We start from the raw sequence: 56,805 nt of genomic DNA on the forward strand, positions 1-56,805 counted from the left end.
GTGATTGTTAGGTAGTATATACCCGTTTTTTAACTTAAAGGTGTTTTTTATTTGTCTCACTATTAGGGGTCAGTCCCCCTTGCTCATGCAAGGTGCTTTTTAGTGAGCAGTTCTAACTTTTTTCAGCACGTCTTCGATCGTCATTTGATCTAAATGCCTGATTACGCTTTGCTCACTCTCTGTAAAAATGTCGTCCATCACTGTTTGAATGTTTGATTTGACAATACAGTCAGCGTCAGGGTCGCCGCTGCACCAGTGAGGCTTCAGCGTTCCTGTCGATATAACCCGGTAAATCAATCCAAGACTTATTTCAGCAGGGCTGCAGCCTAAAGTATAACCGCCGCCTAGCCCTTCTTTTGTCCGAACCAAGTTGTTTTTTCTGAGTGTACTCATTATTTTCCGAACCCGTGCAGGATTAGTACAGATGTTATAAGCAATCGATTCACTGCTTGCTCGGTGATCTGGTAAATTTGCTAGGAACACTAAGCTGTGCACGGCAATGGTAAATTCACTGTTCATCTTCCATAAACCACCTTTTTTCTTTCTCTACTGTAACGTTAAGTGACACAGTTGGAAAAGTCAAGAGAGCAAGGAGGGAAAGAAGAACTGTCGCTTTATTTATTCACGGTCTTCTTTTTCTATACTTTCTACTTCATTAGCTGAGTTGATTTCAAGGTATACCGTCTTTTCTTTTAAACTGCCCTTTTCTTCTTTTTCAAAGTCTGTGCTTTTTTGATACGTTTTTTTGCCGTTTGGAACTTTTACCGTTATATGTTTGTTACTTTCTTCTATAAAAACACCTACAATTTTACGCTCGTCTCCATCTTGTTCATAAACGCCATTTTTATCTGCTTTTGCTTTTGGAGTTAATTCAATACTAGTTGCTTCTTGTTTAGCTGCGTCAATTTCAGCTTCTACTTCTTTATTAATCATATCTTTTAGCTGTGAGCCTTCCACTTCCATCCCAGAGCTTTTTGGTACTTTAACGAGTTGATCATCGATATTCAGCGTTATTTCTTTTTCAGCGTCTTTTTTTAACGTACCGATCAAGTCAAAATCTTCATCTTTCCCTTTTTTAATGTCTGGGTCGCTTGAATACTGCTGTAGCTTTGTCAATTCTTGACGGTCTTCAATTGGTTTTTCCTCTGCTTTATGATTATCAGATTTTGTTTTATTAGCTGGTTCACCTGAACAAGCTGACGCACTTCCAATCATACACATAGCGATTAAGAACATGATTCCTTTTGTTAGCTGTTTTTGCATATGTATTCTCCTTTTTCTTTTTTATTTCCACCTTTATACATATGTAAAACAAAAAAGTGAGACACAGCTACATACAGGAAACCTACGCTAACCCTACCAATAAAAAAATCCGAACGAGTTGAATTCTCTATCAAGAATCAAACCCGTTCGGATTTTCTTTTAACTAAAACACTTTTGTACTAGCCTCTTTTTTAAAGCTGCTGTTGCTTCAGTATATGATTTGCTTCTTCTAAGTAAGCCACATACGCCTGTACTTGTTTATCACCATAATTATCTAGTTCAAACAGCGCTTCTTGTATAAAATTAAAATTATCAATAATATGCTGGGTTTTCATGCCTCGGCTTGTGAGTAAATTGTTTAACCATAAGGCATAGTCCGTAAAAATTTGCAGGTTGTCTAACTTATATGTTGTCTCAAGATACTTCATATGGTAGTGATTATCTTCATGACATCTTTCTTTGCCGCGCTCTCCGAATTTTTCGAGCAAAGAAGGTTCTAACTCGTAGATTTTCTCCGTTACTCTTTCGACGATCTTATTAACGGGAAGTGAACTCATCGTGCCACCACTTTGTACTGAGAAACTTTTGGGATGACGGCTGCCAGTTCTTGATCAGGGTACTTTTTCTCTAAATCATGAATACGCTTGAAATCTTCGCTTCGTACCCAGCTTAAATAATTCTCTTTCGTATCAAATGTAAGCTGAACGGTGAGCTCCCCTGCTCGCTTATCGTTTTGAAGAAGTAGAAAGTCTACAAATCCTGGAGCCTCGTCGACTGATTTTGAACGATTTTTATAGATTCCAATCACTTCTTCAGCTTTTTCATCCGGTACATTAAATGTTGAAAATACGGTGTACATCTTTGTTCCTCCCTTTATGATACAAAACCTGGGTTCTTTTCTCTTTATTGTACATCATATGGGAGATGAAATGGTGTTACGTTTAGATTTCACTGGGGTTACAGCAGGTCTTTAACATAAAAAGCCCTTTGAAACAGCATTTCAAAGGGCTTTTTTATCCGTTATTAGTTTTCGATTTTTGTTAATTGTTCTGTATGTGTTTTTACACGTGCCGGATCAATTGTAATGCGGGCAACGCCTGAATCCATTGCCGCTTTTGCTACAGATTCTGCTACAGCTGGCGCTACGCGAGGATCAAATGGTCCAGGGATAACGTAATCTGCGTTTAGCTCTTCTTCTGTAATAAGAGCTGCAATTGCTTCAACAGCAGCTTTTTTCATTTCTTCGTTGATATGAGTAGCGCGAACGTCTAACGCACCGCGGAAAATTCCAGGGAATGCAAGAACGTTATTTACTTGGTTAGGGAAGTCTGAACGACCTGTTCCAATAACAGCCGCTCCTGCTTCTTTTGCAGCGTCCGGCTTGATTTCTGGATTAGGATTTGCCATCGCAAAGATAATTGCATCTTCATTCATTGATTTAACCATCTCTTGAGATAATGCATCTGCTGCAGATACGCCGATAAATACATCTGCGCCTTTAATTACATCGCTTAGCGTACCGCTTTCTTTGTTTACATTTGTATAAGAAGCCACTTCCGCTTTTACTTTGTTCATACCTTGAGAGCGTCCTTCATAAATAGCGCCTCTTGTGTCACACATAATCATGTCACGTACGCCGTAAGAATAAAGAAGTTTTGTAATGGCAATGCCGGCAGCTCCTGCTCCATTTAAAACGATTTTTAAGTCTTCCATTGATTTGTTTACAATTTTTAATGCATTTACAAGTCCTGCTACCGTTACGATTGCTGTACCATGCTGATCATCATGGAACACAGGAATATCTACTTCTTTTTTCAAGCGCTCTTCAATTTCAAAGCACTGTGGAGCTGCGATATCTTCTAAGTTAATGCCTCCGAATGTGTGAGCCATTAATTTCACAGTTTCAACAATTTTATCTGTATCTGTTGTATCAAGTGCAATTGGGAATGCGTCTACGCCTGCAAAGCTTTTAAATAAAATTGCTTTTCCTTCCATAACAGGAAGTGAAGCTGCAGGTCCGATGTTTCCAAGGCCAAGAACAGCCGTACCATTTGTCACAACGCCGACCATGTTTCCTTTCATTGTGTAATCATACACCGTTTCTGGATGTTCATGAATTTCTTTACAAGGTTCTGCTACTCCTGGAGAGTAAGCTAAGCTTAAATCTTGAGCGTTTTGAACTTCAACTTTTGATTTAACTTCTAACTTACCTTGTTTTTCTTGATGCATATGTAGTGCTTGATCACGTAGTGACATAATTGTATTCTCTCCTTTTTTTCTATACATTTAAATTTTTTAATGAATTTATTTAACACTTGCTTTTTATCTCCATAATTGTAAGACAACCTGACCGAATAAATTCACTGCCAAGTGCCATTATGAAACAAGGAATATAAAAAGTAAACTATCTTGCTTAAACCACTTATGCGCTTTGTTAATATAAAGTCTGGACGCGGCGGCGACTCATGTTTGTCTCACTTTAAGTTGTCTGATATACAGACAACTTAGAAAGCATACAACCGCTCACTATAGCGCTTTCAAATGTATTTCAGCAAAATCGACGGCTTTAGGCATTGAAAAGAAGTATGCACATGCTGAACCGATTTTTTCAGCTTTTATTCCTTTTGCTTCAATAAACGCTTCACCTATCTTTTCAAACAGCTCTTCTCGAAACTCTAATTCTTTATACGTCTTCCATACTCGCTTTCCTGCATCCATAACTGGAGATCCTTTTTGAATCACGTTTCGATATGGAATACGATATTCTGCTAGATGAAAAGAAGTATTGTTCCCAAACCCGACACCTAATAATAAAACAAAGGCATGTTTTTTGTAAAGCCTTTCAAGAGGAGAATTTTCGCCTAAACTGAATTCAAGGGAATGATCTTTTAAGATATCTTCGCTGTCCTTCCCCCAAGCGGCGAATGAATACATTGGATGGCTGCTTCTTCTTACGCCAGGGTATGTTCGAAAAGTTTCCACGATTTGTCCCATACCGCTTGTTGGTGTATAAACTGGATCATATGCGGGCATCGTTTCCCGAATAGTTTCCCACCACTCTTTTGGCACAGCCGGATTGCCCCATTCTGATGGATCCGAAAGATCGACCGACTGTGACGGCATCACGATCGTTCCTTCCTCTGTCACTGTCTCCATTAAAGCTTGAACAACGGCTACTGAACCTCCGTTTACCCACCCTAATGAAGATAGCGAAGAATGAACCATGATAGTCATCCCTTTTGTTATGCCTAATCTGCGTAAATCTTCTTTTAATGTATCTTTCGTTCTAGGATGATCTGTTGCTTGGACAATGTGCTTCATCGTAAGCTCCTTACTTATGGTGCTGCTAGAATTTGTTGCTGAACTCTAGCAATATATGTAAAACTTATGTTTCCATAATAGTAAGAATAACATCAATTGTCAAATTATTTAAAGTAATAGAAAAACTTAGTTTTATTCATATCAGTTATCATACAACTGACTTGCTGGTAAAGTTTATTTCCTTCAACTATCTTACTATAATAACCGCTACTGAAGCTTTTCAATAAATTAAAAAGAAGAATATTCCTATAAATAAAAGAAATACTAATGAAGCTATACATATTTACCTATCACTATTTTCAGGAGGAATGTGTACAATGAGCACATCAAAATTTCCGCCGCTCACGTCCTCGGAGCTTGCTAACTTATGGATGACTTATCAGGAAAAAACGATGATTTTGAGGTTTTTAGAATATTGTCTTGAAGGTAAAGAAGATCATAAAGAGCTTTTTGAGCTGTATTATAGCGACTCATTAAATATTACGGAGCGAATCAAAGAAATTTTAGAGCACGAAGGTGCAGTTATTCCTTTAGGCTTTACTAAACATGATGTAAATCTAGGAGTGCCGAAACTGTTCGACCCTATGTTTGAAGTCATGTACGTACGCTTAATGGCTCAAATTGAGACTGGACTGTTCGCTTTGCATTCAACGATGTCCTACCGGGAAGATATCAGAAGTTTTTTCGTAAACGCAACAGCAGAAGCGCAGCAAATATACAATCAGTCTACTCAGATATTATTAGAAACCGGCGTCATTGCAAAGCCTCCTTACGTTTCAATGCCAAAAGAAGTTCGGTTTGTCCACGAACAAAATTATATCGGAGGATTAAGCTGGCTTAGTGAAAAAAGATCACTTAATACAATTGAAGTGTCTCTTATCCAACATGCGGTTGATACAAATCTTGTAGGAATGCAGCTGATGATTGGCTTTGCTCAGGCAGCTAGCAACAAAGAGGCACAGCAGCATTTTGTCAACGGAATGAAGCTTTCAAAAAAAATTGAAACAGAACTAGGAGATATTTTACGTCATAGCTATATAGAGCCTCCTGCTACGCATGCAGAAAAAGCGACAAGCTCAACGATCTCCCCTTTTTCAGATAAATTAATGATGTATAACACGAGTCTTCTGAGCACCTTCGGTCTAGGAAGCAATGCTTTAGGAGGCGCTTTTAGTTTACGAAGTGATTTGCCACTAAAGATGCTGCAGCTGGCTAAAGATATTTATTTCTTTGCGAAAGAAGGCGGTAAAGTCATGATTCAAAACGGATGGCTTGAAGAGCCTCCTCAAATTGAAGATCGCAATCAGTTAACTAAAAAATAGGTTCTTTCCTACAGGAAAGCTAGCTGCTCTACGTGCAGCTAGCTCTATTTGTTTTTTTAGTATACTGTTTTTAGTGCTAGTACGTAACAACTGTTTGTGTTATTTAGAGGTTGTTCCTGTCTTTTTCTTAGTCGTTTAGCTCATATTTCTACTTAATTTATAACAGAAAAATAAAATAAAAGGTATTTTCTCTGAGCTGACGAAATCTTTCTATATAAATTTTTATATAAAATAGAAAGGAGAAAAGTATGTTTCCTATTCTTCGTACACCTCGCACTACACTGCGTGAAATAACAGAAGTCGATGCAGATACTATTTTTGACTGCTTCTCTCAGAAAGAAGTTATTAGATATTACGGGCAAGAAAAATTCACAACTATTCAAGAAGCTCTGGTTCTAATCGATATTTTTGCTGAAAATTACAGAAATCAAAAAGGCATGCGCTGGGGAATTGAACGGCTCGATACGAAGGAATTAATCGGGACAGTTGGATTTAATCAGTGGAACCAAAAGCATAAGCGTGCGGAAATTGGCTATGAGCTACACCCTCAGCACTGGGGTCATGGCTATGCTTCAGAAGCTGCTTCGGCTGTTATGGCGTATGGGTTTGATACCCTTCAGCTAGTGCGGATTGGAGCTGTTGTGTTTCTTGAAAACAAAGCATCACAGCATGTGCTTGAAAAGTTTGGGTTTCAAAAAGAAGGAGTGTTAAAAAACTATATGTATCAAAACGGAAAAACTCACGATACGTTTGTTTATAGTTCACTGCCTACTACATAATAAAAAAGGATTCTTTTCTTAAAAAGAATCCTTTTTCGTTTTATTTAAATGCCGCATACCCATCATCAGCCATGATGACGCTGCCGTTTACAGCTCCCGCTTCTTCTAAGGAAAGCAAATAAACCATATTTGCAATTTGTTGTGGTGCAGTGAGCTCTCTGCTCATCGTTTTCGCTTTCATTCCTTCAATCATACCGTTATCTTTATAGCCTTGAATAATGGGCGTATCAACAAATCCTGGTGCAATGGCGACGACGCGAATACCATATTTAGCTAAATCTAGCGCAGCTGATTTTGTCATCATCACAACAGCTCCTTTTGTTGCGTGATAAGCATACGTTCCGGGTGAGGCTAAAAAGCTAAAAATAGATGCCGTATTGATAATGACGCCTTTAATACCTAACTCTCTCATTTTCCTGCCCGCTGCCATAATCCCATATGTAACGCCGTGCTGATTCACATTAATAATACGGTGATATTCTTCTAAGTCTTGATCTAAAATAGATGTAGGGCGTCCAATACCTGCATTGTTAAACATAACATCAATTCGCCCGAAGCGGTTCACAGTTTCCTCAATCAGTGCTTCCACTTCTTCAAACTTTGTGACGTCCGTTTGCACAAATAAAGCGCTCCCTCCAGCTTCTTCAATTTTTTGCAGAGTCTCTTTTCCTTTCTCTTCATCATAATCAGCAATGACCACCGCGTCTCCTTTTTGCGCAAACTTTAAGGCAGTTTCTTTGCCAATTCCGCTTGCTCCCCCTGTAATAACCGCTACTCGTTTTTGCTGCATGTTTCTCCCTCCTTGGAAAAAATTAGTCCCTTTTATATTATAGCATTCTTTTTTTCTACTAACCTTTTCTATTAAGCGCTTTATTGTTAGAAAAACAGTTAATTTAGGCGTAGTTGAATGCCTTTTTTAATAAAAATCAGCGCGTGTACAAGCAGTCTGTCATTTTTTGCATTTACTATAGTGTAAGGAGGTGATGGCTATGCATGAACACACAGGTAATGTATCTATTCCCCGTCCTCCGGATGTGGTGACAATTCTTTGGGAGCGAAACCCTTTGGATAGACAAGCTCCTCGTACTGTCGTAGAAGCAACAGTAATCGGCAGCGCAAATCCTTGCGGACGCTTGTTAGCTCAAGGTCAGCGCTACCGCACTGCAGCTCATTGTTTACTTGACAACGGCTTTGAACAAATTACTGCTGAAAGATTAGGCGTATTTGGAGTAGCTGTATTTGTTAGAGAATATTAAAATAGAAAAAGGGACTTTTCTGTAAGTTAGAAAAGTCCCTTTATACATATTACGCGTGGAAATTCGTGCCGTCTGTTACAGCTTCAATTACTCCAGCGCGGATGACAAAGTCACCAAAGTGCTCGCCTTCTTCTCTCTCTTTTGCATAGCGAGGAAGTAAGACGCGCAGCTCATTTAAAATTTCTTCTTCACTGATATTTTCACGGTACATTTTACTTAAGCGGCTACCGTCAAATGCTGCTCCAAGATACATGTTGTATTTGCCCGGTGCTTTACCAATAAAAGCAATTTCACCTAAAGCAGGCCGTGCACAGCCGTTAGGACAGCCCGTCATACGAATCGTGATTTCTTTATCGCGAAGACCATTTTCATCTACAATTGCTTCAATTTTCTCAAGAAGAACTGGGAGATAACGCTCAGCTTCTGCCATCGCAAGCCCGCAAGTTGGAAGCGATACGCAAGCTAATGAGCTGCGGCGAAGAGCCGAATAATGCTTGCCGTCAGTTAATCCGTATTGTTCGATAAGATCACTAATTTGTTTTTTCTTTTCAGTTGATACGTTCGCGATAATTAAGTTTTGATTGGCCGTTAAACGAAAATCACCGCTATGAACTTTTGCAATTTCACGAAGACCCGTCATAAGCTTATAGTCTTCAAAGTCAGCAATACGTCCACCTTGAACAAAAAGAGTAAAGTGCCATTTTCCTTTTACACCTTTTTCCCAGCCGTAGCGGTCGCCGTTATGATCAAAGTGATAAGATTTTGCTTCGTCTAAGCTCCAGCCCAGACGATTTTCAAGCTCTTCTTTTACCGTTTCTAATCCCAGACGATCAACCGTGTATTTAAAACGCGCGTTTTTACGTACAGAGCGGTTTCCATAATCACGTTGAATCGTAATGATTTTTTCAGCTACTTCTAGAATTTGATCAGGTCGACAGAACCCAATCACTTTTGCAAGCTGAGGGTAAGTTGCTTTATCTCCGTGCGTCATACCCATACCGCCGCCGATTGCTACGTTAAACCCAACAAGTTTCTCGTCTTCTAAAATAGCAATAAAGCCAAGGTCTTGTGAATACACGTCAATATCATTAGACGGTGGAACAGCTACGCCAATTTTGAACTTTCTTGGCAAATAGAGCGGACCATACATTGGTTCCACTTCTTCTTCCACTTCCGGTGTGCTGATCACTTTCTCTTCATCTAGCCAAAGTTCGTGGTACGCTCTTGTACGAGGTAATAAGTAATCACTTAATTTTTTTGACCATTCGAATACTTCAGCGTGCACTTCTGACTGATAGGGATTCGGGTTGCACATTACGTTACGGTTTACATCTCCGCAAGCTGCAATTGTGTCTAATAAAGAAGCATGAATTTCTTGAATCGTTTTCTTCATGTTCCACTTTAAAATTCCGTGCATTTGGAATGCCTGACGAGTCGTCAGCTTTAACGTTCCATTTCCGTATTTTTGTGCTAAATCATCCATCACTAGCCACTGTTCTGGTGTTGAAACACCGCCTGGCGTACGGACGCGCAGCATGAATTGGTAAGCTGGCTCTAGCTTTTGTTTTTGGCGTTCGTTACGAAGATCTCGGTCATCTTGCAAGTAGCTTCCGTGGAACTTCATCAAACGATTATCGTCTTCAGAAATACCTGAGCTGATGCGGTCTAGCATTGTTTCTCCTAATGTACCGCGCAAATAATTACTTTCATCTTTTATGCGCTCAACGTCACTTGGAGGACCTTCGGGCGCTTTTAAAATTTTGTTTACCATGTTGAAAATCTCCTTTCAATCCTCAGTATACATCACGCTGATAACGTTTTTGTTTCTTCATTTCAGCAAGGTAACCTTCCGCCTGTTCACGGCTCATCTTGCCTTCTGTTTCGATAATTTCAACTAGCGTGTTGTGCACGTCGCGTGCCATATTTGTTTTATCTCCGCACACATAAAAAGATGCGCCTTCTTCTAACCATTGGAATAATTCTTTACTATGTTCGAGCATACGGTTTTGTACGTATACTTTTTCTTCAGTATCGCGTGAAAACGCCACGTCCATTTTTGTCAGTACACCATCTTTTAACCACTTTTGCCATTCTGTTTGGTAAAGGAAGTCTGTTACGAAGTGCTGATCTCCAAAGAACATCCATGACTTGCCTTTTGCCCCTGTTTCTTCACGCTCTTGCATAAATGAGCGGAACGGAGCCACACCTGTACCAGGTCCTACCATAATAATTGGCGTTTCTTGATCTTGAGGCAGCTTAAAGTTTTTATTGCTTTGAAGGTATACAGGAATCGTATCGCCCGGCTGCAAACGTTCTGAACAAAGGACTGAACAAACACCTTTGCGCTCGCGTCCATGCGCTTCGTAGCGTACCGCTCCGATTGTTAGATGAACTTCATCAGGGTTTGCTGATAAGCTGCTTGCAATCGAGTAAAGGCGCGCTGGCATTTTACGTAGAATGGCTACAAACTCTTGTGCCGATACGTTCCATGGGCCGAAGTCACGAACTAAGTCAATCACATCACGGCCTTGTGTGTATGCTTTTAATTCCTCGCGATTTTCTACAAGCGCTTTTAACTTATCGTTTCCAGTAAGCTCAGCTGCTTGCTTTAAAAGCGGTTTTGTTAAAACGGTAATTTCAAAATTAGAGGTTAGCGCTTCTCTAAGAGGACGCGTTTCTCCTTCTTTATTCACCGTTACACTTTCACTTGCATCCCACTTGAATTCGTTAAGAAGAAGATCAACAAGTTCCGGGTCATTTTCAGGATAAATACCTAAACTGTCTCCTGGTTCATACGTCAAACCTGAACCTTCTAGAGATAGTTCTAAGTGTCGCGTTTCTTTATTTGATCCGCGGCCGTTTAAGTTTAAGTTCTCAAGCACTTCTGCTTTAAAAGGATTTGTTCTTGAATATGGTGAAGTTCCTGCAGGAGCTTCCGCTGGAACAGTCGCCGAAGCGCTGTGTCCTTTCGCTTCGCTTAATCCGTCAATAACACCTTTAAGCCATTTATTCGCGGGCTCTTCAAAATCTAAGTCACAGTCAACGCGCGGATACAGTCTTTCACCGCCAAGTTCTGCTAAGCGCACATCAAATTCTTTTCCTGTTTGACAGAAAAATTCGTATGAGCTGTCTCCAAGCGATAAGACAGAGAAGCGGAAGTTCTCAAGTTTTGGCGCTCGACGGCCGTGAAGAAATTCATGGAAAGATAGCGCATTATCAGGCGGCTCTCCTTCTCCATGTGTACTTACGACAATTAATAAATTTTCAAGTTTCTTTAAATTATTTGGTTTGAAATCATTCATAGAAGATACAGTTACATTAAAACCTTTTGCTTCAAGCGTTTTGCCTGTATTTTCAGCAAGTCCTTGAGCATTTCCTGTTTGTGATCCGTAAAGAATCGTTACGTCTTTTGAAACTGTCTGCTTCGTTTGAGCAGGCGCTGCTGTAGAAACGTCTGGCGTTCCTTCGGCAGACGTAGATTGAGATGCTGTTAAATAACCGCTCAACCACATTTTTTGTGCTTCTGTTAATGTCGGCAGAAGGCGATTAAGCAAATCTGCTTGTTCTTGATTAAAAGGGCTGTTTACTACCTTAAGTTGCAACACTGTCCACCTCACAAAAATATATAATTTAAATATGTATGCTTTTACGAATCATCTTCAACATAATACCTGTGTCTAATTAATCAATGATGTTTCCCTTCATACATTATTATTCCTATAGATTATATCAAATTTAATTATATAAATCATTAGAAAATTCTTATCAAATTCGTCTACCTGCATTTTATCGGAGAAGAATAAATTAGTAAAATACATATAATTGATAATTAGTATTAAGATCATTAATAATTGAAGCTGTATTTACGTTTTTTATAAACGCAGTTACTTCTATATTTGTTCATTCTACATCCTTCACGTGAATATGAATATTTTGTAATTTTTAGAGAAGTTTTGTAGAAACGGTTTTCTTTCTCATCAGAATGTTACATAATAAATGTAACATTAATCCTTTTAAAAAACACTATACGAAAAAGACAGTATATTCTGAAATTTAGGACAGTTTATAGGTGAGCTAGCAACCTTTTATTCCATCTATTCATACACGTTGAAGAATATAAAGGGAAGCTTGCAGTACATACAATTCCCTTTTGCTCATCTCAAATGAAAGGACTGGCTTTTAAATCAGGTAATCTTTTTTAAGGAGGCTTCTTGAATGTTTTTACGAGAATTAACGAAAAGTGGGACGATAACTGTTTCTTACTATAAAAATGGAACGCTGCAAACGTGCAAAGGCCGCGTGCACAACTTAAATCTCCATCAGCAAATTCTATCCGTAAAAGACGAAAATGAAGCCGTTGTTTCCCTTTTGCTTTCTGATATTAAATCCATTCATTAGTACGTAAAATTAAGGAGGAATTACCATGTGGAAAGATAATAAGCAAGCGCTTACAGATTTTGTGTCAGAAGATAGGTTTGAACTGAACTTATATTTAACGTATTTGCTTGATCAAATTTCGTATGACACGTCTAAACAATCCCCTTTTCTTCGTAAGCCTAATGAAACCACTAGCTAATATAGAAAAAAGCGCACAAATTTGTGCGCTTTTTTTAATGTGATGGCTCTACTTCAGCAATGCCTTCTTCTGGTTTTTCTTCTGCTTTTTTATTTGAAAGCTTGATCTGCCTTAAGAACAATGTGCATACCGCTCCTAAAATAATAAAAGCTAAGCCCATGAAAAAGACGCTGTGCAATGCGCTCATTAGCGAGGTCTTCAAAATTGGCACAATGCTGTCTGAAAGCGCAGCTGGAATACTCTTTAGTGCCTCAGGGCTAAACAGCATCTGCAGCACACTTTCAGGATTCGTATCAATCGCTTTTTTAAACCCGTCTGCAAAAGCACTTGCTTGAGCAGGCAATGTGTTTAAATATGGAACGAGTTTGTCACTAAGAAGCGTACCTGATTTTGCATTCATTACCGCTCCTAAGATCGTAATACCGAACGTTCCTCCAATTGAACGGAAAAATTGACTTGATGATGTAACCACACCGAGCTCTTCTTTTGAAAAGCTCTCTTGAAGAGCAAGTGTTAAAATTGGCATTACAAGACCCATTCCTAAACCGATTATGGCCATATAAGAAGTGGCAACAAGTTTGCTAGTATGAAGGTCTAATGTTGTTAACAAGAAGAACCCTCCTGCCATAATGAGCATACCCGTAACAATTTGAGGCTTGATTCCAACTTTATAAACAAGCTGCCCTCCAATAATACTTGTCACAATCATTGAAATCATCATCGGTGTCATAATGGTACCGGATTCCGAGGCGCTGACTCCAACGATTCCTTGCATAAAGAACGGAACAAACGTAATGGCTCCGAACATGCCGATGCTCATAAAAAAGCCAATGATATTTAACAGCGTAAACGTTCGGTTCTTAAATAAATACATCGGAAGAATCGGCTCTTTCGCTTTCTTTTCCACAATAATAAAGCTTATGATCCCAACAACAGCCAGTGTAAATAGACTAACAATTTGCCAAGAGTTCCAGTCGTAGTCTTTTCCTCCAAAGCTCAGGGCCAAAAGCAAGCTCACTACTCCGATAACCATTGTGAACATACCGGCTACATCGAATTTCACAGGTCCCGTATGTTTCTTTCCTTGAAGCCCCAGGGCAATAAAAACGGTAGCGAGTATACCTACCGGCAAGTTGATGTAAAACACCCATTTCCAGTTCAGTGAATCAACAATCCATCCGCCAATTTGTGGACCGATGACAGAAGCAAGACCGTAAATTCCTCCGAATACTCCTTGAAACTTTGCTCGTGCTTTTCCTGTAAATAAATCACCGATTACAATCATTGCCATCGGCATCATAACGCCGCCGCCAATTCCTTGTAATGCACGGAATAAAATAAGCTCTGTCATGTTATTTGCCATTCCACATAGAGCAGAAGCAACCATAAAAATAATAAGTCCTGTAACATAAATTACTCTGCGTCCTACTAAATCAGCGAGCTTTCCTGCAATCGGAACAACTGTTGTCGACGTTAACAAATAGGCTGTTGTCAGCCATGTCATCATGCTTAAACCACCAAGATCTCCTACGATTCTTGGCATAGCTGTTCCGACAATGGTTCCATCAAGTGCAGAAAAGAACATCGCAATAATTAACCCAATTAATAAAAGCGTGCGCTTTGAATTTTTTTGATTTTCCATCGTGTGTCTCTCCTCTTTTTTGTTACTGCTGCTTATCTTTATAAGAAGCAGCTGATGTTGCAAGCTTTTTCGTAATAGAAGCCATCATGGAAAGCTCTTCTTCTGTTAGATGCAAAAGATAGCGGTCCATAATGGCTTTTCGACCATTCAGCACATCTTCAAGCTTGCGATGCCCAAATTCTGTTAAGGTAATATCAACGACTCGTCTGTCCTCTTTATTATGTTCTCTTACAACAAAATTGTGCTGTTCGAGACGATCTACTAAAAGAGTCACGGCGCTCGGTTTTACATCCATTAGTTCTGCAATTTGAGAAACCTTACTGCTCCCTACTTTCTTTAAATAAGAAAGAACAAATAATTGCGTAGGAGTCATCTCATGCTCATTTAAACTCTCCATCATTTCGGGCTGCATTTTTTCAAATAGCACTTGAAGCGATGAACGAATCTCTCCAAGATACTGATTGCTTTTTGTCACATCTATTCCTCCAGGCTTGCTTATTTATTTCATGTTATAAATAGTTAATGCTAATTAAATATAAATGCATATAAACTAAAAGTCAATTATTTCTTTTTTAGTATTGACCCTTACGCTGCGTTATATTTTATAGTAGATTTCAGAAGGGAGATGAAAGAATGAACAGAAAAGTAAAAGAAGTTGCTGACTTAGTAGGAATCAGCGTCCGCACGCTGCATCACTATGATGAAATCGGGCTATTAAAACCTGATGCCGTTAGTGAATCCGGTTACCGGCTTTATTCACCGGCTAATCTCGATATGCTTCAGCAAATATTATTTTTTAAAGAACTTGGCTTCCCTTTAAAACAAATTCACGAGATTATAGCAGACCCGACGTTTAATCGCACAGAAGCGTTGATACTGCAAAAAAACATGCTGATTGAAAAACGCAGTCGGCTCGATCAAATGATCGTAACCATTAATAAAACGATTCAATATGAAGAAGGAGCGATTGAAATGAACGAAAAAGAGCGGTTTAAAGGACTGGATTTTTCGCATAACCCATACGAAGAAGAAGCACGGAAGCGCTGGGGAAACCAGCGGGTAGATGAAGCAAATGAAAAAGTACAAAGCTTCTCACAAGAAGAACAGCAGCACATGTCAAACGAATGGGAAAGTATCTACACTCACTTAGCTTCGCTTCGTGATCTGTCACCATCCTCTACAGAAGCTCAAAAAGCTATTGCGACATGGTATCAATTTTTAAATAAAAACTTTGGAACGTATTCATTAGAAGCCTTTAAAGGTCTTGGAGAAATGTATGTGCAAGATGAGCGATTTACAACTACCATTGACAGCTATGGAAAAGGATTAGCCAAATTTATGAACGAGGCGATGAGTGTATTTGCAGACGCTAAAAATAATAAACCAAAAGACTGAGATATAACTACATCAATGCAATCTAAAGACGAACAATTAGCATATATGATCTGAACTGCTTGTTCCGCCGCTGTTGATTTCCGTCCAAGGCTTCGCGTTCCGCGGGCGCCGCTGAGCCTCCAAAACCGCTAGAAACACTACCAATATGAAGCCTATGTTCATCACCACAATGAAAAAATCCGAACGATTCATCGTTCGGATTTTCATTCACTTAATATACTTTTATTCCAGCCTCTTTTTATAAATGAAGACCCATAAGCATTGTATTATAGTACACGCCATTTATATAGGTGTCTTTTTCTTTTAATCCTTCTGTTTGAAACCCTAGCTCCCTGTATAAAGAAATAGCTCTTTTGTTATCTTCTCGCGTCACAAGTTCGATTTTTTTTGTTTGTTTATTCGTACGTGCCCATTCAATCAGCTCAATCATTAGCTGTCTGCCTAACCCTAGCCCGTTATAAGATTTCTCTACTACAATACCGAGGGTTCCCACATGCTTATTACGCGGGTTTTGAGACGAGGTGATGGATGCAATACTAATGATTTTCTCTTTGTTTTCAGCCACAACTATAAGAGCATTTTGCTCTTGTTTTACAGAAGCTAAAAACACTTCATACTCTGAAACTGGTCTAAGAAACTCCCCTTCTCCAAATGACAGAAAATCACTTTCTCCTCCCACTCGATTGTAAAAAGCAATCATTTTCTCTGCGTCTTTTGATTCTGCTTCTCGAATGGTGACGCCTATACCATTCTTTAATGTACGTAAACTCATATACCTATCTTCCTTTTAGTTATTCTTGTTTGCTTAGCCGAGTTTTAGCGCTGTTTTTCTCTCCACTGATCTAACCACATGCGATTTCCTAAAGCTGTAAAATCATTTTCATCGGCGTAGCGTTCAATGACGGAAAGCGCGTTGTCCTCAAGCATTGGTGAATAGCTCATGATTTCTAAAATATGATGTGCAGCCCATAAATCAATTCGATAAGTAGGATTCGTCAGCAGTGTTGCAAATTCAAACAGCATGCCTGGATAATATAAATGAATGAGCTGCGCAATTTTTTTCATATCTTCTGCAGCTCGATTGCCTTTTTTTACAGATTTTTTATCTCGATAATCGATTTCATAATGAATTTTGGCGCTTTTTTGATAAAGATCAACTAGCGTTTCATACGTACGGTGTTTCCGCATTTCTCATCTTCCTTTGCTTCTAGATTTCCTCGTTTGAAGATGCTATAGTTCATTTTTAGGTTTCATATATTCAAATAAATGCAGCAAAAATATGATACTTCCGCCAATACACATCACAAAACTTAACGTAGCAGGATACTGAATAAAGAAACCGACAACACCAAAAATCAGCATAGCAAGCGCTCCTATCATCATAAACAGATGATAAGCCGGTGTATTTTCTTCATTATTCATACATAACTCCTTTTCACTATTTTTTAAGTTATTAAAAAGATATGACACTTCTTTTGGACTATGATCTTTTATTTTGCTGCCGCTTTATTTGTTTAGCTTAGCACGAAGTAACGTGAGAAGGCCTCCTCCAAACATGACGCCACCCACAATTTGATACAGGTGTATGTAGCTTTTTACCGTTTCAAGATACAGATCCGTGTCTACATTCCCTTTACTTTCTAGCCATCTTTGGCCCATGGCCTGACCCGTTGCAACGCTTTTTAACAAAACGACCAGGCCTCCGAGCATGACAACGGCTGCGATCATAAGCTGTACCTTTTCTTTGTCATCTAGCATTTTTTTGAATTCGTCTGCCATCTATCTCTCTCCCATCCTTACCTTGTTATGTATCTACTTGTTTGTAATCATGCTGTTTTTTCTCTATTATAACGCTTAACTTGGTCATTATAACACGGTTTTGCACTGCCTTTAGTCTTACTTTTCATAAATGAAGCCATCTTGGGTGATACTATTTTTGAAACACAGGCGTCTTTAACATCCCTTCATTATTTTTGAAGGGTTACTAATTGAGGTTGATACATGCTTATATTTTTAGGGATTTTTTTACTTTGTGCAGCTGTTTGTTTAGTAGAAATACCTTATTTAAAAAAAGTGAACAGTAAAAAAGAAAAGCAAATTTTTTGGAGTTTGTTCATAGTAAGTATTTTAATTGTTAGTTTAAAATACGGCGGTGTGGAGATCCCTAACCCCGGAGACGGCATTGCTTTTTTATTAAAACCTTTTAGTGATTTTTTGTTCAGTCTGTTGAAGTAAAAGGAAGTGAACAACGTGCACAGTCAGATGAAATTATCCGCAGCACAGTTTCGAATACTCGTCATTTTTTATAGTTTAGGCGACACTATTTTAGTCGTGCCTGGAAGCTTAACGGCTGATTCAAAACAAGAGGCATGGATTCCAGCTATTTTAGGCGTGTGTGTAGGCGTTTTTCTTGTATGGATGTATATCAAACTTTCTAGCCTTTATCCGAATAAAACCCTTATAGAACTAAACGAAGCCATTTTAGGCAAGTGGCTAGGAAAGTTTGTCTCTCTTTTATTTGTCGCTTCTACTCTTCTTTTTTGCAGTCAAGTCTTGTTTTACGTGGGCTCGTTTCTAACAACTCGGATTATTATTCAAACGCCTATGCTTGCTGTTCATATTTTGTTTATGGGAATTGTGATTGTCGGCGTTCGGCTTGGCATTGAAACGATTGCCCGCTGTGCTGAAATTCTCTTTCCTTGGTTTGTTATTCCGTTCTTAATCTTAGTTTTTTCGATTTTCCCTCAAATTCATTATGAGAATTTGCAGCCTTTATTAGAGGTAGGCGTTAAGCCTATTATCAGATCTATTCTGGTATTTACAAGTATTACATCTCTCACTTTTATTGTATTGCTAACCGTTTTCCCTGCTCACGTAGCGGAACCAGCACAGCGAAACCGCGCTTTTTTTACGGGAAGCTTAATCGGCGGAGGCATTATGATTATTATCTTACTGCTTGGCATTCTTGTACTTGGAAATACGTATACACGTATTGCTTTATATCCAAGCTATGAGCTTGCAAGACGGATCGAAGTTGCGGATTTTCTAAAAAACATTGAAGTAATTATGGCTATTATGTGGTTTTTATCTCTTTATTTTAAAACGTCTCTCTACTATTATGCGACCGTTTCTGGACTCGCTCAAATTCTTGAATTAAAAAACTACCGAATTTTAACTCTTCCGCTAGGCATTATTGCCGTTACATTTTCACTTATCGTGTATCCAAGCATTCCATATGAACAAACGTGGGACAGAGATACGTGGATCCCGTACAGTCTGCTATTTGGGCTGTTTTACCCTCTTGGATTATTAATAGTTGGGAAAATTCGCATAAAGCATTCTGCGTCTTTATCCAAATAAAAAAGCCGCTTAAGCGGCTTTCAAAAGAAGACGGTTATACTCACTAATCCATTCCACAGCATATGTAAAATCATAGATGGGAACATAGATTTTGTCCGGTAATAAATAATGGCAAAGACAAGTCCCATGACGGTAGCCGTAATCGGAAAGCCAATATGTAAAAGACCGAATACAAGAGCGGAAACGAAAATGCCCACAAGCATGTGGTGGCGTTTGGTTAAGAAACCACATAAAACACCTCTATAAAGCAGCTCTTCTTTAATAGGCGTGATAACTGCTACACTTATAAAAAATATCCAGCTCGAAAGCAGCGTTTGATTAAAACTGCCTTGATTTAAATCTTTTTGCTGCTGATCTGCGCTTTCTACGTTTAAAAATGAAAGCATCACGTACTGCACCGCGGCTACAATTAAAAAGCCTACTACAATATATACATACGTTTTTCTTTCTTTTAATACTGAGAAATTCCACATAGGCTTTAAAAATCTGCGCACAGGCCTGTACAGCACGGCAACACCTAGAAAAAACGCCGCGTCTACCAGCAGAGCATATGGTCCTTCTAATAAAGTTCCCGTCATATTTGAACCCGTAACTTCATCGTAAATAGCTACTCCAATTCCAGCTATAATCTGCAGACCAAAGCCCAACACGATAAATAGAAGCAGCGTGAAGTAAGTAAACTCTTTTTTCTTTTTAGGCTTTAAAACTGGTTCTGAATTTGTTGATAACGTACTCAAAATAGCAACCTCCAAAAATGATTCTTTCTCTCTAGTGCTCTCAAAATTCTACCATAATCTCCGCTTAATGATGTTATTTTTTAGGAAAAAAGTTATATTTTTTCACATTTTACACACAAAGGTAGAGTTTGAAAAGATAAATGAGCTAGCCAAATTAGTTGTCAACTTCCTTATATTTGATTACGCTTGAAGAAATCTTACCGAAAGTGAAGTGAAAAAATGGCAAACATTTTAATGATCAATTTTCCCGCTGAAGGTCACGTAAACCCAACGCTTGGAATGGTAAAAGCTTTTTCAGACCGAGGTGATACCGTTCATTACATTACGACCGAGCGTTTTAAAGAGCGTCTTGAAAACGCCGGAGCTATCGTACACACTCACCGGGACTTCTTAAGCGGTGTATCCATCAAGCCTGAAACTCCTCAAGGAATCAACGCTTTTTTAAATATCCACATCCAAACGTCTTTAGATACGCTTAAGCTTGTTCATACGTTATCAAAAAAAATTGACTTTGACTTTGTGTTTTACGACAAGTTTGGAGCAGGCGAATTAGTCCGTGATTATTTGCGGATTCCCGGGATTGTATCATCCGCTTCTTTTTTAATGCCAAAAGAACGCTTAGCAATGATGCCTCTGCATCCCGATTCAGACGTTCCATTTAAACCTGACGAAAAAGCTCAGTACGGGCTCAGCTTGCTAAAAAATCAGTTTGGGGTAGAACCTAAAAATCTGTTTCAATTTATGAACAATGAAGGCGAATTAACGGTCGTATATACAAGCCGCTTTTTTCAGCCGCTTCATGAACATTTTGATGACTCTTGTTTATTTATTGGGCCAAGCTTTCCAAAGCGTCACAGCTCTCACGATTTTCCGCTAGAAAAGCTAAAGAACGAAAAAGTTCTTTATATTTCAATGGGAACGGTGCTTCATGATGTAGAAGGCTTTTTCAACCTTTGCATCGACGCATTTAGCGACTTTGAAGGAAAAGTTGTGATTGCAGCAGGAGACCGGGCTGATTTTAAAAAAATAAAAAAAGCACCAGAGCATTTTCTTATTTCGCCCTATGTTCCCCAGCTTGACGTGTTAAAAGAAGCTGATGTTTTTATCACGCACGGAGGTATGAACAGCGTAAATGAAAGTATTCATTTTAACGTACCGTTAGTCGTTTTACCTCATGGGAAAGATCAGCCTCTCGTCGCTCAAAGGCTCGTGGAACTAAACGCCGGGTATCGCTTAGCAAAAGAAACGGTAAATGCTTCTCTTTTAAGGAGTGCAGTTGAAGAAGTTGTCCGCGACGATCGCTATAAAAAAGGAATTAAAGAAATCAACGCAAGTTTCCAGCAGGCATCTGGACCGGCTGCAGCAGCTAAAAAAATTGTCAATTACTTAATAAAACAGCATTCATAAAGAAAAGGTGCACAGATGTGCACCTTTTCTTTATAAAAACAGCCATGTACAAACTGTATATATGCCAATGATTAGCAAACTGACGACTGTAAGGAAAATCAATGCACATCCAGCTACAATAAGTTTATCAGCCCATTTGGATACGTAATGAGCAAAGCTTGCAGGCGGTCTCTCACTTTCACCAAGTTTTCTTCTTTGATATCTCGTTGAATATTTTGCCTTGTTTTTTTGATACTACGTAGCTCATAAGCCTCTCCTTTTTAGGTGTTTATGCTCATCTTGACAAGGGTACAATGAACTATAATTGATTTTCGAAGGGGCTCGGTTATGAACAATGATCTTTTACTCATTCAAGAGATAAAAATCCGAAAGAAAGAAGCACTTCATCAGCTTTACAATCGATATGAATCGCTTTTGTATCGTCTTGTCTATTCAGCAGTAAAAGATCCACATGCTTGCGAAAGCATCTTAACAGAGCTATTCAAAGAAATTTGGCATTCCCCTGATCTTTTGGTCAAAGAACGTACTCTTTCTCTTTCTTTGTGCAAGCAATGTGTAAAAAATATAAAAAAGCACAGCCAGAACTCAGAGAGGATTTCGTCGTAAATCATTTTTTTGCTATACATACTATGAATACAAATCCATATGACTGAAATAATCGAAAATATGATTTAAATCTGTAATCTTTATGCTATGAGTGCTGTAAGCAACGATTATTTCAGCCAGCATAAGAACGAATAAAATGGCCAATAGCACCTTAACAAGCGGAAATTGTCGGAACTGAGGAGAAAAAAGCAGCTTACTGACTGTATACAAAAACAGCAGGATAAAGTAGATCATCATGGCATTTGTCGCCTGAAGGGGCACATTCCAGACAAATATGTACACGCTGAATGTCAAAATTAAAATAAACGACATTTCTTTCCCGCTAAAAAAATCACTCATTGCGTAACACCTTTTCTTGTTCATGAATGAATAAGAAATTATAAACTCACGAAACATTAACATTATTTTTACAACAGTATACACGATTTTCCTATTAATTTCTATATACCGCTGTATATATGGAGCGGCTTTTAGCGGATTGGCGTCATGTTTTTGAGTGCAATGGGTTATAGTAACAGGGAAAGCTCATAAAGGAGGTTTAGATAATATGGAAAACACAAATGAATTTGTTCAAAAGCTGAACGATAATCAAGAAAAGCAGCGCAAAAATAAGCAGGGTCAAGCTACTGGGCATCCTGAGAAAAAACTTCCTAACAAACAGCATTAATGTTGTAAAAGTTGGCTGTAAAGACAGCCGGCTTTTTTTTTGAACTTTTTTCGGAAGTCGAAATGTTTGAAGATAAAACAAATCCCCTGTTACAATAAACTGAACCCGCTGCAAAACGTTCGCAGCTATACTTTCCTCTTAAGGAGCTGAATATAAAATGAGTAAATTTGAAAAACTATTCCAACCAACAAACATTGAAGCATTTGATTTACACACTCGTACAGCAATGGCACCGATGACAAGATGCTTTGCTGATCCAGAGACAGGCGTAGTCGGTCAAGACGTTGTAGACTATTACCGCCGCCGCGCAAAGGATGGTATTGGCTTAATTATTAGTGAAGGAATTGTTATCAGCGAACGCGCAAAAGGAAATCCTGGCGTTCCGGGTATCTATACCCAAGAACAAATTGATTCATGGAAGCCTGTAACAGAAGCTGTTCATGAAGAAGGCGGCACGATTATTGCTCAAATTTGGCACGTTGGCCGCTTGAGTCATTCCGGGTTAATCAATGGGCATAAGCCTCAGGCCCCTTCCGCTATTGCAGCACAAGGCCAAGTGCCTCGTTTCCGCAAGCCCTATGAAGAGCCTGAAGAAATGTCGAAAAAAGATATTAAAGAAGTTGTGGGACAGTATGCCCAAGCCGCTAAAAATGCCATTGAAGCAGGATTTGACGGCGTTGAAATTCACGGTGCCCACGGCTATTTGATCGATCAGTTTAATTCAGACTGGTCTAATAAACGCACTGATGAATACGGAGGTGACCTTGCACAGCGATTAACGTTTATGAAAGAAGTGATTTCTGCTGTTATCGACGCCGTTGGAAAAGAGCGCGTTGTGATTCGCTTCTCTCCTCATAAGCTTGATAAACCCGACTATCGCTGGGACGACACTGAAAAAGCTATTCAAACGTATACAGAAGCATTTAAAGAAACAGGAATTGAGATCATTCATCCGTCTATGCTGGATTTTTATGAAGATGTTCAAAACGGTCAAAATCTTTATGAAATTACGCGTAAGTACTGGGATGGACCGATTATCGGTGTAGGTGACTTAACGCCTGAATCAGCTGAAAAAGCGCTGCAAGCCGGCTGGATCGACGTAGCTGCTATTGGTCGCCCACTTATTTCAAATCCTGATTATTTACAGCGCATCAAAAACGGAGATGCTCTTGTCGAATACGATGCTAAAAAACATTTACCAGAGCTTATCTAAAAAAAAGCGCTCCTTTCGGAGCGCTTTTTTTATTGGTTTACGTATGCCTGAACTTCTTGTTTCCAAATAGCATAGCCTTGGCCCTTTAAATGAAGACCATCAACCGTGAAATTACTTTTTAACTGATTATGTGTAGATACTTTCGAATACAGGTCAATGTAAGAATCATTGTGTTTCTTAGCCAGACGCTCTAAATAGTTATTTAACGCAATCACATCTTTATTGTCCACTGCGTCGCCGCATTTTTTATTGTTCACGGGCAGTACACTTTGAATATAGACTTTTGTATTCGGTGATTCTTTATGAATACGCTCAAGAATTTCAGCATAATTGGCTTTGGTTTTTTTTACAGATTTGTGCTCATTTAAATCGTTAATGCCAATCATTAAGAAAATCTTTTTTGGCTTAGCATCTGTAATACTTTTTAGACGGTGCAATACCCCTTCTGTTGTATCATCGGCTACGCCTCGATTGACAATCTGCTTATTATGAAAAAGTTCGCTCCATTCAGAGCGCTGGGTAATGCTATCACCGAGAAATACGATTGACTCTTTAGGAATACTTAATTGCTTGAACAAAGTTGTCCGTTCAATGTAATAAGGATTATCTCTATAGCTTTGCTTAGACGAATCATTAGATGACAGCGGATTTTTCATCGCGCTGCTGCTTGTTGCATAAAAAGCAAAAACACCTATGAAAAGGACATTTAAAATAATGGAACTGATAAATACAACTTTCTTTGTTGAACTCACGAAAACGACACTCCTGTACTTTGTATGTTTTTTAGATAACTCTACGATGATATAGTAAAGCTTCCTGTTAACACTCTTTCCCTCCATACAAGACATTTAATCATTTTTTGTAAATAATGATTTTACATAAAAAAGAAGCGGCGCTCGAAAGCGCCGCTTCTTTTTCTATAATATAAGGGGTTAAAACGTACTTTTATTATAACATATAGTCTATGGTCATATTTTCCTCTATTAGAAAATAGTTCTTATGTCGTTTCTTTTTCCAGCTGTTTTTCTCTTTTCACTTGTCTTGCGAAGAAGAGTTCGTATACAACTGGAATAATAATTAAGGTAAGAAGAGTAGATGACGTAAGCCCTCCAATTACCGTGATTGCTAAGCCTTTTGAAATCAGCGTTCCGCTTGACGTAGTAAGCGCCAGCGGGATTAATGCAGCAATGGTAGCAAACGCCGTCATTAAAATTGGACGCAAGCGCGTTTTCCCAGCTTCAATAAGGGCTTCACGGATCGTCATGCCTTTTTGTTCACGATTTTGGGTAATTCGATCTACAAGCACAATCGCGTTTGTTGTAACAATTCCAATCAGCATTAAGAATCCAATCATGACGCTGACAGACAGCGGTTCTTTTGCAATGACAAGACCAACTAACGAACCGATTGGCACAAAAATGAGTGATGATAAAATGATAAATGGAATACGCGCTTTTCCAAACGTAACGAGCATTGTTAAATACACAAGGCCGATTGCTGTTAAAATGGCTAGACCTAGAGATTGGAAGACTTCTACTGTCTCGTCGCTTCCGCCTCCTCCGTCCAAGCTCACATCTTTAGGCAAATCTAGCTTTTTCACTCCATCTACAACATCTTTGGTCACAGCTTGAACATCATCGCCTTTAATGTCTGCTTCTACTCGCGCAAATACTTTGCCATCGAGCTTTTGAATAGAAGTGAACGTATCAATTGTACGAACGTCAGCGATATCTTTTACTAACACAGGCCCTCTCTCTGTAAACACTTGCAGGTCTTTAATTTCTTTTACTGAGGCAAGGTCTTTATCGTACGAAAGCTGAACCGCTCGTTTTGTATTATCTAATTTTAAGTCTCCGACGGATACCGGTTTGGTTTGATCAGAGATCGTACCAAGCAGCTGAAATCCAGATACCCCGTACTCTGCGGCTTTATCAGGATCTACTTCGACTACAAGCTGCTTTTGCTTATCTGAGAAGTTATTTGTTACATATTTAAGACGTTTGTCTTTGTTTAAGTGGTTTTCCACTTGCTTAGCTGCTTTTTGCAAGTCATCTAAATTAGAAGAATATAAATCAACCGTTACGTTATTATTTGTAGGCGGTCCTCCTGTTGATGCTTCTTGCACATTAACCGTTGCTTTTGGTGATTCTTCTTTCGTGATGCTTTCCATTTTCTTTTGAACTTTATCAATAAACGTATCGACATTCACGCCTTCTTTTACATTCAAGAAATAGCCAACTTGGTTCGGGCGTTTTACGCCTGTTGAAAAGTCGCGTGATCCAACTTCCGTGGTCACATCTGAAATTTCATTTTGATCCGCAAACATCTTTTCAATTTTTAAAGATACGTCGTTTGTTTTTTCAAGTGATGTAGATGCCGGTAATTGAACATTGGCTTGAAGCATCTTTTGTTCTTCATTTGGAATAAAGGTAAAGCCAAGTGAAGGAACAAGCGCAAATGAACCAAACAGTAAAATAAAGGATAAAATTAAAATTTTAATTTTATGATTAAGCGACCATGCAATCGCTTTTGCATACCCGCGCTGCAGCTTTCCTTCTTTTTCTTCAGGCGGTACTTTTTTAAATGCAAACTTTGCTAAAATCGGCACGATTGTAATCGCTACAAGAAGAGAGGCTAACAGTGAAAAAACAACTGTTAAGGCAAACGGCAAGAAGAACTCTCCTGTAATTCCTCCTACAAAACCGATTGGCAAGAATACGACAACCGTTGTAATCGTAGACGAGGTAATGGCTTTTAAAATCTCTTTTGTGGACGATTCGACAAGCTCATTGCTCATGCCTTCTTCTGAACGGCGTACGCGTCTGAAAATGTTCTCAATAACAACAATACTGTCATCCACTACGCGCCCAACGGCTACAGCCATTCCGCCTAGTGTCATAATGTTAAGTGAAATATCAAGCTGGTTTAAGAAAATAGCTGATACTAACAGCGATAATGGAATCGATATAATCGCAATGATCGTAGCGCGGAAGTTACGCAAGAAAATCAGCACGGCGAGTGACGCAAATAATGCTCCGAGCAATCCTTCACGCACTAATGTTTCAACAGACTTTTCAATGCCGTCAGCTGAGTCAAAGCCGATTGCGTAGTCTAACTGATCGTCATATTTTTTCAAAATTTTCATCGTTTCGCTTGCTACTTCAACCGTATTGGCATCTTGTTTTTTTGTGATGGCCATCGACAGCGCATCTTTGCCGTCATAGCGCGTATATTCACCTTGTTCTGTTACGGCTTCGACTTTGGCAATATCGCCAAGCTTCACAGGCTTTGCTTCAGGATTCATCGTAGATTTCAGCTGGATTTTCTTTAATGCATCGATCGTCGCAACTTTTTCTTCTACTCGCACTGGAATTTGAAGCTCTTTTCCGTTTAATGTTCCTGCTGGGAATGAAACAGCTTTTTGATTAATTTGTTCTTTCATCTCATCAAGCGTCAAGCCAGCTTGAGCTGCTTTTTCTTTATCGACCGTAATTTGTAAAAGGTCCTCTTTCACGCCGCCAACTGAGACGGAGTTAATACCTTGAATTTTATTCAATTCAGGAATCACTTCATCGTTTAATACTTTTTCAAGATTTGCATCATCTTTCGCAAACAGTGAAATGTTGAAAATCGGGAATGAACCAAACGAAAAACGATTTACGTCTACATTTGATGACTCTGGTAAATCTAATTCTTTTATCGACGAGTTAATTTGCTGTTCAACTTTATCTAAATCCGTATTAAACGGGAATTCTAAATTAATAATACCAACGTTTTCATACGATACGCTTTGTACGCTTTTAACGCCTTCAATTCCTTTCACTTGGTCTTCGATTTTCGACGTGACGCTTTCATTTACGTCATCAGGAGAAGCCCCAGGATACGTTGCTTCAATGGACAGCTGCGGAAATTCGATATTCGGCAGTAAATCAATTTTTAGTTTTGAAAATGAATATAGCCCCGCTAAAATAAGTAAAAATGAAACGATAAACACAGCTACCGCATTTTTTAAACTAAATCTCGTCAAAAAATTCATCTTTTTCCTCCGTTACGTAACTAAGTTATTTGAGAAGCCTTCATCCTTTAATAGCTGCAGACCCGTTTTAATTTTTCAACAATTTTAGAGTACCCACGGGTCAGTTTTTCACAAAAAAAACTCACCTCCTCTCATGTGCTGATGAACTGTCTATACAAACTGAAATTTGATGGTCACACGCTCCCCCTGGCAGCGAGATAAAGGAAAAGCCGTCTTGACCATATAAATCCCAACCTTCAAAAAACGAGCTGTCGTGAAACATATCTAGCGCATACCCATTAGAAAACGTAATTCGAAGTATACCGATATCTTCATACCACTGTATAGAAATAATGTGCTGGCCAAGCAGCAGCGCTTCGACTTGCTGACGCTGCTCGGCAGAATGTAGTGATTTCCAGTCCGCTTGACCAAGCAAGATGCTGCGTTTGTTTTTTAGTCTCCATGGACATTCTGCCACAAGTCCACCTTTACTAAATCCAAGAGAAAACGGCAGGGTATTGTCTGTGTTAACCTTGGTAACGGTTTGTTCTTGAAAATATGAAAAATTAATTACTGTGCTGCTGGTATTCATCATATCCCTCCATTATCAACCAGTACCGACAAGTCATTTTTGGGTCTCAAAATGGCAGCCTTCAATGTATAAGTTCACAATGAACTCCGCATAGTTCATGATATCTTCTTCTGTTATATCATCATCGGAAACGATATCCATCCTATACCCATTTAACATGCTGCAAAACGCTTTTGAATGTAAAAAAGCATTTTTTATTTTCTGCTCTTCAATCAATTTAGCAACAAGCCCGTGATAATCCTCAAAAAATTGATGAAGACGACCCATCATCTCTGGCATTTGGTGAGGGGCTTGCCAAAAAGAGTCGGGATATTTTTTAGTTTCGTAAAAAAAGAGCAGATGATGCTTCGCAATTGAATACAGCTTTTCATGAAACGTTTGGCATTCATCCGTTCTTCGCTTTGCATGATACAAAAACTCATCAAACGAACGATTGTTCACAGCGATATAAAGCGACTCTTTAGACGAAAAGTACAAGTAAAGCGTTCCTTTAGATACACCGGCTAGTTTAGCAATATCAATCATTTTTGCTTCATAGTAGCCTTTGGATCCGAACACTTCAAAAGCAGCATCTAAAATTTTCTCTCTCTGCTGTTTTCGGTTTGTCATGGTAAAAAATCCTCTCATACGTTTTCGATACTATACATATAAAATAATTAAAATAACTTGTCAACACGTAGTGTGCTCTTTTATCCCTTGCATCACAAGAGTATGTCAGTTTTTTAAACCAAACACTTCTATAGAGCAAATTAAAGCGTTTTCGACTTTTTTGTGACAGATACAAATGATGCTTGTATATGAAGAGCCCGCTATGGTACATTTTTGTCATTGATACAGAAATTTATTCCGTCGTTACGGGAGGAGAAAACATGGTTCTTACATCACCAATCGGTCGCCTGCGTTTAGTAGGAATTTTAGAAGGAATTTCATTTTTACTGCTGCTTGGCATTGCTATGCCCCTAAAATATGCAGCAGGCATACCAGAAGCTGTATCAGTTGTAGGCGCAGCACACGGTGCACTTTTTGTGCTGTATGCTTTTGCAGTCGTTCATGTAAAATTCGCGCATAAATGGTCAATCGGCCGCTCTTTATTTGCATTTCTTATGTCGGTTATTCCGTTTGGCCCTTTTATTTTGGAGAGACAGCTGAAAAAAGAACAGTAAAAGAAAAGAACGTCACGGACATCATGTTTCCATGACGTTCTTTTTCCTTACTGTTCACCACTGTTTTCGCTAAAATGGTCAATCGTTTTCCACCACTTCAGTGAGTGAGGTTTTAATAGCATTCCAATTTCTTCTGGACTAATTTGCTGATCTATAATCATTTCATGCATTGCTTGAAAGAGTCCCGTTGTAACAGCTTCTTTCACATCAGCTTCACCTTCTACATACAGCTGTTCAATCGCTTCAAATACGTCCGGTTCACGCTGAAGCTGGCCGTTATATTCTAGAGAGATTAAATGACCCGCAACTCGGCTTAATTCATGCTGCAGCTCTTCTTTATCGTTGAGGTCCACTTCTTCGCTTGGCTCAAAAGATGGGCAAGCTTCTTTTAGTAATGGAATAACATTTTGTTTTGTAATCATATCTAAATTCCCTGCCTTTGCATGTGTGACAAATTCTCTATTCTTTACCCTTTTCTCTTTTTCTATAAACTTGTTTTACAAAACTTTTCCGTTTTCTACAACTACTTCTCCTTTTTTCACTACGCTATCAATATGATTTAAGCCATACTGATACTGAAGGGTTCGATAACTAGAGACATTAAAAATCGCTAAGTCAGCCTGTTTTCCGGCTTCAATACTCCCAATCTTATCTCCTTGATTAATAGCATGAGCTGCGTTAATAGTTGTGGCTACAAGCACTTCTTCAGGACTCATGTTCATATTCATACATGCCAGGTTCATCACAAATTGCTGTGAAGTCGTTGGAGATGAACCTGGATTGCAGTCTGTAGAAAGAGTAACCGGAACGCCTAAATCGATCATTTTTCTAGCATCTGGCCATTTCATTCCAACAAATAAGGAATTCCCCGGTAAAAGTGTGGCTACGATCCGTTTTTCAGCCAGTTTCTTTAATCCTTCATCAGAAGCATACAAAAGATAATCTGCTGATATCGCTCCTACCTCTGCTGCGAGCTCTGCTCCTCTGCAGTATTCAAAGGGGTCGGCATGTATTTTAGGAAGCATGCCATGGCTTTTCCCGGCTTCGAGTATTTCTTGACATTGTTGGAATGAAAAAGCATTTGGAAGACATACAGCATCATTAAATGCTGCGAGCTTATAAGAAGAAATTTGAGGAATCATTTCGTGAATAAGTAAATTGACGTATTTCTGCGTATCTCTTTTATATGCTAAAGGTACGACGTGTGCTCCTAAGAAGGTGCTTATGACATCAACTGCGTGTGTATCATTCAGCATTTTAGCGATTTGCAGCTGCTTTAGTTCTGTTTCTAGTTCTAAGCCATATCCGCTTTTCACTTCTACAGTTGTGACTCCGTGAGCTAGAAAAGACGTAAGACGCTCATAGCTCTGCTGATAAATCCGGTACGCATATTCTTCCTGTGTTTGAACGACAGTGGAGTGAATACCTCCACCTTCTTCTAATAAATCCAAGTAAGAAGTTGGTCTTTCAAATCGCCTATAAAATTCTTCTTCACGCGATCCAGCGTACACAGCGTGTGTATGGGGATCAATCAGACCCGGAGTTACAATTTTGTGAGAAGCATCAATAATCGTTGCATCATTTCTTTCTCTTTCATATTTTTGTTCTAGCTCTTTTGTTGTACCTACGGTCACAATTTGATCTCCTTCTATCCAGACTGAGCCATTTTCAATCACCGTTAAGTTTCTCATTTCTTTTCCAGCTAAAGGACCTCTATTTTCTTTGGCCGTTACAACTTGCGAAGCATTTTTAATCCATAGCGCTTTTTTGGACATCGTTGAATTTCCCCCTTTTCTAGCGTGTATCACGTTTTGGGGCTCCATGTTTACCGTAAACTCATTTAGATTCACCTACACATTTCGCATCTCTGTCTTCTTTCTTGTAGGTAGAAATTTGAAAAAGCATGTCCATGGTCTGAAAAGCGTGTTTTTAAGTCTTTAAAGCTAGATAACTTATATTTTTTTCAATTATATACGCTTTTAGACCCTTCTTTTCTCCGTTTTCTTACTTATTGACTTTCATTTTATACAAATATATCCTTATATACTAAATATTTTATCACATGTATTTTATAAACATCACGGCGAGGTCCTCTCAATAGGATAAATAATAGATTTCTAGGAAGAGAACGTTTATAATATTCTTTGAAGTTTTACTTTTAGAAAGATTCACTAATGGAGGAAGAAATATGATTGTCAACTATAAAAACCAAGCAACCGGCCATCGCATGAATAACGGCTGGAATCTTTTCTATGCGTCAAACTTAACGATGTGGCGCAAAGATGAAAAGTATTTGCTTTTAGATGAAAACCAAGATGTAGTGATGATCTTTGGCTTTAAAAAAGACGAAATCATTCTAGATAAATTGCAAACGTGGGGCTATACATTTGGTGTCCATCCAGAGAAAAAACAAATTTCCTGCTTGCAGCGTCAAGAAGAAATTGGTGAATAAAAAGAGGGCTGAATTTTTTCAGCCCTCTTTTTTATTAATGGGTTTGTTGAAACATAGCGCTCAGCTGCTTTTTTTCAGATGGTTTTACAACATAATACCATGTACCATCTACTATTTGCCCTTCTCCTTTTACCGTTACCGTTTCGAAATCAGGCCGTCCATTCTTAATGACGTTATACATCGTAAATGCATCGCTGACATCAATATTCGTTTGGATATGCTTTTTTGCGAGCGTGAGAAGACTTGGGATATTTTTCACCGTTGACATGTTCATTCCTTTATCTAATAGAGCTTCCACCACTTGACGCTGGCGATTGTTTCTTCCTAAATCACCTTTTGGGTCTTCATGTCTCATCCGCACATAGGCAAGAGCTTTTTCACCGTTCAACGCATTTTCTCCTTCAGGAAAGATAAATGAATCAAAGACAAAAGGAAACGGGTTATTCACGTTCACGCCGCCAAGTTCATCGACTACATCTTTGAACCCCTCCATATTTACTTTCACATAGTAGTCAACGTCAATATTTAAAAAATTCTCAACCGTGCGCACGGTTAAAGGAATGCCTCCGTATCGATAAGCATGATTAATTTTCTCATCCGTTCCTTTTCCATCAATGTGCACGCGCGTATCTCTAGGGATCGGCATAACCTTTGCTTTATTATGGCTTTTATCTAAATTGACCACCATTAATACATCTGAGCGGCCCGTATCGCCTGGCCTTTCATCTACGCCCATAACGAGTACATTAAACGAATGAGGCTGCTCTTTAGCAGATGTTTGATGCTGATAGACAATTCCAAACCCAGCGGTTCCTAAAAGCAACATACATGCCGCTAAGATGCCTACTTTGTATTTTTTCATTCATACGGCCTCCTTTACACATCACTTACTCTCTATATGCCTTAATGAATGAAAATTTATACCTTCTTGAGGAAATTTAAGCACACGTCAAAAAAGCCGGCTTGTTGGGAAGCTGGCTTTTCACTAGTAGATGTTAGCTTGATTTTTGATGCACATCACGCTGTGCCCATTCACTTTCTAACATACTCATTTCAATTAAGCTCCAGTACTGTCCATCTACAAGCCGGACATCTCGAAGAAGGCCTTCGCGTGTAAAGCCAATTCGTTCATAGGACTGAATCGCCCGCTCGTTAAAGTCAAAGACGCCGAGCGAAATTCGGTGAAGACCCAGTTCTTCAAAACCGAAAGCTAACACTTTTTCAAACATGTGCGAGCAAAGCCCTTTTCCTCTATACTTTTCACCAAGCAGCACTCGGCCAATTCTTCCTGTTTTATGATAATAATCAATGTGAGCCAGAGAAATATGCCCAATAAGCTGTTCATTGTCATCTATAACAGAAAAAGCATAGGTAGAAGCACCATCTTCATTTGCATATCGAATGTAGTGTTTTAACTGTCTAGGAGTAAGCGGAAAAGAAAAGCTAGAGCCGCTCCATTGCACCATAAATGACTCGGAGGGAATCCAATCCATTAGCTGTTTAAAGTCTTTTTTGGAGAATGGTCGTAGAGCTATCACATAATTCTCCCCCTTATTATTTCTGACTTTTCTAAATATATTACATTTATCATAATAAACTGTCAACTGTCTATGTAAAAAAAAGCCATCATTTCGATGACTTATAGCTGTAATGCTTTTCTGAGAAGAGTTAAATCATGAGTAAATTCAAAAAAATAGGTTCTATTTTCATTGTCAAATACCATCATGATTGGCTTTTGATTCGGCTCAAGAACAAAAATAACTTCACTTGCCAGCGTGTTGACCGCACTATTTTCAATTTTTACGGCTGGATCAAGAGGTACTTTAACAAGATAGCCTTTTTTAGGAAGCGGACTTGCCTTTTTATATAAACCAGTAATGGACGCAATACTTTTTTCGGCTTCTTTTTGAACACTGGGAGGTTTGAGCGTTGAACGAACGACTCTGCCCCTTTCAATTTGAAATACCTCTACTTTTGGCTGTTCGGCACTTACTGCCTGCGGAAAAATAAAAGCAGCGAATACGACGCATACAGCAACCCATTTTCGTATCATTTTTAGCACCTCTTTCCATTGTGGATGAGATGGAGATAAGAATGGTCGTCTCTTCTTATACTATGACCTATTTTTATGTATTTATTTCACTAAATGAATGCCTATACTTCCATGTTTTTGTCATGTTCTCAGAACTTACTCTATACACTACTAATAAGGACACGCTGTATGAGGTGATAAGATGTCGTGGTTTGAAGCATTTATTTTGGGAATCATTCAGGGGCTTACAGAGTTTTTACCGATAAGCAGCACGGGGCATTTGTATTTAGGGCGCCACTTATTTGGCTTAGACGATGCAGGATTGTATTTAGATACGATGCTGCATATAGGCACTCTGCTTGCTGTGTTTGTCTTTTATAAGCGTGAGCTATGGCATATTATTCGTCATCCCTTTAGCAAGCTTACAGGGCTTTTAGTGATAGGAACGATCCCTGCAGTTGCGATTGGTCTTTTGTTCAAGGACTATTTTGACAGTATTTCGAAATCTGGTTTAACGATCGGCTGGGAATTTCTTGTGACGGGACTGCTGTTATGGTTTGGTGATTCCGTAAAAAATGGCTATAAAAAAATGGACCATATTTCATACGGAGATGCCTTTTTTATCGGCTCGTTTCAAGCAGCTGCGATATTCCCTGCTGTATCTCGTTCTGGCTTAACGATGGTAGCTGCGTTAATGCGAAAATTAGACCGTGAAACAGCCGCTTACTTTTCATTTTTATTGTCGACTCCCGCCATCTGCGGAGCGGTGTTACTTCAATTAAAAGATGTAGTCACAGGTGAAGTCGAGCAGCTTTCCGTTTTCTTTTTATTCGTCGCCACCCTTTCATCTGCTTTATTTGGTTATGTAGGGGTAAAATGGATGATCAATTATTTAAAGCATCATTCATTAAAAATGTTTGCAATTTACGTTTGGATATTAGGTGCAGTCGTGCTGGTTTGTCAGTTTACGGGGGTGTTTTAAGATGAAGATGAAAGTCCGGACGCTTTTTTTAGTATTGTTTTTTGCCGGCATTTTAGTCGTGACAAGCTATGTTGATAACAATTCCCAGCAGTCGTTTGACAGCTTATCTCACCTTTCACTTGATGGAGGAGCTGTTGAAACCTCTGCAGATGAAGACGAGGCGGAACAATTAAATATGTCAGTCAAAGAAGTTCATGTTAAAACAGAAAAAAGAGGCGGATACCGAATTGAAGTGTACGAACAAGTAAATATTTATAGCGATGATAAAGGAAAAGTAGTAAAAAAAGTTCCCACGGGAGAATATCAAACGTTGAAATATAAACTGAATGAAAAAAAATAAACCACTTACCGAAGTAAGTGGTTTTATTTTTAATGGTTAAAGTGAGCTGCAAGAATCCACAGTGTACCAACAACGATACAAAGTGCAATAAAGAAACTGTAAAGAATATTTGCAACCTGTACTTTACCATTTTCACTTTCAGTCATGTGCATGAACATTACTAGCTGCATTGCTGCTTGTAATAACGCTAGGATCATGATAAGAGTCATCGTAATGCTTCTTGATAGATCAGCTAGCACTACTAAACCAAGCGCTGCGAATGTTAAGGCTAGTGAAAGGATAAGCCCAAATACATGACTAAGCGGAAAACCTGCTTTTTGGCCTTGTTTATTTTCCATGTCTTATCCCACCAATCCGTTCAAGTATACAAGCGTGAAGATGAAGATCCATACAACATCAAGGAAATGCCAGTATAAACCGATAATAAATACTTTACGAGCAGTAACTGGTGTTAATCCTCGTCTTACTAATTGAATAATAATACTGATTGCCCAGAATACACCGACTGTTACGTGAAGACCGTGCGTTCCAAGTAGTGTAAAGAACCCTGATAAGAAGGCACTTGTTTGCATTGTCGCACCTTCGTGAACTGCGTACATGTAAAACTCACGAATTTCGTAGAAAAGGAATCCTCCACCAAGCACAAGCGTAATAACGAACCAAACTAAAAGTCCTTTTAAATCATTATTACGCATTTTAAAGATGGCAATTCCCATCGTGAAACTACTGAATAGTAGTAACAGCGTTTCGATCATAAAATCTTTAACAACGAACAGTTCTTCTGCAGTAGGGCCACCCGCTGTGCGCGTATGGTACGTTAAGTACGTTACGAACAGCGTAGAGAACAACGCGATCTCGGCACCTAAGAAAATCCAGAATCCAAGGATATTCAGGCGACTTTGTTCTTCTTGGTATTCTAACGGCAATGATTTATCTAAATGTCCTGCCATTATTTGTCACCCCCTGTAATTCCTTCAACCTTCTTGATTTCATCTACTTTTACATAGAAGCCCGGATCATAATCAAATGAACGAGCAAGCATACAAGCAAAAATACCTGCTAATCCAACGATTGCCATTGGAATCCATTCAAATACTAAGCCAAATCCACCGATAAACCAGAAAATACCTGAGATAAACGGCACACCAGAGTTGCTTGGTAAGTGAATTGGTTTTAAGTCTTCTGCTTTAATTTCTGTTTCATTACGTTTTTTCATGTGCCAGAATGCATCCATCTCTTTCACATGAGGAATTACTGCAAAGTTGTAAGCTTGAACTGGTGATTTAGTCCACCACTCAAGTGTACGGCCATCCCAAGGATCGTTTGCAGTGTCGCGTTTGTTTTTCCATGCACTGTATAATAAGTTAACTACTAATACGAAGAAGCCAAGACCCATTAAGAATGCACCGATTGTTGAAACTAAGTTTAATCCGTTCCAGCCAAGGTTGTCTGCATAAGTTTGCATACGACGAGTCATACCGTCTAAACCTAGGAAGAATTGTGGGAAGAAACATACGTTAAATCCAACAACAAAAATCCAGAATGAAATTTTTCCTAATTTTTCGTTCAACGTGTGACCGAAAATCTTTGGATACCAGAAGTATAAACCTGCGAAACAGCCAAACACTGTACCAGAGATTAATACATAGTGGAAGTGAGCGATTAGGAAGTAACTGTTATGATATTGATAATCGGCTGATGCCATCGCAAGCATAACCCCTGTTACCCCACCGATTACGAAGTTTGGAATAAACGCTAATGACCAAAGCATCGCAGTCGTAAATTTGATACGGCCTTTATACATTGTAAAGAGCCAGTTAAAGATTTTAACTCCGGTTGGTACGGCGATTAACATCGTTGTGATTGAGAAGAACGAGTTAACTGACGGTGAGTTACCCATTGTAAAGAAGTGATGCACCCATACAAGGTAACTTAAGAATGCGATACCGACCATTGATACAACCATTGCTTTATAACCGAATAAGTTCTTACGAGAATGTGTACTGATAACTTCTGAGAAGACACCGAATACCGGTAAAATAACGATATATACTTCAGGGTGACCCCAAATCCAGAATAAGTTAGCCCACATCATTGGAAGACCGCCGTTAGCCATTGTAAAGAAGGCTGTTCCGAATACACGGTCAAGTGTCATAAGTGCAAGCGCTACTGTTAATACAGGGAACGCGAAAATAATAATAATTGATGTGATGAAGATTGACCAAGTAAACATTGGCATTTTCATCATTGTCATGCCAGGGGCACGCATTTTTAAGATTGTTACAAAGAAGTTGATACCAGTCATTAATGTACCAGCACCAGCAATCTGTAGTGAAACGGCATAGAAGTTATTTCCGATACCTTCACTGAATTCTTTACCTGCAAGCGGGAAGTAACTTGTCCAACCTGCATCAGGAGCTCCTCCGATTACGAAAGAAAGGTTAAATAGCATTGCTCCCATAAAGAATGTCCAGAAACTAATTGCGTTTAAGAACGGATATGCTACGTCACGCGCACCAATTTGTAATGGAACGATTACGTTCATTAGTCCGATAATAAATGGCATTGCCATGAATAAGATCATGATAACACCGTGAGCCGTGAAGACTCCGTTGTAGTGATGTTCATCTAAAATGTTCATACCCGGGAATGCAAGCTGCATACGCATCATGATTCCATCGATTCCGCCGCGGAAAAGCATTAATACAGCTGAAAGGATGTACATGACACCGAGTCTTTTATGGTCAACTGTTGTTAACCATTCTGTCCATAACCATTTCCATTTCTTGAAATATGTTAAGACAAAAACGATACCGATGACCGTCATAGCGATTGCTGCATCAGCAGCGTAAATCATAGGTTCGCCAGTGACGAAAAATTCATCTAGCTTCATTATGTCTTCCCCCAATCATTACGTTATTTAGTGTAATAAATGAATGTTATTCATGATTTGAGTGATCCATGTTTTCCATTTCTTCATTACTCGTTTTTTCGTCTTCTTTCATCTTGCTGTGATCATGTCCTGTACCACGTTCTAGCTCTTTGCCAGGAATGTATACATCTTTCGCATGGTCAATCCATTTTAAATGTGTACCGTTGTAAGTTTGACGACCAACAACGCCTGGGCTTAGGATTTGATCATATTTCTTTTCAGTCAATTTACCAGCTGTACCTTTTACGTCACTAACCCACTCTTTGAAGTCTTTGTCCGTTTGAGCTTGAACTTCGAACTGCATTTGAGTGAAATGTTCACCAGAGAAGTTAGCACTACGTCCCATATAAGAACCAGGCTTATCAGCTTCTAAGTATAATGGCATTGACATGTTGTTCATCGAATATTTTTGTCCGCCAAGTTCTGGTACCCAGAATGAGTTCATAGGCCCTTGAGCTGTTAACTCAAATTTCACTGGCGTATCCGCTGGAATGTTTACGTAGTTAACCGTCTCAATATTTTGTTCCGGATAACTGAAAATCCATTTCCAGTTTGCAGATGTAACGTGAATCACGATTGGATCTTTATCCTTTGATTCTGCCGGTACTTCTTCTGCAGAATAGATCGCTTTAACAGTTGGCACTGCTAATAGAATTAAGATGATGATTGGGAATGCTGTCCAAATAACCTCCATCTTTAAGTTACCTTCTTGCTCAGGTGGCTCATAGTCCATGTTTTCAGGTTTTTCACGATATTTGACAAGAACAAATATAAAAATAGCAAATACGACAACAACCACGATCAACATCATCCACATAGACCAAATGATTAAATCAGATTGCGTTTTTGCAACAGGACCTTGCGGGTTCAATACAGCAAGCTTTGAACAACCGCTCAAAAATACTAGTGAAAGCGCAGATAGTAAACCTACTAGCTTCCAAAATCCTTTTTTTGGTTTCACTTAAAACTCTCCTTTCTAACAACACATGATGCGAAGCCTATATTGATGAACATTCAAAATGCGCTATCTTTCGCTAGATAACGACATTTTTATACAGACTCTCTTCCCCCTTATTTGTAGGCCACTACTATTGTAATACAAAATGACATTTTTTTCGTCCCTTTTGCTTTATTTTTTTATATTAAAAATATTCTAATATAGTGACTGTACCAATGGGGTTAGAGTGCTTCAACCTTGCGATATTCTATCACATAATTTGGTATGAATAAATGTAAATAAAAGGATTCAGCTCCCATTTCTTAACTATTTCTTTAGGAATAACTGCAAAATTAGCTTTGTATGTTTGCTTCAACATTGATATATCAATACACATCGACATAATTGAATATTTTGTGACAAATTTTCAAAGAAAATGTGACGCCCTGTATGAAACTTATTTTGCCCGTTAATTCCCCTTTACTTTGTAGCAAATATTTGATTTTTTTGCTTAAAATTCTTTCTTTCGAAAATATGAACAAAACGTGAATTTTTTTAAAAAGCTTTTATTATAGAAAAAAGCTGCGTGTTATTCACGCAGCTCCTGATCCATAAATTCTTTAACGGTGATATCATCCCCTGCTTTATCCAGCAGCGTTGTCGTTGCTGGAAACGGATGCTTAATATGACTCGGTATCTTTTCATACAGCACAAAATAATCACTTTTTGGGACCGCGGCATCAATTGTATATGTATCGTGCACCAAAGCCGCCTTTACTCGCTCAATTTGTTTACTTCTATTTGTTCCTGTAAACAGAGCATATGTCCCTTTATTTGTATGGATATCATCATAATCCACTAAATTGCTCATTTTGGTACTGACTTCAATACGCAGGCGTTTGTTCCATCCTTGCTTCAATACGGCCATTCCTTCTTTATCACCAGGTATGGAGAATAAGGCTATGTATGTATTAGAGTGATCAACCCGTTTAAAATCTTGCAGCGTAATCTTTGCAGAACCATCAATACTTTCTTTATGCTCCCAATTTCGCAAATGCTGCTGCACACTTGCAGCATTGTTTTCAATCGGATATCGAATCATCTCATACGCAACAATTACAACCGCTATACAAATGAACAGAAATAGCAACCGCTTTATCTTTCGCACATCTATTCACCTTCCTTAGCTTACTCCCCTTTTATGTAATTGCCTAAATTATAACTGCCTATTAAACCTCTGTCTATGCACTAGGAGAACTACGTTTTTTTTTACCACAAAAGGGATTTTTCAAACCTTTTGTCATGAAAATACGCTAAAAGACTCAGTAGCTGTTGAACCAAAAGAAACCGTTCCCTGCCCCCTTCTCATCTTCATAACAAAAAAAGATACCCGTTTTGACACAGGTATCTTTCAGCTTATATATCACAGATTTCCAAAAGGAAACCTTATAAAGGGTCATTTGCTGTTCTTTTTATTACACACATCTTTCCGCACACATGTATCCCTTGACCTGATACCCATGTTTTTTGAGCTGCCGAATGCTTAAATTTCGGGAAATGCTGTCAGGAACAATTACGACCACTTCTTTATATGGAATTTCCTCATGCTGTCTCTCTAAATAAGGAAGCGGAATATGGATTGCTTTTTGACAGGGGTTTTGTTTCATTTCATGAAAATGACGAACATCTACATACGAAATCGTTGTAGAAGCACAGTCGGCGGTCGTCACTTTTTTTATTCCCTGCACCGGCACATAGCGTTTATAAAAACTGTAACAAATTAATAAAAGTAAAATACCTATGCTCATATATAGTATCGCCATGTTTTCCTCCCAATTAATTTCTATACCCCTGTATGTATACTATATTCAAAAGAAAGAATCAACACAGAAGCACTCTATCTCATTTCTCTCTGAAAGAAAAATGGTCTTTTTACACTTTATTATGAAACCACAATAAAGTGACGAAATCAATCATTATTTATTTTGATTTTTCGAAAGATTTAAATACTAGTAAACAGATCGTTTTTTCTTATTATAATGAAGAAACGCAGAATTTTTATTTTCAATTCCCCTTTTCTTTCCCGTTAAAACTGAGGTTCGCTTATGAGTAATACATTAGAACTAATGTTGCACAAGCGTCAGAAAAATGATTCTAAAAGTGAAGGAAGCGAGATAGCTTAGTATGAACACGTGAAGCGAGAAACTATATTATGATTGGCTCAGAAAAATACAAGTTAACTTAAAAATGCGATATACACCAAAAAAGAAAGCTTCGGAAACGAAAGCTTTCCTTTTTTAGATTAATCTCCATCAAGGTTTGCCCGACAATTGTTATGAGACAAAGAGGTACTTTGTGCTTCATGCTGTTTTTTCTCACCCTGCATTGTCATATCAGCTTTTTCCGTTCTTCCTTTAGCGATGTGTTTAGTTTTATTTCCTTGGTTTAATGTCATGTTCATTCCCCTTTCTGGTGGATATAGTGTATGAAAATAACTCACACGCCATAAGAGGAAATGATATGAAAAGCCCCTCTTAAATTGAGTGAGCTTTCTGCCTAAAACTGCTTTTCCTTTTATTGCTGAATCCGCATGAAAGGATATTCTCTATTTTAAACGTTCGCTTCTCGTTCCTTAGTAAGCACCAAGCTTTTACGCTCTGAGGATAAATTTTATACACAATAATAAATCGCTGTGTCAAACATCCTTTATCGTCCATATAAATAATTTCAACAGGTCGTTTTGAAGAGTAGCTTTCTTGAAGTAGCTGTCGCATAGAATTCGCTCCTTTAATTTTCAGTTTATCGAACATACGTTCTTTTTTCAAGTGTTTTAAACTGAATAGTTCTTTAGGTTTTACAGCTTAAACCGGGGAAAAGCATGGGGAAAATAATAAAAATCATACAAATATTAGGTAATTGTGATATGGTAAAAGAGATTACTTAAGTTGGGAGAGGTGCATGATGGAAAGTAACATACTTAAATGGATCCCCATTCCTTACTTTCAATTAAATCAAGAAGGTGAAATCCTTCATTTTTCTAGTCAAGCACATTCTTATTTTTCTTCAGTCTCCAGTCTGTGGAGCATTATTCATAAAGACGACCGGAAACAAGCAATCTGGATGCTGTCACAGCACTCCTCATCTAACCCCATCATCAGGCATTTGCGTTTGAGAACGAGCGAGGATACATTTGTAAATTTTAAGTGCACGATTCATTGGAAAAATGGTGTAGGGCATTTAGTATGTACCGAGAAGAAGAATGTCAAGGATCCGTTAGATGTTGTATTATCTGCTCAATCCTATTTAGAAAACTCAGACAAACGATTAAAAGAATCGGACAAGGTGTTAAATAATGCAGCAGATTTATTATTTAACCGATTAAAACACTAATTAAGTAAACAAAGTCTAAGCTATATTTCATTATTTCTATCATTTTTAAAATCATTAAAAGGCTACCTACAGGGGTGGCTTTTTGTTTTGTTCTGCATGTAAAGTCATTCTCTTTTCGCCCGCACCATTTAGTACAGAGTACATACACTAATAGGCATACTCTCCATATTTATTCTTCCTATATTTATGTTTTGCTCAGAAAAAAATTCCGAATACTCAATAAATGTTTGAACATTTTTAAAAATTGACATATATTATAAACAAACAATCATTTGAACATTTGAATGAAGGAGGAAATCATGCCAAAAGACCGCTGTGATATTTATTGTTTTAATGAAGAAAAAGTAAATCGTATTAAGCCTGCCATCGATGCCGAAGCTGTTCAAGGGGCTTCTGCCCTGTTCAAAGCGTTAGGAGATGAAACGAGGCTTAAAATTGTCTTGGCTCTGTATAAAGGCGAGGAATTATGTGTATGTGACGTAGCCAATATTGTAGGCTCTACAGTTGCGACTGCTTCTCATCACTTAAGACTGCTGCGTAATATAGGAATTGCCAATTATCGCAAAGAAGGAAAGTTAGCTTTTTATTCTTTAAGAGATGCACATATTAAACAAGTAATTGATATCATGTTTGCTAAAAAAGAAGACGTAACCATTTAAGTTTTTTTTACCGTATAGGGAGTGGGACACAATGAAACACGAAGATAAAAAAAATCATCAGCATACCGGAAGCTGCTGCAGCGGATCTTCTTCAACAGAAATTGAAAGCAAGACCTGCTGCTCCTCTTCTTCAGAAGCCGCTTCTACTGAAGAGCCTTCTTCCTGTGGCACAAAGAGTCATGAACACAGTCACAGCTGCTGTTCAGATACGGTTGCGTTAACAACCGACAAAGGCCAGCATTCTTGCTGCAGTGATCACGATATAGTACCAGGCGACAGTGACATAGAAGAAAGGGCTGAATACCGCGTATATGGAATGGATTGCCCTTCCTGCGCCGCGACGATTGAAAAAAGTTTAAAAACATTAAACGATATTCAACACGTAACCCTCAACTATAATACAGGGAAGCTCCAGGTAGCGGCTGCAAGTGAGTCAGCTTTGTCACTCATTCCAAGCTCAGTAGAAAAACTAGGGTTTAACATTGAGGCTATCCAATCAAATAAAAAAATGAAAACGTATTTGATTGAAGGAATGGACTGCGCGGCTTGTGCGAACACGATTGTGAATCATTTAAAAACAGTTCCTGCTGTCAAAGATGTACGCGTTAACTTTTCAACGGGAAAAGCACAAATTGAGCACGATAACGAAGCGGAGGACATTATTAAAGAAGTATCTAAAGCTGGGTATACCGCTACTTTAGTAACCAGCAGCAGGCAGTCTGCTGAGTCGCGGCACCATAAAGGGCAAAATGGACCGATTGTTTTTTCGGGTATTTTCATCGCATTAGGTTTTATCGGTTCTCATACAGGAGTTGCTTCTTATATGACAACTGTACTCTACGCTATTGCCATGATTGTCAGCGGATATAAGCCGGCTAAAAGTGCTTATTACGGAATTAAAAGCCGTTCTTTAGACATGAATGTTTTAATGACCGTTGCAGCACTTGGAGCAGCTGTTATTGGGGAATGGCTTGAAGGTGCTACGGTCGTTTGGCTATTTGCTTTAGGTGTTGCTCTGCAAACAAGGTCGATTGAACAAACAAGAAACTCGATACGAGGTTTGATGGACTTAGCTCCTTCTGAAGCATGGGTGAAAGAAAACGGCCAGCTGATTAAAAAAGCAGCGGAAGATATTTCAATCGGCACTGTGATTGTCGTAAAGCCAGGAGACCGAATTCCGCTAGATGGTGAAATTATAAACGGCGAATCCAGTATCAACCAAGCTCCTATTACAGGCGAATCTATTCCAGTTGATAAAGTAATCGGTGATACGGTTTATGCAGGCACCATTAACGAAAGCGGATCGTTAGAAATTAAGGTAACAAAGCTAGTGGAAGATACGACGATTTCTAAAATTATTCATTTAGTGGAAGAAGCACAGGAGAAAAAAGCGCCTACTCAAGCATTTGTTGATAAATTTGCAACCATTTACACGCCTATCGTCTTTATTTTAGCTTTATTCATTATGGTCATCCCTCCCCTTTTTGATGGTGCATGGAGTGACTGGTTTTACAAGGGGCTTGAATTATTAGTTGTGGCTTGTCCATGTGCGCTAGTCATTTCTACTCCCGTCGCCATTGTATCTGCGATTGGAAACGCGGCGAAAAATGGCGTGCTCATTAAAGGCGGGACGTTTTTAGAAAAAGCTGGTGCAATCAATGCAATTGCTTTTGATAAAACAGGAACGCTGACAGAAGGCAAACCAGCTGTTTCAGAGGTCGTTTCCCTTGCTGCTGAAGAAAATCAGCTTTTAGCGATAACAAAAACGCTTGAAGACTATTCGAATCACCCCATTGCCCGTGCTATCGTGGATTATGCAGAGGAGAAAAAAGTCGGTTCTTTACAAGGATCAAATTTTAAAATCCTTACAGGAAAAGGCGTGCAGGCAACAATTCAAGAAACGGTTTATTACGCAGGTAATGCAAAATTATTCTCAGATTTAGAAACACCTCTATCCCACTGCTGGTCTCATATTGAAAAGCTTCAAAACGAAGGTAAAACGATTATTATTGTCGGAACAGCTAAAAGTGTTCTAGGTATTATTAGCGTAGCTGATACCATCAGACATACAACCGTATCTGCTTTAGAAAGCCTCAAACAAAACGGTATGCAGCAAATTGTGATGTTGACTGGTGATAACGAAGGAACAGCTAAAATGATTGCTTCTCAGTCTCGGATAGACCGCTATTTCGCTGATTTGCTGCCTGAAGACAAAGTGAAAGCCATACAGCAGCTTCAACATGAAGGGTATCAAACGGCTATGGTTGGAGATGGAATTAATGACGCCCCTGCCCTCGCAACTGCTGATCTCGGCATTGCAATGGGCGGTGCTGGTACTGATACGGCCATGGAAACAGCTGATATTGTTCTCATGGCAGACAATTTAGAAAAGCTTCCTCATACGATGAAGCTAAGCCGCAAAGCATTAGCTGTCATCAAACAAAACATTTGGTTTTCTATTATTGTTAAAGTCATCGCCTTAGCCTTTATCTTCCCAGGGTGGCTTACTCTATGGATTGCCGTCTTAAGCGATACAGGAGCAGCGCTACTTGTTATTTTAAACAGTCTTCGCTTACTCAAAATGAAAAATTAAATGTAATCCATAAGCTTTCCAGCAGGCGTTGGAAAGCTTATTTTCTAGGAGGGTTTACGTGAATAACCGCTGGAATCAATTTATTTATAAGTGTTGGGCTCCTTTTTATGATGCGTTTTTTAATAACGGGATGTTTTATCGAGCCAGAAAAAAAGTCTTTCAAGACGTCCACTTTTCATCTGAACAGCGCATTTTATTTGTAGGTGTTGGAACGGGTGCAGATTTAGCTTTTATTCCTCATGAAGTAAATGTAACAGCCATCGACTATTCCAGTGAAATGCTTCAAAAAGCAAAAGATAAATACAAAAATCCATCTATAACCTTCCACCAAATGGACGCTCAGCAGCTAACATTCGACTCTTTTTCGTTTGATGTAGTTGTAGCAAGCTTAATTCTTAGCGTAGTACCTGATGCGGAGCAAGCTTTAAAAGAAATGACAAGAGTAGTAAAGCCTAAGGGAACTATCCTGATTTTTGATAAATTTGAAACTAAAAAGAAATCAGCGGCTTTTCCTAAAAAAATATTCCGCCCTTTCGTAAAATTACTAGGAACGGATATTGGACTCTCTTTTGAACATGTGTTTGAAGCAAGCCGAGATCAGCTTATCTTGAAGGAGAATTCAAGCGTCATGTTGAAAGGTATGTATCGGAAAATTATTTTGCAGAAAGTTGATGAATGACTTCAAAGACGAATGATGCCTGTTTAACATGATAGGTCTACATATTATTGTCTAGCTTTAATTGAAGAAAGGATGAACATTTTGATGATAAAATCAAAGGTCATAACAGTTGTTCTTGCAGCAAGCATGGTCTCCGGCTGCGGAAACGAAAGTAAAGAAAGTTCAGGCGGCAAACGTACAGAAGCAACACAACATAAAGAACATCAGCAGCACACATTAGGTGATAAGCGAGAAGAAACAAAAAATAGTGAAACTCTTCCCTCTTTTCTAAGTGACAAGCCCGAAGACATGCAGCTTATTTATGCAGCCGCTGCTAAGCATCAAACCTTACTAGAAAACATTCCTTGCTACTGCGGATGTGGAGAAGAAGCTAATCATCAAAACAACTACGACTGTTTTATCTTCGAAAACAAAGAAAACGGGGCAGTGACGTGGGATGATCACGGAACAAAATGCGGCGTCTGTTTAGAAATAGCGGCTCAAGCTGTAGTAGACTACAGCAAAGGCAAAAGCATCGAAGACATTCGCCAAGAAATCGATGATAAATATAAGGAAGGCTATGCCCCGCCTACTCCTACGCCCCAGGTATGATGCTTCAGTATAAAATAAAAATTAGTAAAAGACTTTGATTTCTTTATTCAAAGTCTTTTTTGTCATTTTACTATTGGTTGATAAAATCTCGGTTGACCTCACCTTTTTAAGTCCTTGTAAAACGCCATAATGTAAAAATAACACATTTGGACGTTTATTTACTGAATCCTCAGGGAATATGCTTTCTAACACCCAAATATAACCATGAGAGGAGAAAAAAACTATGAGTAATTCTGTAGAAACAAATCATTCAGCAAAAGTTGAAGGAGCAATTAATTCTATGAGCGAGGAGAAAAAAGAGGATATTCTCTCTAGCTTCGAAGGATTCAAAAGTTATCTAGGGGACAAGGTCTCAAAAGGCGAAAAGTTAGGGATGAATGAAGAACAGCTTGCTAAAACAGCTCAAAAAGTAGCTGATTACCTTGCCAAACATGAAGAGCCGCGCAATCGAGAGGAAAACCTGCTTCACGAACTGTGGAAGGTTGGAGACAAAGAACAGCAGCATCACCTTGCCCATATGCTTGTAAGATTAGTTCAATAAATAAAAAAGATGACACGGCAGCGTGTCATCTTTTTTATTTGCAGATATTAAACAGCTGGAATGATAATTTGCTGGCCAATTTGTAATTTTGCAGGATCTACGCCAGGATTTGCATCCTGCAGCTGCTGAACGGTCATGCTATATTTTTTCGCAATGCTATAAAACGTATCTCCTGCTTGTACAGTATACGTAGTGACAGGAAGAACAATTTGCTGACCAATTTGCAGTTTTGCAGGATCTACGCCAGGATTTGCATCCTGCAGCTGCTGAACGGTGATATTATACTTCTTTGCAATGCTATAAAATGTATCTCCAGATTGAATGGTATAGAATGTAACTCCATTAGAAGGTAAGTTTAAATACTTAGCAATTCCACGCGCGTGTGCTTCGCCCACTTCTCGAAGAAACGTCGCGTTTTTTAATTTTTCAGCATCGGCTGTCGTATCGATAAACAAGTTTTCTGATAAAACAGCTGGCATATTTGTTTCACGCAGTACAGCGTAATTAGCCGTTTTTAAGCCGCGATCTGCAATCGTCCCAAATTTGCGCATGGTTGGTAAAATCTCCGTGTGCAGCTCTTTTTGTAAAAGAGAAGATTGACTTCCCTCTTGTGATGGATACCGATACGTTTCAAATCCAGTACCTTCTCCAGCATTAATGTGCATAGAAACAAAAATATCCGCTCCCCATGCATTAGCCCGGTTCGCTCGATCTGATAATGAAACAAACACATCGGTTGAACGGGTTACTTGAACATCTACGGAATAGTTATGTTCTAAATACGCCCGCGCGTGTAGTACAAGCTGCAGCGTAATATCTTTTTCACGCAAATTATTTCCTAAAGCGCCTGAATCTGTACCGCCGTGTCCTGCATCTAGCCATACTTTTTTCATGTGAACCTTTCCTTTCAATCATAATATGAAAGAACTTGTGATTAACACCGGCTTTGCCTGATGTGTTATCTCTCATTCTATATATATATGTGATTGGACAAGAAGGGTTCGTCCCCTTAAAACATTCAAAAAAACTCACACAAGAAAGCAGGATTTCGCTAGGTATTCTCCGCTGTTTTAAAGCACAAAATAAAGACGGATAAATGAGCTAGCGTGAATCTCATTACACCGCTGTTGATTTCCGTGCAAGAATTCGCTTTCCGCAAGAGCCTTCCCCTTGCCCTCCAATCACCAGCTAGAAGCAACTGCATACATGAAACCTGCTTTTACCATAGACATAAAAAAATCCGAACGAATTGGATTTATCGTTCGGATCTCCCTTTAACTAACTTATGTCAACGCCTTTTAATAGAGATAAAAAGCAGGTTCGCCGTCTTATCTTCTGCTATTTCTCACTAAAAGCGATTTTTAAGCCAATAAGCGTAAAGATAGAGCCTTGCACGAGATTAAGCCGCTTAGACAGCGCCGGAGATTTTCGCAAAAACTCCCCTACTTTCCCTGCAAATAGACTAATTAACGTAAAAATAATCAGCGCTTGAACTAAAAATACGGCGCCGTAAACGAGCATTTGCTGTGTGGCGTGTCCGGTTGAATGATTAACAAACTGAGGTAAAAGAGCAAGAAAAAAAAGCGAAACTTTTGGATTTAGCAGATTCATAATCACTCCTTTTTTATATAGCACCTTGTACTCAACCGCTTCTTTGTTTTCAACAGCGAGAGCGGAATCTTTTGCTGTAAACGTCTTATAAGCCAGATATAATAAATAAGCTGCTCCAGCGTATTTTACAATAGCAAACGCTAAAGCCGATTGATAGATAACAGCCGATAGACCCAATGTTGCTGCAGCTATATGACCAAGCAAGCCCGTACAAAGCCCTAATGAAGTCGAGATTCCTGCATATTTACCGTTTGATATGCTTTGTGCTAAAACAAATAAGTTATCAGGTCCAGGCATAACCGTAAGCAAAGCGGCTACGCCTAAAAAAGAAGTGATTGATACGATATCCATAAGTCGTTCTCCCCCTGCATGATTTTGCCCACCATTATAGCATTTTTTACTATCTAGTATTCAAAAAAATAAAATTCATCCACAAAAGAAGAGGCTGACACATAACTAAATCAATCTAATCTAAAAACAAACAAATTGGATACATAAGCTGGACTGCTTGTTACACCGCAGTTGATTTCCGTGCAAGGCTTCGCTTTCCGCGGGCGGCCAGTGAGCCTCCTCGTCGCTTGCGCTTCTGCGGGGTCTCACCTATTCCGCTTTTCCCGCAGGAGTCTTCGCCTTGCCCTCCAATTAACTGCTAGAACCAGCTATCTATACACATAAAATCTTTATTCAACATAACAACAAAAAAACACGAACTACCAATCAAAAAATAATTAATAGTTCGCATTTGACTTCAACTGAAATACTTTTGTCCCAGCCTCATTTTTACTACTTATTTAATTTGTTTTTCTATGATCTGTTCTTTAGCTGAGGCAGTCTGTGCTTCCGCTGCTTTCATTTCATTATTAACGTCGATGGCTTCTTTTAAATACTCGGTTTTGTATCCGCTTTTAAGTGCCCAAGCATAAAAGAATAGTGAAACAATTGCAATAAGACCCATATCCCAGCCGTATTTAATAATATTGAGTCCCCCGAATTTTTCACTTCCTATCCAAGAGATTGTCATCATACATAATAAGTAGACAATCATCCAAACGCCGGCTCGGAAGTTTTGACCAAAGCCTTTCCATTTTGATTTTGCTTGGTAGGAAAAATAAATCGGTAACCCTATTAAAATAATAAATAATACCTGTCCAGTTAACGGCCATCTTGCCCAGTAAAGAGTAAGTGAAGCAAAGATGAAGCCAAGAGGCGCTATTACATTTAACCCTTTTATACGTAAAGGTCTATAAAGATCGGTCCCCGTTTTTCTTAACGTCATAGCTGTGATAGGACCAGTAAGATATGAAATTAACGTAGCTACAGAAATAATTTCGGCTAAAATTCCCCAGCCTCTAAATAAAAATAAAAAGATGAATGAGACAAATAGATTAAAAAACATGGCTTGACGAGGAACTCCATAAAGCGGATGAACTCGTCCCAGTATATTCGGCAAATATTTATTTTTTTCCATACCATAAATCATGCGTGACGTGGTAGCTGTATACGTGATACCTGTTCCTGATGGCGATACAAAAGCATCGGCATATAACACAATAACAAGCCAGTTAATATTTAACGCAATCGCTAGATCCGCAAACGGCGAATTAAAGTTAAGATGGCTCCATCCTTTTACGATTTCTGAAGGATTTACCGCTCCAATAAACGCAATTTGAAGCAATACATAGATCACGGTTGCAATTAAAATTGAGCCTACTACTGCAATCGGAATAGAGCGACCTGGATTTTTTGCTTCTCCCGCCATATTAATAGGGCTTTGAAAACCGTTAAAAGCAAACACAATCCCAGACGTAGCAACAGCTGTCAAAACGCTTGCCCATCCATTTGGAGCAACGCCTCCCGTAGATGAAAAGTTTCCTCCGTGAAACCCTGCGAATAAAAGAGCACCAATTGTAAGCCCTGGTATTACAATCTTGAACACGGTAATAAGTGAATTAGCTTTCGAAAATAAGCCGACGGTCCAGTAATTTAGAAGAAAATAAATGATTAATAGTCCTGTGGCAATAGCTAAACCTTTTCCGGTAAGAATCCCGTTTTCTACTAAACTGCCTGTCCATTTCGCCCACTCCCACGGCCATGAACTCATATACTGAACAGAAGCAACGGCTTCAACAGGAATAACCGATACGATTGCAATCCAGTTTGCCCAAGCCGCAATAAAGCCAAGAAATGAGCCGTGCGAGTACTGAGTATACTTAACCATACCCCCTGCTTCTGGAAACATCGATCCTAGTTCACTGTAAGAAAGAGCTATAAATAAAATAACAACCATTCCAATAATCCAAGAAGCAATTGCTGCGGGGCCTGCAATTTGAGCAGCTCTCCATGCCCCAAACAGCCATCCTGATCCAATAATAGATCCAAGACCGACCATCATGAGAGAAAACGTTCCCATTTTTCTATGTAAGTTATTCATGTATCTAACACCTTTCTTCTATATTTTCTGAGAAGTGAATTATTAAGCGCTTTCATTAAATTTAAAAAATAAAATTCATTTTGAACTTTAAAAATGCTGCTTAAAAGTACTAGCCGAAAGCTTTTCCATTCATTCACGCGTCCTCCTTCTTCATTTATTATTTGTTATTATATCATCATCAAGTTAAAAAGTACGCGTTTTGAATAAAAAATATTTTTATTTTTAGAATTTTGTGCGTTTTTTCAATTAAAAGTGCGCGTTTTGAATACTAACATTCATAAGGGCTGCCTTTCCATTAAAGTGATAGACAAACGATCTTGTTGCAATAACCAGAAAAAAAGCAAGATAAAATGAATGCTTCATTTTATCTTGCTTTCTTTTAAGTTATTTCACAACAGCTAATACCGTTTCTTTAAAGCTGTTATAAACATACGACCAAAGAGCCGGTTCTTCTTTATATCTTGTTCGTAACGAAGAAAAGACTTCTTTTTGTTTTTCTTCAAACGAAGGATCTTCTTTGGAAGGAAGCGTGGCACGAAGCTCATCGACGATTTGCTGAACTTCGGGAGCACGGGGGCCCCACTTCCCAAGTAACGTCCCTTCATTATTAAAAATTAAAATAATCGGAATGGCACGTCCTCCGTTTGTTAAGTGACGGTCAATTAATTCGGTGTCTGCATCTCGCAGTGCAACGCGCACATCAATACCGGCAGCTTCAGCTACTTTACGAATGATTGGGTTAATCATCATCGCATCTCCGCACCAATCTTCAGTAATCGCTAAGAAGTGAAGCTTGTGAGCCTTTAATTTGTCAGCCAGTCCATCTTTAGGAAGCTGAAATTGTTCATAAACAGCTAAACTTTCCTCTTTTAATGTACTCATGTCGTTCATATATGTTTGAATTGATTTTCCTTCTTCAAAATACTGCTGTTCTGTTTTCATCAAAATCCCTCTTTCTTTTTTGTATACGAATAGATGAGAGGTAAAAATTCGGTTTACTCTTTTCTATACGCACTACTAGTATAGCTTTTAAGCACAGTGAATCAAAACATAAAAGTCAGCCCGTTTTTTAGCCTGCGACAGGATTTACAAAACTTCAATTTAAAAACAGCACATTGAGATGTTATAAAAAAAGAGAATGGGGTACATGTACACTATCAATGTAACAAATTTTAAATCTTTGTGAATATTTGAGAATGTTTATTGTGTAACCGTCATCTTTTGATTATGATAATGATATGTTAGCTACTTGACTAAATATGGAGGATGAGGCAAATATGAATCAATCCCCGCATGAAAAGCGAAAAAAACGCAAACAGTTTGTAGAACGTTTAAGGCTAAAAGGAATCAAAATAGAGCTGACAAAACCGCGCTCTCACTTTTCTTCACTATCCTTACTAAAATCATAACTCGTAACCACCTTTTTCTAAAGCGGAACGGTATCGAATTTCAACTATCTATGCTAAGGCTTACATATCATTTCAAAAAGAACAGCTTCTAAGTGCTGTTCTTTTTTGATATTTTTTTATATTTCTGCCTTTGTCAAAAAAAATATAAACCTTTTTCTTTATTTCCTCCTTTTTCTACCTAGGGCTTTCCGCTCCCTTTCATACGGTTTTCTCAAAATATATAGTTCTATAAATCCCTTGAATTACCACTATATTCAAGGTATATATAATATAAGTATATATTGTAAATTTATAACTCTTCCTATATAATCTTGTAGAAAACGTAAAAAAAAGGAGAAAATTGATGAAAAAACTGGGGGCAATACTATTATCATTTCTGCTGTTTGTTGGCGTATTTCCAACGTCTTCATTCGCAGCAGCGTCAACATTTGACGCAGATTTCAACAAGTATTTAAAATCGGTAAGCCAAACGCGAGGCTTTGAAGTAACCAAAGACGACGTTGAATATTCACTTTCACTGTATGACGATAGTCTTGAAAACTACGATACAATCGCAGATTTAGAAGAATTTTTAGGTGAACCAATTGCAGCTGACTTACATAACGTGCAAGATGTGTATGCAGATTTTGACTTAGACAAAACAAGCTTAAATGCGTTATTAAAAGAGAACGGCCAAAGCTTAGAAGATTATGTGTATCTAGATGATTTATACGAAGATGTTGACTTCTATCTAGAGGGCGACGACTGGTATGAAGATGATGAGTCATATGACGAAGAAGACGCTTCTTACGATGATGAATTAAGCGAAGAAGATTTAAGCAGCTTACTATCGTTTATGCAGTCTGAATTAGGCTTAACTTCAGAAGAGTTAAATCGAATTGAAGCACATTTTACATCGTTAGAAGATGAGCTTTCAAATGAAGCAACGCTTAACCGCTTAGATCAATTAGGCGAGCGCTTAGCGGCATTCGAAGATTTTGATACAGCAACAGAATTATCTGCTGATCAAATCGCTGAATTAATGTCTATTTATAAAGAAATGCTATCAATCTTCCATTTAGACGCTAAGTTTTCACTTGTACAAGGCGGAAATGAAAGACCGCTTTCTCTTACTGATTTAATAAACTTAGAAGAATTAAAAAATGCAAGTCTAAAAATTTCTCTTTATACAACAGACGGTAAATTTTTAGCAGACATGGTGATCACAGGCGATATGTTTAATTCTGATATCATCACAGACACAGGAAAAGAAGTAGAAAAATCTGCTGAAGCTGTAGCAAAACCAGCTCAAGCGCAAAAACCAGCAGTAGAAAAGAAGCAAGAACCGGTAAAGAAACAAACGAATGGCGCTATACAAAAAACCGTTAAAGGCGGAAAACTTCCGGAAACGGCTTCTAATTATGTAACAAATACATTAATTGGATTAGTGCTTGTAGCCGCTGGCTTTGTTCTTTTCCGCAAAGTGAGACGCGCATAAAATGGAACCAAGAAAAACAAGAAGAACAATCAATCGCAAAAAGCGGTTGATTGTTCTTTCCCTTTTAGCCGCCGTCATTTGCTTTGGTCTTTGGTTTACGACCACAAACGCCTATAAATTTGCAAGAGGCTATTTGGCATTTAAAACAATGGATACAGAAGAACCAGCCGCAGCTTCAGTTTCTAAAAGCAAGGATTCTTCAACAGCAGACTCTTCTGCTGAAGCTTCTTCTGTTGAAGCTAAAAAAACGGTACACTCTCGTACTGCCAGCTCGGAAAAAAAGCCGAAAGTGTCAAATGTGTCTTACCCGAAACAGCCGAAAATCGGTGATTTAATGGGAGAATTATATATCCCTAAATTAAACGCTAAGCTGCCGATTTATCACGGTACGAACGAAGATGAATTAGAAAAAGGCGTGGGTCATTTTGCAGGAAGTGTGCTGCCTGGTCAAAACGACAATTCTGTTCTATCAGGACATCGCGATACGGTTTTTCGTAAGCTTGGCGACGTGGGTGAAGGCGATTCGCTCGTGGTGAACACGGCAGCAGGCACCTTCACATACAAAGTGAACAAAGTACGAATCGTTGATGCGGATGACCGGACTGTTATTGTGCCGAAGCCTAGAGCCACTTTAACCGTCAGCACCTGTTATCCGTTTAATTACGTTGGTTCAGCACCTGAACGCTATATTTTAGTCGCTCACCTTGTGTCATCAACAACAAAATAAAAAAAGCTGTCCTTAAAAAGGCAGCTTTTTTTAATGAATAGATTTCATTAGTAAATCAAACCATATTTTCAGCGAAGTCGCCGTAATAACGATCGCTAAGATAACTTGCAGCGAAGCTACCTTCGTCTTTTGCCCGACAAAAGCGCCGATCGGAGCTGCTAGTAAGCTTGCTCCAATAATCATAAGCGCCGGAAGCAAAAGGACTTGATGCGTCATTACTTTACCGAATGTTGTTCCCATAGACGAAATAAACGTCACGGCTAATGAGCTTGCAATCGTTACGCGCACAGGAATTTTTAACACGGTAATCATAATAGGAACAAGTAAAAATGCGCCTCCTGCTCCAACAATCCCCCCGCAAATTCCAACTAAAAACGCCAGAGCTGCTGCCAAAGGTTTTGAAAACGTCACTTCGAATGAATCGGCCGCTGGATTATTTTTTTTAGGCATAAACATTAATCCTGCAGCAATTGTTGCCATCACGCCGTAAATGAAATTGATCATTCCTTCTGAAAACGAGTTTGATAGCGTTGAACCAATGAGACTGCCAACTAAGACGCTGATACCCATATATAAAATTAACGGTTTATTCAAATAGCCGCCCTTTTTGTAAGCAAGAGCTCCTGAAACAGACGCAAACAGCGACTGCACGGCTCCTATACCAGCTACTTCGTGCGCGCTGAACATTCCCACTCCTACAAGAGGCGGAACAAATAGCAGCAGCGGATACAAAACAACTGATCCTCCAATTCCAAGCATACCTGCTAAAAATGACCCGAAAAACCCGAGTGCAAATACCGTTATTAATAGTTGTACATCCATGTTTTTACCACCTGCTTTTATCAATCCAATATCATGTTTGTTAGAAAGTATGTATACTTACAACGCCTTATCTCTTCTTCCATTGTATCACTGTATATGCTTCTTTTCTGTAAAAATATTGATAAAAGTGCTTTCAATTATTAATTTTTTTAATCATTAAAATCCTATCGACTTTATGCGTTATTTACTTTTAGCCTAAACTTCCTCGTTCTCCCTTCTGTTACTTGTGGTAGAATAAAGAAAAACTAGATGTTAGAACTGCCTACACGTTACGCTTATCTCAGCAGGCCCATCATCACAGGAGGCTTTCGTATGTTTGAATACAAAATTGATGACGAAGTTAGTTTGCATTTGATTGAATCAACTGACGCTTTCCCCTTGCTTTCTCTTATTAACGAGTCAAGACCTTACCTAAAAGAATGGCTCCCATGGGTAGATAGCATGCAAAGTATTGCTGACTATGATGAACTCATCCCTGAATGGAGAGCTCAATATTATAATAACCAAGGATTCCAGGCCATCATTCGGTACTACGGAGAAATCGCCGGGATGATTGGTTTTCACGGAATTAATTGGGGAAACAAAAGTACAAGTCTCGGCTATTGGATTGGACATGATTTTCAAGGAAAAGGTATTATGACAAGAGCCGTACACGGATGCCTGAACTATGCATTTAATACGCTAAACCTTCACCGAGTCGAAATACGCTGCGGCGTTAATAACGAAAAAAGTAAAGCCATCCCTGCGCGCCTAGGTTTTACAGAAGAAGGCATTTGCAGAGAAGGTGAATACCTATATGATCACTACCATGACCTTGTGATTTATGGCATGTTAAAACACGAGTGGAAGCAAGCTCCTTATGCTCCTTGGCTTCTTTCTTAAAAGG

62 protein-coding genes and 1 pseudogene are annotated in these 56,805 nt (G+C 38.7%); 25 read left to right on the forward strand and 38 right to left on the reverse strand.

What is annotated here, in order from left to right:
- Nucleotides 1-99 precede the first annotated feature (99 nt).
- From ACFX40_RS19030 to ACFX40_RS19055, 6 genes are all read right to left on the reverse strand, one after another.
- Nucleotides 100-519, reverse strand: coding sequence for an Rrf2 family transcriptional regulator (locus ACFX40_RS19030; protein WP_028409194.1), 420 nt, complete (start codon nt 517-519; stop codon nt 100-102).
- A gap of 99 nt (nt 520-618) precedes the next feature.
- On the reverse strand, nt 619-1,263 hold the full coding sequence (locus ACFX40_RS19035) for a hypothetical protein (RefSeq protein WP_102813089.1): 645 nt from the start codon (nt 1,261-1,263) through the stop codon (nt 619-621).
- A gap of 191 nt (nt 1,264-1,454) precedes the next feature.
- A complete protein-coding gene (locus ACFX40_RS19040) occupies nt 1,455-1,820 on the reverse strand; it encodes a hypothetical protein (RefSeq protein WP_028409196.1) in 366 nt (121 codons plus the stop codon).
- On the reverse strand, nt 1,817-2,122 hold the full coding sequence (locus tag ACFX40_RS19045; protein WP_013057785.1) for an antibiotic biosynthesis monooxygenase family protein: 306 nt from the start codon (nt 2,120-2,122) through the stop codon (nt 1,817-1,819). The genes ACFX40_RS19040 and ACFX40_RS19045 overlap by 4 nt, the downstream gene beginning before the upstream one ends.
- Nucleotides 2,123-2,286: 164 nt before the next feature.
- Nucleotides 2,287-3,519: an NADP-dependent malic enzyme gene (gene ystJ / locus ACFX40_RS19050; RefSeq protein WP_060746334.1), complete on the reverse strand. Its 1,233-nt coding sequence runs from the start codon at nt 3,517-3,519 to the stop codon at nt 2,287-2,289.
- A 270-nt stretch (nt 3,520-3,789) separates the two neighbouring features.
- On the reverse strand, nt 3,790-4,584 hold the full coding sequence (locus ACFX40_RS19055; RefSeq protein WP_028409198.1) for an AAC(3) family N-acetyltransferase: 795 nt from the start codon (nt 4,582-4,584) through the stop codon (nt 3,790-3,792).
- Nucleotides 4,585-4,901: 317 nt separating this feature from the next.
- Here ACFX40_RS19055 and ACFX40_RS19060 point away from each other — a divergent pair, with 317 nt between their 5' ends.
- Both ACFX40_RS19060 and ACFX40_RS19065 read left to right on the forward strand, forming a co-directional pair.
- Complete coding sequence (locus ACFX40_RS19060) at nt 4,902-5,906, forward strand: DUF3231 family protein (RefSeq protein WP_377255867.1); 1,005 nt, start codon at nt 4,902-4,904, stop codon at nt 5,904-5,906.
- A gap of 248 nt (nt 5,907-6,154) precedes the next feature.
- Nucleotides 6,155-6,685: a GNAT family N-acetyltransferase gene (locus ACFX40_RS19065; protein ID WP_377255870.1), complete on the forward strand. Its 531-nt coding sequence runs from the start codon at nt 6,155-6,157 to the stop codon at nt 6,683-6,685.
- A 40-nt stretch (nt 6,686-6,725) separates the two neighbouring features.
- On the opposite strand, the gene ACFX40_RS19070 is transcribed toward ACFX40_RS19065, so the two are convergent.
- Nucleotides 6,726-7,475, reverse strand: coding sequence for an SDR family NAD(P)-dependent oxidoreductase (locus ACFX40_RS19070; protein WP_028409201.1), 750 nt, complete (start codon nt 7,473-7,475; stop codon nt 6,726-6,728).
- A 199-nt stretch (nt 7,476-7,674) separates the two neighbouring features.
- Between ACFX40_RS19070 and ACFX40_RS19075 the strand changes: the two genes are divergently transcribed.
- Nucleotides 7,675-7,941 (forward strand): hypothetical protein, encoded by a 267-nt coding sequence (locus ACFX40_RS19075; protein ID WP_034650713.1) that lies wholly within the window; start codon nt 7,675-7,677, stop codon nt 7,939-7,941.
- 49 nt (nt 7,942-7,990) lie between these two features.
- Here the strand turns inward: ACFX40_RS19075 and cysI are convergent, their stop codons facing one another.
- Both cysI and ACFX40_RS19085 read right to left on the reverse strand, forming a co-directional pair.
- Complete coding sequence (cysI, locus tag ACFX40_RS19080; RefSeq protein WP_016764771.1) at nt 7,991-9,712, reverse strand: assimilatory sulfite reductase (NADPH) hemoprotein subunit; 1,722 nt, start codon at nt 9,710-9,712, stop codon at nt 7,991-7,993.
- A gap of 22 nt (nt 9,713-9,734) precedes the next feature.
- Complete coding sequence (locus ACFX40_RS19085; RefSeq protein ID WP_028409204.1) at nt 9,735-11,543, reverse strand: assimilatory sulfite reductase (NADPH) flavoprotein subunit; 1,809 nt, start codon at nt 11,541-11,543, stop codon at nt 9,735-9,737.
- 613 nt (nt 11,544-12,156) lie between these two features.
- Between ACFX40_RS19085 and ACFX40_RS19090 the strand changes: the two genes are divergently transcribed.
- Nucleotides 12,157-12,339 (forward strand): YolD-like family protein, encoded by a 183-nt coding sequence (locus ACFX40_RS19090; RefSeq protein WP_028409205.1) that lies wholly within the window; start codon nt 12,157-12,159, stop codon nt 12,337-12,339.
- A 25-nt stretch (nt 12,340-12,364) separates the two neighbouring features.
- Nucleotides 12,365-12,517, forward strand: a complete 153-nt coding sequence (locus tag ACFX40_RS19095) for a hypothetical protein (protein ID WP_013057796.1) — start codon at nt 12,365-12,367, stop codon at nt 12,515-12,517.
- Nucleotides 12,518-12,551: 34 nt separating this feature from the next.
- On the opposite strand, the gene ACFX40_RS19100 is transcribed toward ACFX40_RS19095, so the two are convergent.
- The gene (locus tag ACFX40_RS19100; RefSeq protein ID WP_028409206.1) at nt 12,552-14,159 is read right to left on the reverse strand and encodes an MDR family MFS transporter; all 1,608 of its coding nucleotides are present in this window, start codon (nt 14,157-14,159) and stop codon (nt 12,552-12,554) included.
- Between the two features lie 22 nt (nt 14,160-14,181).
- Nucleotides 14,182-14,634, reverse strand: a complete 453-nt coding sequence (locus ACFX40_RS19105; protein WP_013057798.1) for a MarR family winged helix-turn-helix transcriptional regulator — start codon at nt 14,632-14,634, stop codon at nt 14,182-14,184.
- Between the two features lie 158 nt (nt 14,635-14,792).
- On the opposite strand from ACFX40_RS19105, the gene ACFX40_RS19110 reads away from it, so the two are divergent.
- Complete coding sequence (locus tag ACFX40_RS19110; RefSeq protein ID WP_377255874.1) at nt 14,793-15,554, forward strand: MerR family transcriptional regulator; 762 nt, start codon at nt 14,793-14,795, stop codon at nt 15,552-15,554.
- A gap of 238 nt (nt 15,555-15,792) precedes the next feature.
- On the opposite strand, the gene ACFX40_RS19115 is transcribed toward ACFX40_RS19110, so the two are convergent.
- The 4 genes from ACFX40_RS19115 to ACFX40_RS19130 form a co-directional block, all read right to left on the reverse strand.
- The gene (locus ACFX40_RS19115; protein ID WP_377255877.1) at nt 15,793-16,326 is read right to left on the reverse strand and encodes a GNAT family N-acetyltransferase; all 534 of its coding nucleotides are present in this window, start codon (nt 16,324-16,326) and stop codon (nt 15,793-15,795) included.
- Nucleotides 16,327-16,370: 44 nt separating this feature from the next.
- Entirely contained in the window at nt 16,371-16,742 is a 372-nt protein-coding gene (locus tag ACFX40_RS19120) for a hypothetical protein (protein ID WP_013057801.1), read from the reverse strand.
- A gap of 42 nt (nt 16,743-16,784) precedes the next feature.
- Nucleotides 16,785-16,976 (reverse strand): hypothetical protein, encoded by a 192-nt coding sequence (locus tag ACFX40_RS19125; protein ID WP_014459359.1) that lies wholly within the window; start codon nt 16,974-16,976, stop codon nt 16,785-16,787.
- 84 nt (nt 16,977-17,060) lie between these two features.
- Nucleotides 17,061-17,333 carry a hypothetical protein gene (locus tag ACFX40_RS19130; RefSeq protein ID WP_028409211.1) on the reverse strand — a complete coding sequence of 91 codons (273 nt, stop codon included), beginning with the start codon at nt 17,331-17,333 and terminating at the stop codon, nt 17,061-17,063.
- Nucleotides 17,334-17,555: 222 nt separating this feature from the next.
- On the opposite strand from ACFX40_RS19130, the gene ACFX40_RS19135 reads away from it, so the two are divergent.
- The gene (locus tag ACFX40_RS19135) at nt 17,556-17,789 is read left to right on the forward strand and encodes a hypothetical protein (RefSeq protein WP_028409212.1); all 234 of its coding nucleotides are present in this window, start codon (nt 17,556-17,558) and stop codon (nt 17,787-17,789) included.
- A 15-nt stretch (nt 17,790-17,804) separates the two neighbouring features.
- Nucleotides 17,805-18,914 (forward strand): GerAB/ArcD/ProY family transporter, encoded by a 1,110-nt coding sequence (locus ACFX40_RS19140; RefSeq protein ID WP_028409213.1) that lies wholly within the window; start codon nt 17,805-17,807, stop codon nt 18,912-18,914.
- A gap of 20 nt (nt 18,915-18,934) precedes the next feature.
- Here the strand turns inward: ACFX40_RS19140 and ACFX40_RS19145 are convergent, their stop codons facing one another.
- Nucleotides 18,935-19,651: a CPBP family intramembrane glutamic endopeptidase gene (locus ACFX40_RS19145; protein WP_336064422.1), complete on the reverse strand. Its 717-nt coding sequence runs from the start codon at nt 19,649-19,651 to the stop codon at nt 18,935-18,937.
- A 219-nt stretch (nt 19,652-19,870) separates the two neighbouring features.
- Between ACFX40_RS19145 and ACFX40_RS19150 the strand changes: the two genes are divergently transcribed.
- Nucleotides 19,871-21,058, forward strand: a complete 1,188-nt coding sequence (locus ACFX40_RS19150; protein ID WP_377255880.1) for a macrolide family glycosyltransferase — start codon at nt 19,871-19,873, stop codon at nt 21,056-21,058.
- Between the two features lie 327 nt (nt 21,059-21,385).
- Nucleotides 21,386-21,664: an RNA polymerase sigma factor gene (locus tag ACFX40_RS19155; protein ID WP_028409216.1), complete on the forward strand. Its 279-nt coding sequence runs from the start codon at nt 21,386-21,388 to the stop codon at nt 21,662-21,664.
- A 21-nt stretch (nt 21,665-21,685) separates the two neighbouring features.
- Here ACFX40_RS19155 and ACFX40_RS19160 read toward each other — a convergent pair whose 3' ends face one another.
- Nucleotides 21,686-22,003, reverse strand: coding sequence for a hypothetical protein (locus ACFX40_RS19160; protein ID WP_013057808.1), 318 nt, complete (start codon nt 22,001-22,003; stop codon nt 21,686-21,688).
- 208 nt (nt 22,004-22,211) lie between these two features.
- Between ACFX40_RS19160 and ACFX40_RS19165 the strand changes: the two genes are divergently transcribed.
- Both ACFX40_RS19165 and ACFX40_RS19170 read left to right on the forward strand, forming a co-directional pair.
- Complete coding sequence (locus ACFX40_RS19165; RefSeq protein WP_013057809.1) at nt 22,212-22,331, forward strand: DUF4023 domain-containing protein; 120 nt, start codon at nt 22,212-22,214, stop codon at nt 22,329-22,331.
- Nucleotides 22,332-22,503: 172 nt separating this feature from the next.
- Nucleotides 22,504-23,544: pseudogene (locus ACFX40_RS19170) on the forward strand (alkene reductase); the annotation flags it as partial.
- A 29-nt stretch (nt 23,545-23,573) separates the two neighbouring features.
- On the opposite strand, the gene ACFX40_RS19175 reads toward ACFX40_RS19170, so the two are convergent.
- The 4 genes from ACFX40_RS19175 to ACFX40_RS19190 all read right to left on the reverse strand — a co-directional run bounded on the left by ACFX40_RS19175 (nt 23,574) and on the right by ACFX40_RS19190 (nt 28,760).
- A complete protein-coding gene (locus tag ACFX40_RS19175) occupies nt 23,574-24,296 on the reverse strand; it encodes a GDSL-type esterase/lipase family protein (protein WP_377255883.1) in 723 nt (240 codons plus the stop codon).
- A gap of 245 nt (nt 24,297-24,541) precedes the next feature.
- Nucleotides 24,542-27,580, reverse strand: a complete 3,039-nt coding sequence (locus ACFX40_RS19180; RefSeq protein ID WP_098579636.1) for an efflux RND transporter permease subunit — start codon at nt 27,578-27,580, stop codon at nt 24,542-24,544.
- Between the two features lie 121 nt (nt 27,581-27,701).
- Nucleotides 27,702-28,151 (reverse strand): DUF6188 family protein, encoded by a 450-nt coding sequence (locus ACFX40_RS19185; RefSeq protein ID WP_013057813.1) that lies wholly within the window; start codon nt 28,149-28,151, stop codon nt 27,702-27,704.
- A gap of 33 nt (nt 28,152-28,184) precedes the next feature.
- On the reverse strand, nt 28,185-28,760 hold the full coding sequence (locus ACFX40_RS19190; RefSeq protein ID WP_028409220.1) for a TetR/AcrR family transcriptional regulator: 576 nt from the start codon (nt 28,758-28,760) through the stop codon (nt 28,185-28,187).
- Between the two features lie 260 nt (nt 28,761-29,020).
- On the opposite strand from ACFX40_RS19190, the gene ACFX40_RS19195 reads away from it, so the two are divergent.
- Nucleotides 29,021-29,314 (forward strand): DUF3817 domain-containing protein, encoded by a 294-nt coding sequence (locus tag ACFX40_RS19195; RefSeq protein WP_098778950.1) that lies wholly within the window; start codon nt 29,021-29,023, stop codon nt 29,312-29,314.
- Nucleotides 29,315-29,361: 47 nt separating this feature from the next.
- Here ACFX40_RS19195 and ACFX40_RS19200 read toward each other — a convergent pair whose 3' ends face one another.
- Both ACFX40_RS19200 and hutI read right to left on the reverse strand, forming a co-directional pair.
- Complete coding sequence (locus tag ACFX40_RS19200; protein WP_153255203.1) at nt 29,362-29,736, reverse strand: DUF7674 family protein; 375 nt, start codon at nt 29,734-29,736, stop codon at nt 29,362-29,364.
- A 75-nt stretch (nt 29,737-29,811) separates the two neighbouring features.
- A complete protein-coding gene (gene hutI, locus ACFX40_RS19205) occupies nt 29,812-31,089 on the reverse strand; it encodes an imidazolonepropionase (protein WP_377255887.1) in 1,278 nt (425 codons plus the stop codon).
- Between the two features lie 413 nt (nt 31,090-31,502).
- Between hutI and ACFX40_RS19210 the strand changes: the two genes are divergently transcribed.
- Entirely contained in the window at nt 31,503-31,766 is a 264-nt protein-coding gene (locus ACFX40_RS19210; RefSeq protein WP_013057818.1) for a hypothetical protein, read from the forward strand.
- Nucleotides 31,767-31,800: 34 nt separating this feature from the next.
- Here ACFX40_RS19210 and ACFX40_RS19215 read toward each other — a convergent pair whose 3' ends face one another.
- The 3 genes from ACFX40_RS19215 to ACFX40_RS19225 form a co-directional block, all read right to left on the reverse strand.
- A complete protein-coding gene (locus ACFX40_RS19215) occupies nt 31,801-32,628 on the reverse strand; it encodes an LCP family protein (protein WP_098332006.1) in 828 nt (275 codons plus the stop codon).
- A gap of 133 nt (nt 32,629-32,761) precedes the next feature.
- Entirely contained in the window at nt 32,762-33,304 is a 543-nt protein-coding gene (locus tag ACFX40_RS19220; RefSeq protein ID WP_028409223.1) for a GNAT family N-acetyltransferase, read from the reverse strand.
- Between the two features lie 101 nt (nt 33,305-33,405).
- Nucleotides 33,406-33,819: a hypothetical protein gene (locus ACFX40_RS19225; RefSeq protein ID WP_377255890.1), complete on the reverse strand. Its 414-nt coding sequence runs from the start codon at nt 33,817-33,819 to the stop codon at nt 33,406-33,408.
- 181 nt (nt 33,820-34,000) lie between these two features.
- Between ACFX40_RS19225 and ACFX40_RS19230 the strand changes: the two genes are divergently transcribed.
- Complete coding sequence (locus tag ACFX40_RS19230; RefSeq protein WP_377255893.1) at nt 34,001-34,780, forward strand: undecaprenyl-diphosphate phosphatase; 780 nt, start codon at nt 34,001-34,003, stop codon at nt 34,778-34,780.
- Between the two features lies 1 nt (nt 34,781).
- Entirely contained in the window at nt 34,782-35,120 is a 339-nt protein-coding gene (locus ACFX40_RS19235; protein WP_028409226.1) for a hypothetical protein, read from the forward strand.
- Between the two features lie 29 nt (nt 35,121-35,149).
- On the opposite strand, the gene qoxD is transcribed toward ACFX40_RS19235, so the two are convergent.
- The 7 genes from qoxD to ACFX40_RS19270 form a co-directional block, all read right to left on the reverse strand.
- Entirely contained in the window at nt 35,150-35,458 is a 309-nt protein-coding gene (gene qoxD, locus ACFX40_RS19240; RefSeq protein ID WP_013057824.1) for a cytochrome aa3 quinol oxidase subunit IV, read from the reverse strand.
- A 3-nt stretch (nt 35,459-35,461) separates the two neighbouring features.
- Nucleotides 35,462-36,070, reverse strand: coding sequence for a cytochrome aa3 quinol oxidase subunit III (gene qoxC, locus ACFX40_RS19245; protein ID WP_013057825.1), 609 nt, complete (start codon nt 36,068-36,070; stop codon nt 35,462-35,464).
- On the reverse strand, nt 36,070-38,013 hold the full coding sequence (gene qoxB, locus ACFX40_RS19250) for a cytochrome aa3 quinol oxidase subunit I (RefSeq protein WP_013083896.1): 1,944 nt from the start codon (nt 38,011-38,013) through the stop codon (nt 36,070-36,072). Before qoxB ends, qoxC begins: the two co-directional genes overlap by 1 nt.
- A gap of 46 nt (nt 38,014-38,059) precedes the next feature.
- Nucleotides 38,060-39,013, reverse strand: coding sequence for a cytochrome aa3 quinol oxidase subunit II (qoxA, locus tag ACFX40_RS19255; protein WP_013057827.1), 954 nt, complete (start codon nt 39,011-39,013; stop codon nt 38,060-38,062).
- Nucleotides 39,014-39,578: 565 nt separating this feature from the next.
- Complete coding sequence (locus tag ACFX40_RS19260; protein ID WP_025751110.1) at nt 39,579-40,157, reverse strand: hypothetical protein; 579 nt, start codon at nt 40,155-40,157, stop codon at nt 39,579-39,581.
- Between the two features lie 307 nt (nt 40,158-40,464).
- A complete protein-coding gene (locus ACFX40_RS19265; RefSeq protein WP_028409228.1) occupies nt 40,465-40,812 on the reverse strand; it encodes a rhodanese-like domain-containing protein in 348 nt (115 codons plus the stop codon).
- Nucleotides 40,813-41,291: 479 nt separating this feature from the next.
- Entirely contained in the window at nt 41,292-41,444 is a 153-nt protein-coding gene (locus ACFX40_RS19270) for a hypothetical protein (RefSeq protein WP_176528138.1), read from the reverse strand.
- Between the two features lie 503 nt (nt 41,445-41,947).
- Here ACFX40_RS19270 and ACFX40_RS19275 point away from each other — a divergent pair.
- From ACFX40_RS19275 to ACFX40_RS19300, 6 genes are all read left to right on the forward strand, one after another.
- Nucleotides 41,948-42,379 (forward strand): hypothetical protein, encoded by a 432-nt coding sequence (locus tag ACFX40_RS19275; RefSeq protein ID WP_377255896.1) that lies wholly within the window; start codon nt 41,948-41,950, stop codon nt 42,377-42,379.
- Between the two features lie 299 nt (nt 42,380-42,678).
- Entirely contained in the window at nt 42,679-43,038 is a 360-nt protein-coding gene (locus ACFX40_RS19280) for an ArsR/SmtB family transcription factor (RefSeq protein ID WP_263034021.1), read from the forward strand.
- Nucleotides 43,039-43,069: 31 nt separating this feature from the next.
- The gene (locus tag ACFX40_RS19285) at nt 43,070-45,631 is read left to right on the forward strand and encodes a heavy metal translocating P-type ATPase (protein WP_098332005.1); all 2,562 of its coding nucleotides are present in this window, start codon (nt 43,070-43,072) and stop codon (nt 45,629-45,631) included.
- Nucleotides 45,632-45,689: 58 nt separating this feature from the next.
- The gene (locus ACFX40_RS19290) at nt 45,690-46,310 is read left to right on the forward strand and encodes a class I SAM-dependent methyltransferase (protein WP_013083903.1); all 621 of its coding nucleotides are present in this window, start codon (nt 45,690-45,692) and stop codon (nt 46,308-46,310) included.
- 84 nt (nt 46,311-46,394) lie between these two features.
- Nucleotides 46,395-46,901, forward strand: a complete 507-nt coding sequence (locus ACFX40_RS19295) for a PCYCGC motif-containing (lipo)protein (RefSeq protein ID WP_098248084.1) — start codon at nt 46,395-46,397, stop codon at nt 46,899-46,901.
- Between the two features lie 223 nt (nt 46,902-47,124).
- Nucleotides 47,125-47,442 (forward strand): DUF3243 domain-containing protein, encoded by a 318-nt coding sequence (locus tag ACFX40_RS19300; protein WP_013083905.1) that lies wholly within the window; start codon nt 47,125-47,127, stop codon nt 47,440-47,442.
- 47 nt (nt 47,443-47,489) lie between these two features.
- Here ACFX40_RS19300 and ACFX40_RS19305 read toward each other — a convergent pair whose 3' ends face one another.
- The 4 genes from ACFX40_RS19305 to ACFX40_RS19320 all read right to left on the reverse strand — a co-directional run bounded on the left by ACFX40_RS19305 (nt 47,490) and on the right by ACFX40_RS19320 (nt 52,426).
- On the reverse strand, nt 47,490-48,335 hold the full coding sequence (locus ACFX40_RS19305) for an N-acetylmuramoyl-L-alanine amidase family protein (RefSeq protein WP_098332004.1): 846 nt from the start codon (nt 48,333-48,335) through the stop codon (nt 47,490-47,492).
- Nucleotides 48,336-48,780: 445 nt separating this feature from the next.
- Nucleotides 48,781-49,404, reverse strand: a complete 624-nt coding sequence (locus ACFX40_RS19310; protein WP_129710512.1) for a LysE family translocator — start codon at nt 49,402-49,404, stop codon at nt 48,781-48,783.
- A 436-nt stretch (nt 49,405-49,840) separates the two neighbouring features.
- Complete coding sequence (locus ACFX40_RS19315; RefSeq protein ID WP_377255900.1) at nt 49,841-51,484, reverse strand: glutamate/serine transporter AimA; 1,644 nt, start codon at nt 51,482-51,484, stop codon at nt 49,841-49,843.
- Between the two features lie 384 nt (nt 51,485-51,868).
- Nucleotides 51,869-52,426 carry a thioredoxin family protein gene (locus ACFX40_RS19320; protein WP_025751101.1) on the reverse strand — a complete coding sequence of 186 codons (558 nt, stop codon included), beginning with the start codon at nt 52,424-52,426 and terminating at the stop codon, nt 51,869-51,871.
- 810 nt (nt 52,427-53,236) lie between these two features.
- Between ACFX40_RS19320 and ACFX40_RS19325 the strand changes: the two genes are divergently transcribed.
- Nucleotides 53,237-54,370 carry a processed acidic surface protein gene (locus ACFX40_RS19325; RefSeq protein ID WP_377255903.1) on the forward strand — a complete coding sequence of 378 codons (1,134 nt, stop codon included), beginning with the start codon at nt 53,237-53,239 and terminating at the stop codon, nt 54,368-54,370.
- A gap of 1 nt (nt 54,371) precedes the next feature.
- Nucleotides 54,372-55,097 carry a class D sortase gene (locus tag ACFX40_RS19330; RefSeq protein ID WP_098332001.1) on the forward strand — a complete coding sequence of 242 codons (726 nt, stop codon included), beginning with the start codon at nt 54,372-54,374 and terminating at the stop codon, nt 55,095-55,097.
- 30 nt (nt 55,098-55,127) lie between these two features.
- Here the strand turns inward: ACFX40_RS19330 and ACFX40_RS19335 are convergent, their stop codons facing one another.
- Nucleotides 55,128-55,919: a sulfite exporter TauE/SafE family protein gene (locus tag ACFX40_RS19335; protein ID WP_013057848.1), complete on the reverse strand. Its 792-nt coding sequence runs from the start codon at nt 55,917-55,919 to the stop codon at nt 55,128-55,130.
- Between the two features lie 312 nt (nt 55,920-56,231).
- On the opposite strand from ACFX40_RS19335, the gene ACFX40_RS19340 reads away from it, so the two are divergent.
- Nucleotides 56,232-56,801, forward strand: coding sequence for a GNAT family N-acetyltransferase (locus ACFX40_RS19340; RefSeq protein WP_025751097.1), 570 nt, complete (start codon nt 56,232-56,234; stop codon nt 56,799-56,801).
- Nucleotides 56,802-56,805 lie beyond the last annotated feature (4 nt).

Origin of the sequence: Priestia sp. YIM B13552, from assembly GCF_042787775.1 — a bacterium.
GTDB classification, from domain to species: Bacteria; Bacillota; Bacilli; order Bacillales; family Bacillaceae_H; genus Priestia; species Priestia megaterium_E.

Bases quoted from the DNA above. Each gene is read 5' to 3' on its own strand.
- ACFX40_RS19305 (WP_098332004.1), bottom strand. From the start codon at position 48,335: ATGAAAAAAGTATGGCTAGATGCAGGACACGGCGGTACAGATTCAGGC.
- ACFX40_RS19090 (WP_028409205.1), top strand. From the start codon at position 12,157: ATGTTTTTACGAGAATTAACGAAAAGTGGGACGATAACTGTTTCTTAC.
- qoxB (WP_013083896.1), bottom strand. From the start codon at position 38,013: ATGAAGCTAGATGAATTTTTCGTCACTGGCGAACCTATGATTTACGCT.
- ACFX40_RS19190 (WP_028409220.1), bottom strand. From the start codon at position 28,760: ATGACAAACCGAAAACAGCAGAGAGAGAAAATTTTAGATGCTGCTTTT.
- ACFX40_RS19110 (WP_377255874.1), top strand. From the start codon at position 14,793: ATGAACAGAAAAGTAAAAGAAGTTGCTGACTTAGTAGGAATCAGCGTC.
- ACFX40_RS19330 (WP_098332001.1), top strand. From the start codon at position 54,372: ATGGAACCAAGAAAAACAAGAAGAACAATCAATCGCAAAAAGCGGTTG.
- ACFX40_RS19070 (WP_028409201.1), bottom strand. From the start codon at position 7,475: ATGCAGCAAAAACGAGTAGCGGTTATTACAGGGGGAGCAAGCGGAATT.
- hutI (WP_377255887.1), bottom strand. From the start codon at position 31,089: ATGTCCAAAAAAGCGCTATGGATTAAAAATGCTTCGCAAGTTGTAACG.
- ACFX40_RS19315 (WP_377255900.1), bottom strand. From the start codon at position 51,484: ATGAATAACTTACATAGAAAAATGGGAACGTTTTCTCTCATGATGGTC.
- cysI (WP_016764771.1), bottom strand. From the start codon at position 9,712: ATGGTAAACAAAATTTTAAAAGCGCCCGAAGGTCCTCCAAGTGACGTT.
- ACFX40_RS19180 (WP_098579636.1), bottom strand. From the start codon at position 27,580: ATGAATTTTTTGACGAGATTTAGTTTAAAAAATGCGGTAGCTGTGTTT.
- ACFX40_RS19060 (WP_377255867.1), top strand. From the start codon at position 4,902: ATGAGCACATCAAAATTTCCGCCGCTCACGTCCTCGGAGCTTGCTAAC.
- ACFX40_RS19295 (WP_098248084.1), top strand. From the start codon at position 46,395: ATGATAAAATCAAAGGTCATAACAGTTGTTCTTGCAGCAAGCATGGTC.
- ACFX40_RS19150 (WP_377255880.1), top strand. From the start codon at position 19,871: ATGGCAAACATTTTAATGATCAATTTTCCCGCTGAAGGTCACGTAAAC.
- ystJ (WP_060746334.1), bottom strand. From the start codon at position 3,519: ATGTCACTACGTGATCAAGCACTACATATGCATCAAGAAAAACAAGGT.
- ACFX40_RS19280 (WP_263034021.1), top strand. From the start codon at position 42,679: ATGCCAAAAGACCGCTGTGATATTTATTGTTTTAATGAAGAAAAAGTA.
- ACFX40_RS19155 (WP_028409216.1), top strand. From the start codon at position 21,386: ATGAACAATGATCTTTTACTCATTCAAGAGATAAAAATCCGAAAGAAA.
- ACFX40_RS19235 (WP_028409226.1), top strand. From the start codon at position 34,782: ATGAAGATGAAAGTCCGGACGCTTTTTTTAGTATTGTTTTTTGCCGGC.
- ACFX40_RS19185 (WP_013057813.1), bottom strand. From the start codon at position 28,151: ATGAATACCAGCAGCACAGTAATTAATTTTTCATATTTTCAAGAACAA.
- ACFX40_RS19040 (WP_028409196.1), bottom strand. From the start codon at position 1,820: ATGAGTTCACTTCCCGTTAATAAGATCGTCGAAAGAGTAACGGAGAAA.
- ACFX40_RS19210 (WP_013057818.1), top strand. From the start codon at position 31,503: ATGATTGTCAACTATAAAAACCAAGCAACCGGCCATCGCATGAATAAC.
- ACFX40_RS19300 (WP_013083905.1), top strand. From the start codon at position 47,125: ATGAGTAATTCTGTAGAAACAAATCATTCAGCAAAAGTTGAAGGAGCA.
- ACFX40_RS19075 (WP_034650713.1), top strand. From the start codon at position 7,675: ATGCATGAACACACAGGTAATGTATCTATTCCCCGTCCTCCGGATGTG.
- ACFX40_RS19160 (WP_013057808.1), bottom strand. From the start codon at position 22,003: ATGAGTGATTTTTTTAGCGGGAAAGAAATGTCGTTTATTTTAATTTTG.
- ACFX40_RS19135 (WP_028409212.1), top strand. From the start codon at position 17,556: ATGCTTATATTTTTAGGGATTTTTTTACTTTGTGCAGCTGTTTGTTTA.
- ACFX40_RS19200 (WP_153255203.1), bottom strand. From the start codon at position 29,736: ATGATTACAAAACAAAATGTTATTCCATTACTAAAAGAAGCTTGCCCA.
- ACFX40_RS19055 (WP_028409198.1), bottom strand. From the start codon at position 4,584: ATGAAGCACATTGTCCAAGCAACAGATCATCCTAGAACGAAAGATACA.
- ACFX40_RS19165 (WP_013057809.1), top strand. From the start codon at position 22,212: ATGGAAAACACAAATGAATTTGTTCAAAAGCTGAACGATAATCAAGAA.
- ACFX40_RS19195 (WP_098778950.1), top strand. From the start codon at position 29,021: ATGGTTCTTACATCACCAATCGGTCGCCTGCGTTTAGTAGGAATTTTA.
- ACFX40_RS19215 (WP_098332006.1), bottom strand. From the start codon at position 32,628: ATGAAAAAATACAAAGTAGGCATCTTAGCGGCATGTATGTTGCTTTTA.
- ACFX40_RS19120 (WP_013057801.1), bottom strand. From the start codon at position 16,742: ATGCGGAAACACCGTACGTATGAAACGCTAGTTGATCTTTATCAAAAA.
- ACFX40_RS19100 (WP_028409206.1), bottom strand. From the start codon at position 14,159: ATGGAAAATCAAAAAAATTCAAAGCGCACGCTTTTATTAATTGGGTTA.
- ACFX40_RS19270 (WP_176528138.1), bottom strand. From the start codon at position 41,444: ATGACATTAAACCAAGGAAATAAAACTAAACACATCGCTAAAGGAAGA.
- ACFX40_RS19285 (WP_098332005.1), top strand. From the start codon at position 43,070: ATGAAACACGAAGATAAAAAAAATCATCAGCATACCGGAAGCTGCTGC.
- ACFX40_RS19265 (WP_028409228.1), bottom strand. From the start codon at position 40,812: ATGGCGATACTATATATGAGCATAGGTATTTTACTTTTATTAATTTGT.
- ACFX40_RS19340 (WP_025751097.1), top strand. From the start codon at position 56,232: ATGTTTGAATACAAAATTGATGACGAAGTTAGTTTGCATTTGATTGAA.
- ACFX40_RS19310 (WP_129710512.1), bottom strand. From the start codon at position 49,404: ATGGATATCGTATCAATCACTTCTTTTTTAGGCGTAGCCGCTTTGCTT.
- ACFX40_RS19125 (WP_014459359.1), bottom strand. From the start codon at position 16,976: ATGAATAATGAAGAAAATACACCGGCTTATCATCTGTTTATGATGATA.
- qoxD (WP_013057824.1), bottom strand. From the start codon at position 35,458: ATGGAAAATAAACAAGGCCAAAAAGCAGGTTTTCCGCTTAGTCATGTA.
- ACFX40_RS19225 (WP_377255890.1), bottom strand. From the start codon at position 33,819: ATGATACGAAAATGGGTTGCTGTATGCGTCGTATTCGCTGCTTTTATT.
- ACFX40_RS19115 (WP_377255877.1), bottom strand. From the start codon at position 16,326: ATGAGTTTACGTACATTAAAGAATGGTATAGGCGTCACCATTCGAGAA.
- qoxC (WP_013057825.1), bottom strand. From the start codon at position 36,070: ATGGCAGGACATTTAGATAAATCATTGCCGTTAGAATACCAAGAAGAA.
- ACFX40_RS19325 (WP_377255903.1), top strand. From the start codon at position 53,237: ATGAAAAAACTGGGGGCAATACTATTATCATTTCTGCTGTTTGTTGGC.
- ACFX40_RS19065 (WP_377255870.1), top strand. From the start codon at position 6,155: ATGTTTCCTATTCTTCGTACACCTCGCACTACACTGCGTGAAATAACA.
- ACFX40_RS19095 (WP_013057796.1), top strand. From the start codon at position 12,365: ATGTGGAAAGATAATAAGCAAGCGCTTACAGATTTTGTGTCAGAAGAT.
- ACFX40_RS19275 (WP_377255896.1), top strand. From the start codon at position 41,948: ATGATGGAAAGTAACATACTTAAATGGATCCCCATTCCTTACTTTCAA.
- ACFX40_RS19045 (WP_013057785.1), bottom strand. From the start codon at position 2,122: ATGTACACCGTATTTTCAACATTTAATGTACCGGATGAAAAAGCTGAA.
- ACFX40_RS19030 (WP_028409194.1), bottom strand. From the start codon at position 519: ATGAACAGTGAATTTACCATTGCCGTGCACAGCTTAGTGTTCCTAGCA.
- ACFX40_RS19035 (WP_102813089.1), bottom strand. From the start codon at position 1,263: ATGCAAAAACAGCTAACAAAAGGAATCATGTTCTTAATCGCTATGTGT.
- ACFX40_RS19230 (WP_377255893.1), top strand. From the start codon at position 34,001: ATGTCGTGGTTTGAAGCATTTATTTTGGGAATCATTCAGGGGCTTACA.
- ACFX40_RS19335 (WP_013057848.1), bottom strand. From the start codon at position 55,919: ATGGATGTACAACTATTAATAACGGTATTTGCACTCGGGTTTTTCGGG.
- ACFX40_RS19130 (WP_028409211.1), bottom strand. From the start codon at position 17,333: ATGGCAGACGAATTCAAAAAAATGCTAGATGACAAAGAAAAGGTACAG.
- ACFX40_RS19320 (WP_025751101.1), bottom strand. From the start codon at position 52,426: ATGAAAACAGAACAGCAGTATTTTGAAGAAGGAAAATCAATTCAAACA.